A 56,154-nucleotide genomic window follows, 5' to 3' on the forward strand; every position below is an offset into this window, starting at 1 on the left:
TCGTCGTCGATTACGGTGAAGGCAGCGTCATCGGGAACGAGCGGCGGGGCGGCCATGGAAAGCAGCGCCTGCGCCGCATCGGGCTCGTTGTCGTAGATAACGCTGCCGGGTAGGCCGGAAATATCGGTCATGTCTGAACTCACATCATGTTTCGCTCAAGTGACGGTCGCAAGCGGCAATCATGCCGCCTTTTTCTTCAGCAGTTCGTAAAGGCCGTTGTCGTCGATCGAGATCGGCAAAATCGCGGTTCGGGCGTCTTTGACGAGACCCTGCGCATCGAGCAGTTTTTGGGCCTCATTTTCCGCATCGGCGGGGCTTTCGGCCGCCTCTGTCTTTGCGGGTTCATCTTCGTTTTCAGCCGGGGTGGCTTCTTCCTTCGGTGTCGCCGCAAGCACGGAGATCAGTGCGGTTTCCGGTGAGATGTCGACCGGCTTCTGCCTGTCGGCACCTTCTGCTTTTTTGTCCTTGGAAGCATCGATATGCTCCTTCACGACATCCTGAAGTTTCTGCACGTCTTCAAGCTTGCCCTGTGCATCGAGCGCCTTGATATCTTCTTCGCGTTCGGCCTTCACTTCGGCATCGTTGATTTCGCCGATGCGTTCTTCACCACGTTCGGCATGCAATTTTTCCTTGGTCTTCGGGTCGGCGACATCTTCGAGACGCTGGATGATCTTCAGGGTTTCCCGCGTCATGAAACGGGTGCCCTGCATCTGGTCGTTCAGGGCATCCTTCACGGCGCGCGCCTCGTCGCCATAGGGGTTTGCGATGGCGGCAATCATTTGGCGGGCGGAAATGCCGAGTTGTTTGAGGCCGGTGGATTCTTCGAGGTCGCTCACATTTTTCGGCAAGGTCGCGCGCGTCGCCATGATGGCTTTCGACATCTGGTCGCCAAAATCCTCTTCCTTGCCGGTGAGGCCGGCGGCCTTGGCGATACGGGCGGCGAGGGCGGCCATGGGGTCAGTCTTTGCGTTGGCACCATTGTCCAGCACGTCCACCACTTGCGCCTGTGAAACACCGAAGGAGGTGAGGGAAATCGTCGTGGCTTTTCCCTGTGCATCAGCTTTTTCGAAACCGTCAGTCAGCGCCAGTGCATCCTGAAGCCGCCGGGCGAAAGAAAAGCTCGACTCATCTGCTTCCTGGGTGATGCCAAGGGCGGAGGAAAAACGGGAGACGAGGGAGGCGAAAGCATCGGCGTCCGGCTTCATGATGCCGAAGAGGTAGGAGCTTATCTTTTCATTGGCGACGCGATGGCTTTCATCCGGCTGCGGCTGGGTCTTGACCGCATCGTCCTTTTTGGTGCCGTTCGCCTTTTCCTGCTCTTCGCGCTGGCGGTCCTCGATAGCCTGAACCATCGAGCGCATGAGGTCGCTGACTGCAATGCCCGCCGTCTGCTGTAGCGGAGTAATCATCTTTCAAGCCCCCGGCCGCTCAAAGTTGCGGCCGAGAATAGGCAATTCTGGTAAATCAGAACTTAAATCAGGTGCAGGTGCGCTCAGCTATGGGCGAAAATGTCTGTTTCATCCCAACCCAGAAGATCGAGTTTCGCGCGGGTTGGCAGAAACGCAAAACACGCGTCGGCATGATCGATGCGGCCGTCGCGGATGAGGCGTGCCGTCAGCTTGTCACGGAGTGCGTGCAGATAAAGCACGTCGGAGGCGGCATATTCGAGCTGTGCCGGCGACAGGGTCTCCGCTGCCCAGTCGGAGGATTGCTGGGCCTTGGAGATATCGACTTCCAACATTTCCTTGAGGTTGTCCTTCAGCCCATGCCGGTCGGTATAGGTGCGGCAGAGACGCGACGCGATCTTGGTGCAGAAGACCGGCGTGGTCGTGACCCCAAACGTATGGAAAAGAACGGCGATATCGAAACGGCCATAGTGAAAAATCTTCTGGTGAGCAGGGTCGGCCAGCATGCGGACGAGATTCGGCGCTTGTTTCTGACCGGCAGCGATGCGGATGACGTCGGCCGTGCCGTCGCCCGGTGAAAGCTGGACGACGCAGAGACGGTCGCGGCGCGGCACCAGTCCCAGCGTTTCCGTGTCGATGGCGATGGCGCCGGTGTAACGGGCTGCATCTTCGGCGGAAATATCGCCTTCGTGATAACGGATGGTCGCTGCCATGTCTTGCTCCGGAAACTTCCTGACTGTGGCACCGGCTATAACGGAAAGAGCGTCTGGACGATACCGTTTTATGGACCGTTTCCGTCCTCCTCCGGCTTGCCTTTGCGAAACGCGCCGGGTTAGGTTCGCAACATCCTTTCCTGACAGATCGTATGAATTTCCGATGACAAAGAAAATCTATCTCGCCGGCCCGGAAGTCTTTCTCCCGAATGCCCGTGAAATGCTCGACCTCAAGGCCTCGCTGGCGCGGGAGGCTGGGTTTATTCCGTTGTCGCCGGGTGACCTGCAGATTCCGCCGGCGGATACCCGGATCGGCCATGGCTGCAACATCAATGAAGTCGACGAGCGGATGATGATCGAGGCGGATGCGGTGATTGCCAATCTCACGCCGTTCCGTGGCATCGCCGCCGATACCGGTACGAGCTACGAGTTGGGCTTCATGTGCGCGCTGGGCAAGCCGGTTTTCGCCTATACCAATGTCGCGGCCAATCACTTCACCCGCATCAAGGCGCATTATCGCGACGTTGTGGCGCTGGACGAAACGGGCCGATATCGCGGGCCGGACGGGCTGTCGATCGAGAATTTCGATATGGTCGACAATCTCATGCTGCATGGCGGCATCTTGCGGCGCGGCGGTGTCATCATCGTCGGCGATGCACCGGCGGAGGCGCTTTATACCGATCTGACCGCCTTCAGGCGCTGTCTCGCAGCCGCGGCCGAAAAATTACTGACACCGATTGACCCTGATAGAACTGATATAGTGGAGACATCATCATGAGCGGCACCATCCTCATCACCGGCGCGACATCCGGTTTCGGGCAGGCCACGGCACGGCGTTTTACCAGGGAAGGCTGGAAGGTCATCGGCACGGGCCGGCGGGCCGAACGGCTGGAGGCGCTTTCCGCTGAACTCGGCCCGGCCTTTCATGGTGTGGCGTTCGACATCACCGACGAGGATGCGACAGAGAAGGCATTGGCCGCTTTGCCTGATGGTTTCAGGGATATCGACATCCTGGTCAACAATGCGGGTCTCGCGCTGGGCACCGCACCGGCACAGGAGGTGGCACTGAAGGACTGGCAGACGATGGTGAACACCAACGTCACCGGTCTCCTGAATATTACCCATCATCTTCTGCCAACGCTGATCAAGCAGAAGGGCATTGTCGTTAATCTCTCGTCGGTGGCCGCCCATTACCCCTACACTGGCGGCAACGTCTATGGCGGCACCAAGGCCTTCCTGAGGCAGTTCTCGCTCGGTCTCCGCTCCGATCTGCACGGCAAGGGTGTTAGAGTGACCTCGATCGAACCCGGCATGTGTGAAACCGAATTCACGCTGGTGCGCACCGGCGGCAATCAGGAAGCCTCGGATAATCTCTACAGGGGCGTCAATCCGATAACGGCTGACGATATCGCGAACACGATTTATTGGGTCGCCTCACAGCCGAAGCATATCAACATCAACAGCCTCGAACTGATGCCCGTCAATCAGTCCTTCGCCGGTTTCCAGGTCTATCGGGAAAGCTGATGTCTCGCGATTTCAGGGAGTGCTGAAAAACAGGGCAGGAATTTGCGAGCTATGCAAAAACGCAATGCTGCATTGCGAGACTTGCTCTGTTAAAAATCGCAGAAGCCGCTATATTCAAATCATCGAAGCGACGCACTCCTCCTCCCAGCGTCGCTCGATGTGGATCGGTGGTACTCCTCCTCCCAATCACCGATCAAGTTTGAAGCCTGCCGCACCTCCTCCCGCGGCAGGCTTTTTCCTTTTTTGGACGTCTTTTCCCTGGATATTTTTTGCGTCGACCGGGCTTTACGCGGAAGATGGTCCTACACCCCTTGAATTTCCGGGGGATTTCAGATTCCCGCGTCAAGGTAAGTCGTGCGGAAATCAGGCGTGCATCGATCACGATTTCGTTATGTCTAGATGAATATGCACAGTTTTAGGCCGCTGCGCGCTATCGGCCCATTGCTTAGGACCCTGCCTGTGTTTAAGCATGACGAAAAGAACGCTTGGGAGGCTGCCGGCATGCTTGTGTCCGTGCGCCCGAAAGCGGCGGGGAGAGAATGGCAGACTTTCAAGAGGCGCTGAAGCGATTTCAGCCGATCGCGGTTTCATCGATCGCTGAAGACGAGTTCAGATTGCGACTGCGCGGCCTTCAGGCGCGGATGATCCAGCAAAATGTGAAGGCGGTCTGGCTCGATGCATCATCGTCGCTGACCTATTATACTGGTCTGTCGCTTGGCCTTTCCGAGCGTATTCATGGTGCTCTCATTCCCGCCGAGGGCGCGCCGGTCTATGTCAGCCCCACCTTCGAAGAGCCGAAGCTGCAGACGCTCATCCGCATTCCGGGTGAGGTCGCCGTTTGGGAAGAGGACGAAAGTCCCTTCGACGTGATGGCACGAAGCATTAGCGCACTCTCCTGTCCCGGCCATCTTATCGCAATCGATCCCGCAACACCCTTTGTCTTCGCCTCCGCCCTGATGCAGCGTCTGGAAGGACGGGTCATTTCCGCCCAGCCGATGATCGTCGCACAGCGGCAGGTCAAATCCGCAGCCGAAATCGCCCTCATCCAGACGGCGATGGACGCGAGCTATGGCGTGCAGAAGGCGGTGTTCGAAGGCCTGCGTCCCGGTATTTCCACCACCGAAGTCGCCGATTTCGTCAATTCCGCCCATATTGCGCTCGGCCTGAAGCCGCTTTTCGTGGCGGTGCAGTTCGGTGAAGCGACGGCCTATCCGCACGGCGTGCCCTATGCACAGACGCTGAACGATGGCGACATGGTGCTGGTCGATCTCGGCGGCATTCTTCACGGCTATCGTTCCGATATTACCCGCACCTATGTCTTCGGCGAGCCGACAGAGCGCCAGCGTTTTCTCTGGAATGCCGAACGTGATGCACAGGCTGCCGCCTTTGCGGCTGCGAGCCTCGGTGCTGCCTGCCAGGATGTGGACAAGGCTGCGCGTGAAAGCCTGAAAGCGGCCGGTTTCGGCCCGGATTATCAGGTTCCCGGCCTGCCGCACCGCACGGGTCACGGGCTTGGGCTGGATATTCACGAAGAACCCTATATCGTTGCAGGAAATGCCACGGTTCTTGAGCCGGGCATGTGTTTTTCTATCGAGCCGATGCTTTGCGTTTATGGCGAATGCGGCGTCCGTCTCGAGGATATTGCTTATATGACGGAGGCAGGGCCGCGCTGGTTCTGCCCACCGGAAACGAACCTCGACCGGCTGTTTCAGCCGGTCGCCGGGTAATTGGTCGGGGGCAAAAGACCGAACGGCGATACGGATATCCGTGTTGCTACTGACCAGAAGAGGTAGGCTCCTGAACGGAGCCGCAGGAACTTAGAAAAAGAGGGAAAGGACCATCAGATGAAAATGCTGACCCGCAGTTTGCTTATCGCTTCTGCACTTGCGATGACTTCCGCCATGCCCGCCATGGCGAAGACCTTCGTTTATTGCTCCGAGGCATCGCCGGAAGGCTTCGATCCGTCGCCTTATACCGCAGGCGGCACCTTCGACGCCTCCGCGCATCCGGTCTATAACCGTCTGACCGAGTTCAAGAAGGGCACGACCGAAGTAGAGCCCGGCCTTGCGGAAAAATGGGACGTTTCCAAGGATGGTCTCGAATACACTTTCCACCTGCGCAAGGGCGTAAAGTGGCACTCCAACGACAAGTTCACGCCGAGCCGCGACTTCAACGCTGACGACGTGATCTTCAGCTACAACCGCCAGGGCGACGCGAAGAACCCGTGGAACCAGTATATCGCAGGCATCACCTACGAATATTACAACTCCATGGAAATGCCGTCCCTGATCAAGGAAATCGTCAAGGTCGACGATTACACGGTCAAGTTCGTGCTGACCCGCCCGGAAGCGCCGTTCCTCGCCAACATCGCCATGCCTTTCGCATCGATCGTATCGAAGGAATATGCCGATACGCTTGAGAAGGCCGGCACTAAGGAAGACTTCAACAACCTGCCGATCGGCACCGGCCCCTTTAAGTTCGTCGCCTATCAGAAGGACGCGGTCATCCGCTACCAGAAGAATGCCGATTACTGGGGTGAAGCTCCGAAGATCGACGACCTGATTTTCGCGATCACGCCTGACGCCGCCGTTCGCCTGCAGAAGCTGAAGGCTGGCGAATGCCACCTGATGCCTTACCCGGCTCCGGCTGATCTGGCGACCATCCGCGCCGACAAGAACCTCAAGCTCGACGAGCAGCCGGGTCTGAACGTCGCTTACTTCGCCTACAACACGACCGTTGCACCTTTCGACAAGCCGGAAGTGCGCAAGGCGCTGAACATGGCGATGAACAAGCAGGCGATCATCGACGCCGTGTTCCAGGGTGCCGGCCAGGTTGCCAAGAACCCGATCCCGCCGACAATGTGGTCCTACAACGACAGCATCAAGGACGATGCTTACGATCCGGAAGCTGCCAAGAAGGCTCTCGAAGCCGCTGGCGTCAAGGATCTGTCGATGAAGATCTGGGCGATGCCGGTGCAGCGTCCTTACATGCCGAACGCCCGTCGTACCGCCGAGCTGATCCAGTCGGATTTCGCAAAGGTCGGCGTCAAGGCCGAGATCGTCTCCTTCGAATGGGGCGAATATCTCAAGAAGTCCACCGAAGTGAAGCGCGACGGCTCCGTCATCCTCGGCTGGACCGGCGACAATGGTGACCCGGACAACTTCCTCAGCGTTCTCCTGTCCTGCGCCGCAACCGGCGAAGGCGGTGCGAACCGTGCACAGTGGTGCAACAAGGAGTTCTCGGACCTGCTGGCCAAGGCAAAGCAGACCACCGACGTTGCCGAGCGCACCAAGCTCTATGAGCAGGCACAGGTGATCTTCAAGGAACAGGCTCCGTGGGCGACGCTTGCGCACTCCACGCAGTTCGTTCCCATGTCCGCCAAGGTTTCCGGCTTCACCATGAGCCCGCTTGGCGACTTCACCTTCGAAAACGTCGACATCGCGGAGTAATCCCCGAACAACCGGACGCGCGGAAGAACCCTGTTCTTCCGCGCGTCTTTTCAGGAAAAAACCATGATCCGGTTCATTCTCGGCAAACTTCTCTATCTCGTTCCGACCTTCCTCGGGATTACCATCGTCGCCTTCGCCTTCGTGCGCGTCCTGCCGGGCGATCCCGTGCTGTTGATGGCGGGCGAGCGTGGCATTTCGCCCGAAAGGCATGCGCAGCTTGCCGAACAGCTCGGTTTTGCTCAGCCCATCTGGCAGCAATATCTCCATTTCCTCGGACGGCTGCTTCAGGGCGATCTCGGCAATTCGCTGGTCACCAAGAAGCCGGTTCTCACCGAGTTCCTGTCGCTCTTTCCCGCGACGGTCGAGCTTGGTCTCGTCGCCATCATCATCGCAACGCTGATTGGCGTTCCGGTCGGCGTCATCGCCGCCATTCGTCGCGGCTCCTGGTTCGACCAGATTTCCATGACGACGGCGCTCGTCGGCTTCTCCATGCCGATCTTCTGGTGGGGTCTGCTGCTGATCATCATGTTCTCCGGTATCCTGCAATGGACGCCGGTGTCAGGCCGAATCTCGCTGATGTATTTCTTTCCCTCCGTTACCGGTTTCATGCTGATCGACAGCCTGATTTCGGGGCAGAAGGGCGCGTTTGCCTCGGCCCTGTCGCATCTTATCCTGCCCTCGGTGGTGCTTGCCACCATTCCGCTTGCCGTGATTGCGCGCCAGACGCGTTCAGCCATGCTGGAAGTACTCGGTGAAGATTATGTGCGCACGGCTCGTGCCAAGGGCATGTCTCCTTCCCGTGTGGTCGGCATTCATGCGCTGCGCAACGCCATGATCCCTGTCATCACCACCATCGGTCTGCAGATCGGCGTGCTGATGGCTGGCGCGATCCTGACCGAAACCATCTTTTCCTGGCCGGGCATCGGCAAGTGGATGATCGATTCCATCTCTCGCCGCGACTATCCGGTCGTGCAGAGCGGCCTGCTGTTGATCGCGGGTCTGGTGATGATCGTCAACCTGCTCGTCGATCTGACCTATGGCCTCATCAATCCGAGGATCCGTCACAAATGACCGATGTGATCACCACTCCCGGCGTGCGCCTCTCAGACGCCGCCATCCGCCGCCGGATGATCGCCGATTTCTGGTTCTATTTCCGCCAGAACCGTGGCGCCGTTATCGGGCTTGCCGTGTTCATTCTTCTCGTGCTGGTCGCGGTTTTTGCGCCGCTGATCGCGCCGCATGATCCGACCCAGCAATATCGCGATGCGCTGCTCGTGCCGCCGGTCTGGCAGGAAGGCGGCCGTGCCGGCTTCTTCTTCGGCACGGACGCCGTCGGGCGTGACATGTTGTCCCGCCTGATATACGGCGCGCAATATTCCCTGTTCATCGGTATCGTTGTCGTTTCCATCGCGCTCGTCGGCGGCATCGTCATCGGTCTCATTGCCGGCTTCTTCGGCGGCTGGGTCGATACCGTCATCATGCGTGTGATGGACGTCATCCTGGCGTTTCCGTCGTTGCTGTTGGCGCTGGTGCTGGTCGCCATCCTCGGCCCGGGTCTCACCAATGCCATGATCGCCATCGCCATCGTCTATCAGCCGCATTTTGCCCGTCTGACGCGCGCTGCCGTCATGAGCGAGCTCAGGCGTGAGTATGTCACCGCTGCCCGGGTGGCGGGGGCCGGCAATCTCCGGCTGATGTTCAAGACCATCCTGCCGAACTGCCTTGCGCCGCTGATCGTCCAGGCAACGCTTTCGTTCTCGTCTGCTGTTCTCGATGCGGCTGCACTCGGCTTTCTCGGCATGGGCGCGCAGCCGCCTGCCTCCGAATGGGGCACGATGCTGGCCGAAGCGCGCGAGTTTATTCTGCGCGCCTGGTGGGTTGTCACCCTTCCGGGCCTAACGATCCTGATCTCGGTGCTTGCCATCAACCTGATGGGTGATGGGCTGCGTGATGCGCTCGATCCCAAACTGAAGCGGAGCTGAGATATGAGCCTGCTGAAAATCAAGAACCTGACGGTGAAGTTCGCCACCGCCACCGGCGCGTTTACCGCCGTCGACGGCATCGACGTCTCCGTGGACAAGCATGAAGTGCTGGCCATCGTCGGTGAATCCGGTTCGGGCAAATCGGTCTCGATGCTTGCCGTCATGGGGCTTCTGCCCGATACGGCGACGATCACAGCCGACGAGATGGTGTTTGACGGCATCAATCTGCTGGCCATGTCGCCGCAGGAGCGCCGCAAGCTGATCGGCCGCGAGATCACCATGATCTTCCAGGAGCCGGTCGCCTCGCTCAACCCGTCCTTCACGGTCGGTTTCCAGATCGAGGAAGTTCTGCGCCTCAATCTCGGCATGGGCGGCGCTGCCGCGCGCGCCCGGGCGCTGGAACTGTTCCGCGCCGTCGGTATTCCCGATCCCGAGACAAAGCTCAAGGCCTATCCGCACCAGATGTCGGGTGGCCAGTGCCAGCGCGTGATGATCGCGATTGCGATCGCCTCCAAACCGCGACTTCTGATAGCCGACGAGCCGACAACCGCGCTTGACGTGACCATCCAGAAGCAAATCCTCGACCTGCTGATGAAGCTGCAGGAAGAATACGGCATGGCGCTGATCCTCATCACCCATGACATGGGCGTCGTGGCGGAAACCGCGGATCGTGTCGTCGTGCAATATAAGGGTCGCAAGATGGAGGAGGCAGATGTCTTGAGCCTCTTCGAAGCCCCGCAGCATCCCTACACCAAGGCATTGCTTTCGGCCCTGCCGGAAAATGCCACCGGCGACCGTCTGCCCACCGTCTCCGATTTCTTCGGCAAGGAGGGCGTTCGATGAGTATCGTTGTCGAAGGCAAGGGTATTACCCGCCATTACCACGTTCCCGGCGGCATTTTCGGCGGCGCAAAGACCGTTCAGGCCTTGAAGGGCATCGATTTTGCCGTCGAGCGCGGCAAGACGCTCGCCATCGTCGGTGAATCCGGCTCGGGCAAGTCGACGCTCGCCCGCATCATCGCACTGATCGACCCGGCATCCGGCGGTGAACTCAAGATCGAGGGCAAGCCGGTCGATATCGCCAAACGCCGTCCGGACACGCAGATGCGCTCCAAGGTGCAGATGGTATTCCAGAACCCCTATGGCAGCCTCAACCCGCGCCAGAAGGTGGGCGACGTGCTGATGGAGCCGCTCATCATCAACACCAATATGCCGGCTGGCGAGCGTCGCGAGCGGGCCGAAGCCATGCTGGTGAAGGTCGGCCTTGGTCCTGAGCATTTCAACCGTTATCCGCACATGTTCTCGGGCGGCCAGCGCCAGCGCATCGCGATTGCACGCGCGCTGATGCTGAACCCGGCGCTACTGGTGCTGGACGAGCCGGTCTCCGCGCTCGATCTTTCCGTGCAGGCGCAAGTCTTGAACCTGCTGCGCGATCTGCAGGAAGAATTCGAGCTGACCTATGTTTTCGTCAGCCACGATCTTTCGGTTGTCCGCTACATCGCCGACGACGTGCTGGTTATCTCCAAGGGCGAGGCTGTCGAGCAGGGCTCGCGCGAGGAGCTTTTCGCCGATCCGAAGCACCCCTATACGCGCCAGCTTTTTGCCGCGACACCGATCACGGATGTCGATGCTATCCGCGCCCGCGTGGAACGCCGCAAGGCGGCACGGCAGGCCGCGACGGTGTGAAATCGACGCATCGAAGGATCAACAAGTGAGAAGGGCCGGATTTCCGGCCCTTTCTTTTTCAGGCCTTAAATCGTGACAGGTCAGGCCCCGGCCTCTTTGAGCAGACGCACTTGCCGTAACGTGTTCTGCCGACTGCGCTCCAGATGTCGCCATAGCGCATCGACGATCTGGACCTTACTGCCCGCGGCGATGGCGTCGGCGATATTCTGGTGTTCTTCGACAGAGCGGGCATAATCGCCGAGGATCGACACAAACACCGTGTGGGTCTGGTCGAGAATACGCTCATGCGTGCCGGAAATGACCGGAATGCGGGCAGCGGAAACAAGGGTCGTATGGAAGCTGCGATCGAAAAAAAGCGCTTTCGACAATTCATCGAGCGTTGAGCCCTTGGCGAATTCGCGATGTTGCTCAAGGCTTTCCACGAGCCGTGCATGCAGTGCGCTATCCAACTGCCCGGCATCGAAAGCCACTTCCACGGCGCCTTTTTCGAGCAGCATTCTGGCGGCATAGAGCTCCTCCACATCCTCTACGGTAAAATCACGCACCACCATGCCGCGCCTTGAGGAATTGACCACGAGGCCATCGGCCTCGAGTTTCAGGCAGGCTTCCTTGACAGGGGTGGGGCTGATGCCGAGATCGGCAGCAAGCTCATTGGGCAGCAGCCGTTTGCCGCCACGCAATCTGCCGCTGACGATGCGGGCGCGCAGTTCTCGATGCGCCTGATCGGCGAGTGTGACTTTGACCAGCGTGTTCATGGTGACATCATCAACCAGCTTCGCGAGACAGGCAATGGCTGAATATTAAAAATAAAAAATTTTTTATTTTACAAAGCGGGTTTTTGGTTTAGCTCTATCGCCATTGGAAACCAACCGCCGGAGGAGGGCGGGAGGTCGCTTCACCAAAACCGTCGCCGCGTCTGTGGATTGCGGGATGATGGTCCTGTTTCTCCTCGCAAGCCGCTCAAGCAACGAGGAATGAACGAGCATGAAAATAACCGCTGTCGAGCCTTTCATCCTGCACCTGCCGCTAACCTCGGAGTCGATTTCCGATTCCACCCACAGCATCACCCATTGGGGCGTCGTCGGCGCGAAGATCACCACGAGCGACGGTATCGAGGGTTATGGTTTCACCGGCACCCACGCGCATCTGCCCTCCGACAGGCTGATCACATCCTGCATCAGCGATTGTTACGCGCCCCTGCTTCTGGGCGAGGATGCATCCGACCACTCAAGGCTCTGGACGAAACTTGCCCGGTATCCGGCGCTGCAATGGGTGGGCCGCGCGGGCATTACGCATCTGGCATTGGCGGCGGTTGATGTGGCTCTCTGGGATATCAAGGCGAAGAAGGCAGGCGTGCCGCTGTGGCACTATCTCGGGGGCGCCCGCACGGCAGGGGTAGAGGCTTATAATACCGATATTGGCTGGCTGTCCTTCACACTGGAAGACTTGGTGGCGGGCAGCGCCAGGGCGGTGGAGGAAGATGGCTTCAGCCGTCTGAAGATCAAGGTGGGGCATGACGATCCGAATGTCGACATTGCCCGTCTTGCCGCCGTCCGTAAACGGGTCGGTTCCACAATCCGCATTGCCATTGACGGCAACGGCAAGTGGGACCTGCCCACATGCCAGCGGTTCTGCGCCTCAGCGAAAGATCTGGATATATATTGGTTCGAGGAGCCGATGTGGTATGACGACGTCACCAGCCATGCCCGGTTGGCGCGCAATACCTCCATTCCGATTGCGCTGGGTGAGCAGCTCTATACGGTGGATGCGTTCCGGTCCTTCATCAATGCCGGCGCGGTCGCTTACGTCCAGCCTGATGTGACCCGGCTTGGCGGTATCACCGAATATATCCAGGTCGCCGATCTGGCGCTTGCCCACCGCCTGCCCGTCGTGCCGCATGCGGGTGAGATGAGCCAGGTGCATGTGCATCTGAGCTACTGGCACCCGGCGTCGACCATCCTGGAATATATTCCGTGGATCAAGGATCATTTCGAAGAGCCGATCCATGTGCGTGGCGGTGTTTACAAACGACCCGAGCAGCCGGGTGCGAGCACCACGCCGCTGGCTGAAAGCGTCGCCCGTTACGGCAAGGCGGTGAAATAAAAAAGGGCGGCGCAGGGAATGCGCCGCCTTTCTCATTTCGAAAAACCACTGTTAGCGCCAGCCGAGAGCCGGCGCTACCTGCTTCAGGATCGTCTCGATCACATGGGCGTTGTAATCGACGCCCAGCTGGTTCGGCACGGTCAGCAGCAGCGTGTCGGCCTCGGCGATGGCTTCGTCGGCCTTTAGCTGTTCGATCAGCTTTTCAGGCTCGGCGGCATAGCTGCGCCCGAAGATCGCGCGTGTCTTGTCGTCGATATAGCCGATCTTGTCGTCGCCTTCGTTGCCATAACCGAAATAGGACCGGTCGCGATCATTAACGAGCGCGAAAATGCTGCGGCTGACCGAAACGCGCGGTTCACGCGTGTGGCCGGCTTCCTTCCAGGCTTCCCGGAAGGTTCGGATCTGCTGGGCCTGCTGGACGTGGAAAGGTTCGCCCGTTTCATCCGTCTTCAGGGTGGAGCTTTGCAGGTTCATGCCGAGCTTTGCCGCCCAGACCGCTGTTGCATTGGAGCTTGAACCCCACCAGATGCGCTCGCGCAGCCCTTCGGAATGGGGTTCCAGCCGTAAAAGGCCGGGTGGGTTCGGGAACATCGGGCGCGGGTTCGGCTCGGCGAAACCTTCGCCCTTCAGGAGCTCGAGGAAGACCTCGGTATGTTGCCGCGCCATGTCTTCTTCGCTCTGGCCCTCGGCCGGACGATAGCCGAAATAACGCCAGCCATCGATCACCTGCTCCGGCGAGCCGCGGCTGATGCCAAGTTGCAGCCGGCCGCCGGCGATGAGGTCTGCCGAGCCGGCATCTTCCGCCATGTAGAACGGATTTTCATAGCGCATGTCGATGACGCCGGTGCCGATCTCGATCTTTTTCGTGCGGGCGCCAACGGCGGCAAGAAGCGGAAAAGGCGAGGCGAGCTGGCGGGCGAAATGGTGGACGCGGAAATAGGCGCCGTCAGCCCCCAGTTCTTCCGCAGCCACGGCGAGGTCGATTGATTGCAGCAGCGTGTCTGCCGCCGAGCGGGTCTGCGATTGGGGCGAGGGCGTCCAGTGGCCGAAGGATAGGAATCCGATCTTTTTCATAATGACCTTCCAGATTTTGGAGGATGTCGGCTATTGCAGCGACATCGTTGTTGTCAGTCATATAAGCAACGGCGCGCATCCTCCAACCTGCCAGGCGTAGACAGGGTGTCGCCGAAATGTGAACGATAGGGATTTCAGACCATTATTCCGCGCTTGAGAATGAAGAGATTTTCGTGCGCGCGCGCGGTGGTGAGGATGAAATCCATCAAAGAGCGGACCCGCGGCACGTTGGCAAAGTCCTGATGGCTGGTCAGCCAATAGCCGCGCCGCAATTCCACGTCACCGGGGAGCACCATCTGAAGGTCAGGGAAACGCGCGGCGATGAAATTTGGTAATATGCACAGGCCACGGCCGCTGAGTGTCGCGGTCAGCTGCGCGAAAATGCTTGACGACTGGAAGTTGGGTCTCAGGCCCGGCAGCACGTCGCGCATATAATCGAGGCCCGGCGAAAAGATCAGGTCCTGGACATAACCGATGAAGAAATGATCTGGCAGATCCTCGCGCTTGTTGATTTTCGGGTGTCCGGCGAGATAGGAACGCGAGGCGTAGATATGCAGCGTGTAATCGATGATCTGTTCGTTGATATAGGGACCGGCCTTCGGCGGATCGAGTGTGACCACCACATCAGCCTCTTTTCGAGACAAAGCCATGATCTGCTGGATCGTCACCATTTCCACCATGATGTGGGGATGCGTTACGGCGAAGTCTTTCAGCCTTTCCACGAAGAAAAAATTGGAAAAACCTTCGGGAGCGCTCAAGCGTACCACGCCGCGCAGCAGGCTACCGCTTTCGGAAATATCCGATTGCAGCCGTTCGGCTTCCGCCTCGATGCGCTCGACGGTATCCACCAGCCGCCGTCCCACTGTCGTCAGCTCGTAACCGCGCGGGTTTCGCTCGAACAGCTTGGTTTTAAGAGAAAATTCCAGCCGGTCGATATGGCGCGAGACGGTGGCGTGGCTGGTACGCAGGCTTCTGGCCGCCGATGAAAGCTGTCCGGTGCGGGCCACCGCCAGAAAATATTGCAGGTCGTCCCAGGTAAAAGGCGTGGCCATTTCCGTTCCCATCACGAGTTCTGTTCAAAAATGAACAGTTCCTGTTCGCAATTTGATGATGACCTGCTCTTGTGTCAACGGCCGAATTCGAGAACTCTACGCTTAGGATGCATCGCTTTGAGGAGGGCGATGCGGCCATTCGGGTGCAGGGTTTCGGTTCACCGCTGCACAGACTTATCTGAGGCTCGCAATCATCTCTGGGAGGAGAAGTCATGCGCAAGAGTATCGTTTTATCCACGGCCATGGCACTGGCCGCCGGCACCGCCGCTTATGCCGCCGAGATTTCGGACGGCAAGGTCAAGATCGGTATCCTGAACGACCAGTCCGGCGTCTACGCCAACTTTGGCGGTAAGTACTCTTACGAAGCCGCGAAGATGGCGGTTGAGGATTTCGGCGGCAAGGTGCTTGGAGCGCCGGTGGAAGTGGTCACCGCCGATCATCAGAACAAGGCCGACGTCGCCTCCAACATTGCTCGCCAATGGTACGACACCGAGCAGGTCGATTCGATCATGGAACTGACCTCGTCGTCGGTGGGGCTTGCGGTGCAGGCGCTCTCCAAGGACAAGAAGAAGATCACCATCAATACCGGGGCGGCAACCACCGAGTTGACCGGCAAACAGTGCAGCCCTTATGGTTTCCATTGGGCCTATGACACCTATTCGCTGGCGGTCGGCACCGGCGGCGCGCTGGTGAAGCAGGGCGGGGACAGCTGGTTCTTCCTCACCGCAGACTATGCCTTCGGTTATTCGCTGGAAGAAAATACGTCCAATTTCGTCAAGGCTAACGGCGGCAAGGTGCTTGGCTCCGTCCGCCATCCATTGGCATCGACTGACTACTCCTCTTTCCTGCTGCAGGCACAGTCATCAGGCGCAAAGGTCATCGGTCTCGCCAATGCCGGTCTCGATACCTCCAACGCGATCAAGCAGGCAGCCGAATTCGGCATCGTTGCCGGTGGCCAGCGGCTTGCCGCCCTTCTCTTCACGCTCGCCGAAGTGCATGGCCTCGGTCTTGAGGCAGCTCAAGGGTTGACGCTGACGGAAGGTTTTTATTGGGACCGCGACGATGAATCGCGCAAATTTGGCGAGCGCTTCAAGGAACGCACCGGTGCCATGCCGAACATGATCCATACCGGCACCTATTCCGCCGTGCTGCATTATCTGAAAGCCATCGAAAAGGCAGGCACTGATGATGCCGATGCCGTTGCGAAAGCCATGAAGGAACTGCCCGTCAACGATGTCTTCGCCAAGGACGGCCATGTGGCCGCCAATGGTCGCATGATCCACGACATGTACCTCATGGAAGTGAAGAAGCCGGATGAGAGCAAGCAGCCCTGGGATTATTACAAGGTTCTCGCCACCATCCCCGGCAAGGAAGCATTCATGGACCCCGCAAAGAGCGGTTGCCCGCTGGTGACGCAGTAAAAAGGGGTAGTTTCATGATGATCGCTCCCGCCACTGTCGGTGAGGTGGAACCCCGCGTCGTTCTTTCGGCGCGTGGTCTCACCAAAACCTTCGGCGCATTCGCAGCCGTGAAAAACGTCGATCTTGACGTGCATCACGCCCGCGTCCATGCGCTGATCGGCCCCAACGGCGCCGGCAAGACAACGGTCTTCAACCTGTTGACCAAGTTTCTCCAGCCGACGGGCGGAGCGATCACCTTCATGGGAACGGATATAACAAAGACGCCACCGGACAAGGTGGCGCGTCTCGGCCTCGTCAGGTCTTTCCAGATATCGGCGGTGTTTCCGCATCTGACGGTTCTGGAAAATGTCCGGGTTGCGTTGCAGCGGCCGAATGGCCTTGCAACGCAGTTCTGGCTGCCGCTCTCGTCGCTCGACAGGCTGAATGCCCGCGCCGAGGAACTGATCGCAACGGTTGGTCTGACACGGGAAAAACATGCGCTTGCGGCCGATCTTTCTTACGGTCGCAAGCGGGTTCTCGAAATCGCCACCACGCTGGCGCTCGATCCCAAGGTTCTGCTGCTGGACGAGCCGATGGCCGGCATGGGCGGGGAAGATGTTTCTCACGTCGCCGAGCTTATTCGGGAGGTGGCAAAGACCCGCGCGGTATTGATGGTCGAACATAATCTGAAAGTCGTGGCGGATATCTGCCACCAGGTCACGGTGTTGCAGCGCGGCGAAATTCTGGCGGAAGGTGATTATGCCGCCGTTTCCGCCGACCCGCGCGTGCGAACGGCCTATATGGGTACGGAGGAGGCTTGATATGGCGGCGATGCTCGAAGTCTCCAACCTGAAATCCTGGTATGGCGAAAGCCAGGCCCTGCATGGCGTCGATCTGACGGTCGGCGAGGGTGAAACCATCACCATTCTCGGCCGTAACGGTGTGGGCAAAACTACGACGCTGCGCACCATCATGGGCATCATCCGCAACCGCAAGGGCGTCATCAAGCTTGGCGGCAAGGATATGATGCCGGTGCCGCTGCATCGCACGGCGAAATACGGCATCGGTTTCGTGCCGGAAGAACGCGGCATCTTCGCGACGCTGAGCGTCGAGGAAAATCTGATGCTGCCGCCAGTCGTCGCGTCCGGTGGCATGACGCTCGATGAAATCTATGAACTGTTTCCCAATCTCCATGAACGCCGCACTAGCCCCGGCACCAAGCTCTCTGGTGGCGAGCAGCAGATGCTGGCCATGGCGCGCATTTTGCGCACCGGCGTGAAGGTGCTGCTGCTTGATGAACCGACGGAGGGGCTCGCTCCCGTTATCGTGCAGCGCATCGGCGAAGTGCTGCAAAAGCTGAAGAGCCGCGGCATGACGGTGGTTCTGGTGGAGCAGAATTTCCGTTTCGCAAGCCGCATTGCCGACCGCTTCTACCTGATGGATCATGGCCAGATGGTCAGCAGTTTTCCGGTGGGCGAGCTTTCCGGCCGCATGGGCGAACTCAATAAAGTGCTGGGGGTTTAACGATGACGATGATCTTCGGCATTCCAATTCAGGCCCTGCTCGGGCAATTGCTGATCGGCCTTATCAACGGCTCGTTTTATGCCCTGCTGTCGCTCGGCCTTGCCGTCATTTTCGGCCTGCTGCGCGTGATCAATTTTGCGCATGGGGCGCAATATATGCTCGGCGCGTTCGTCGCCTTCCTCGGCCTGCAATATTTCGGCATCAATTTCTGGGTGGCGCTGGTGGTGACGCCGCTGGTGGTTGCGCTGTTCGGCGCGATTGTCGAACGTTTCCTGCTGTCGCGGCTTTATGATCTCGATCCGCTTTACGGGCTGCTTTTCACCTTCGGTCTGGCGCTTGTGGTGGAAGGCACGTTCCGCTGGCTTTACGGCGCTGCCGGCCAGCCCTATTCGGTGCCGCGTGAGCTTGCCGGCGGGACCAATCTCGGCTTCATGTTCCTGCCGAATTATCGCGCCTTCGTTGTCGTCATTTCGCTGGTTGCCTGCCTTGCTACCTGGGCGCTGATCGAGAAGACCCGGCTTGGCTCTTATCTGAGGGCGGCGACGGAAAACCCGACGCTGGTACAGGCTTTCGGCATCAATGTGCCGGTGCTGCTGACGTTGACCTACGCGCTGGGTGCCGGCCTTGCAGGCTTCACCGGCGTGCTGGCGGCGCCCATCTATCAGGTCTCGCCGCTGATGGGCACCAACCTCATCATCGTGGTTTTCGCCGTCGTCGTCGTCGGCGGCATGGGGTCGATCATGGGGGCCATCGTCACCGGCTATATGCTCGGCATAGCCGAAGGGCTGACGAAGGTGTTCTACCCTGAGGCCTCCAACATCGTCATTTTCGTCATCATGGCCTTTGTGCTGCTCATCCGCCCCGCCGGACTTTTCGGAAAGGACGCCTGATATGTCCAAAGCCACCCATAGCCCGACAGCCGGCGCAATACCGCATACGGAAGTTTCGACGACTGCGGGAACTATCAAGACAGTGCTTATTCTAGCCGGCCTTGCCGTGCTCATCGCCGCGCCGATGTTCGTCTATCCTATCTTTCTGATGAAGCTCCTGTGCTTTGCGCTCTTTGCCTGCGCCTTCAATCTGCTGATCGGTTACACGGGACTGCTGTCCTTCGGCCATGCGGCGTTTTTCGGTGGTGCAGCCTATTTCACGGCCTATTCGGTGAAGGAATGGGGCGTGACGCCGGAAATCGGTCTGGTCATCGGCATGGCCGGTGCCGCCCTTCTTGGCCTCGTCATCGGTTTCTTCGCCATCCGCCGTCAGGGCATCTATTTCGCCATGATCACGCTGGCGCTCTCGCAGATGTTTTATTTTTTCTGCCTTCAGGCACCGTTTACCCACGGCGAGGATGGCTTACAGGGCGTGCCGCGCGGCCACCTCTTCGGCCTTCTCGATCTCAACGCGCCGCTCAACATCTATTATACGGTGCTGGCCGCCTTCGTGCTCGCACTGCTGGTCATCTGGCGTTTCGTCAACTCACCCTTCGGGATGATCCTGAAATCCATCCGCGAAAACGAGCAGCGCGCCATTTCGCTTGGTTACAGCGTGCAGCGTTACAAGCTGGGTGCCTTCGTCATGTCGGCGGCGCTTGCCGGGCTTGCGGGCGGTCTGAAAGCGCTGGTCTTCCAGTTCGCGACGCTGACCGATGTGACCTGGCAGATGTCCGGCGAGGTCATTCTAATGACGCTGCTCGGCGGTATCGGCACCATGATCGGCCCAATTTTTGGCGCGGGCCTCGTCGTCACCTTGCAGAACTATCTCGCAACCTCGGACTTCCCGGTCACCATCATCACCGGCCTTGTTTTCATGGCCTGCGTTCTGGTGTTCCGACGTGGTCTGATCGGTGAATTTTATGCGTCGCGTCTCGGGAGAAAACTCGGCTTTCAGCACCGCGGTTAGATATTTTTGAAAACACTTGAAAGGCCTCCCCCGCGTCCGGGACGACGCGGCAAGGGCGGTGTATGGAGAAGAGCATGGGGGACTATGATTATATCGTCATCGGAGCTGGAAGTGCGGGATGCGTCCTCGCCAACCGCCTTTCGAAAGATCCGAACAACCGTGTTCTGCTTCTGGAAGCGGGCGGCAATGATAATTACCATTGGATCCATATTCCGGTCGGTTATCTCTATTGCATCAACAATCCGCGCACCGACTGGTGTTTCAAGACGGCGGAAGAGCCCGGCCTTAACGGCCGTGCGCTGATCTATCCGCGTGGCAAAGTTCTGGGCGGCTGCTCCTCCATCAACGGCATGATCTACATGCGCGGTCAGGCGCGGGATTACGATGTCTGGCGGCAGCTCGGCTGCGAGGGCTGGGGCTGGAACGACATCCTGCCCTATTTCCTGAAGTCCGAGGACTTTCATCGCGGCAAGAGCGACCTGCATTCCGCCGGCGGCGAATGGCGGGTGGAGAAGGCGCGCGTGCGCTGGGATGTGCTGGACGCCTTCCAGAAGGCGGCGGGCGAAGCGGGCATTCCGGCGACCGACGATTTCAACCGGGGTGACAATGAAGGCGCCGGTTATTTCGATGTAAACCAGCGCTCGGGCTGGCGCTGGAATACGGCCAAGGCGTTTCTGAAGCCGGCACTCGGCCGCAAGAACCTCACGGTCCTCACAAAGGCCCACGTCAAACGGCTGATGATCGAAGAGGGCAGTGTAACAGGCGTCGAGTTCCACCATGACGGCGTGCTGAAAAAGATGCGGGCGCGGCGCGAGACGGTGCTTTCCGCGGGGGCAATCGGCTCGCCGCATGTCCTGGAGCTTTCCGGCGTCGGCCGTGGCGACGTGTTGCAGGCTGCCGGTATCGACACCGTGGCCGAGGTTCAGGGCGTGGGAGAAAACCTGCAGGACCATCTGCAACTGCGCATGGTCTACAAGGTCTCCGGTGTTCTGACACTGAATGAAAGGGCTTCCACCCTGTTCGGCAAGGCGCGGATAGGCCTTGAATATGCGCTGACCCGCTCCGGGCCGATGTCGATGGCGCCGAGCCAGCTCGGCGTCTTCACCCGTTCTTCACCGGAAAAGGAAACCGCCGATCTGGAATATCATGTTCAGCCGGTTTCGCTCGACAAGTTCGGTGATCCGGTTCACACTTTTCCGGCCATTACCGCAAGTGTCTGCAATCTGCGGCCGGAAAGCCGCGGCTCAGTGCATGTGAAAGGACCGGATTTCGCCATGCAGCCGGAAATCCGCCCGAACTATCTTTCCACGGAAGGTGACCGGAAGGTTGCCATCGATTCCATGCGGCTGACACGCCGCATCGTTGCCCAGCCGGCGTTTTCCCGCTTCAACCCGCAGGAATACCGGCCCGGCCCGTCCTTCGAAAACGATAATGATCTGGCGAAGGCGGCGGGCGATATTGGCACCACCATCTTCCATCCCGTCGGCACGTTGCGCATGGGGTCGGATGTGGAGAGCGTTGTCGATTCGCGGCTGAAATTCCGCAGGCTCGCCGGGCTGCGCGTCGCCGACGCCTCGGTGATGCCGCGCATCACCTCCGGAAACACCAATTCCCCGACGATCATGATTGCCGAAAAAGCCGCCGATATGATCCTTGCGGATAATCGCTGAAAGGAGCGCTCCCATGAAGACCGTCGCTTTTCTCGGGCTGGGACATATGGGCCTGCCGATGGCCGCCAATCTCGTCAGGGCGGGTTACACCGTCAGGGGATATGATCTCGCCGAAGCCTGCCGTGCGGCAGCGAAGGAGGCAGGTATTCCCGTTGCTGCGGATTCGGCCGAAGCGACGGCAGCGGCTGATGTGATCATCACCATGCTGCCGAAGGGTGAACACGTCGTTTCGGTCTATGGCGATCTGGTTCGAAATGTATCTGCCGGAACGCTCCTCATCGATTGCTCGACCGTGGATATGGAAAGCGCACTGAAGGCCCATGAACTGGCCGCTTCCGCCGGTTGCCCCTCGGTTGATGCACCCGTCTCTGGCGGCACGGGCGGTGCGGCTGCAGGAACCCTGACCTTTATGTGCGGCGGTGAGGCCGATGCTTTTTCGGCTGCAAAGCCGGTTCTTGAGGCGATGGGCAAGAAGATCGTGCATTGCGGCAAGGGCGGTAACGGCCAGGCAGCGAAGATCTGCAACAACATGATCCTCGGCATTTCCATGATCGCGGTTTCCGAGGCTTTCGTGCTTGGTGAAAAACTCGGCCTTTCGCATAAGGCGCTGTTCGATGTTGCTTCCACCTCCTCAGGGCAATGCTGGTCGCTCACCACCTATTGCCCCGTGCCGGGGCCGGTGCCGACATCACCTGCGAACAAGGATTACCAGCCGGGTTTTGCGGCAGCCCTAATGTTGAAGGACCTGAAGCTTTCGCAGGAGGCAGCCAATGGAGCGGGGGCTTCCACCCCGCTTGGGGCAGCGGCATCGACGCTTTATGAAAACTTTGTCGGCGAGGGCGGCGGCGGGCGCGATTTTTCCGCCATCGTCGAGATGCTGCGCAGGAGCGAAGCATGATGGACGCCACGCCTTCCGATATTTTGTGGGTCTCGCCGAGGGAAAGGCTGGAGCGCTCGGCGCTTTTTTCCTTCGCACAGAAAACGGCAAAACTGCATGGGGTGGCCGCCGATGATTATGCCGGCCTGCTGCGCTGGTCCATCGACGCGCCGAATGAATTTTACGATGCGTTATGGGATGAACTCGGCATTATCGGCACACGCGGAGAAACGGCGTTCAAAGCCGGTGCGACGATCCGGGATGTTGAGTTTTATCCCGGCGCCCGGCTAAACTATGCCGAAAACCTGTTGCGCGATGCCGATGAACGTCTTGCCATCATCGCCCATCGCGACGACGGCACTCGACGCGAGATAAGCCGCAAGGCGCTTTATGACGACGTGTCCCGCATGGTACAGGCGCTTGTTCATGCTGGCGTGAAGGAAGGCGATCGCGTCGGCGCCATCGTCACCCATGATATAGAGGCGATCGTCAGCTATCTGGCCGTGAGCGCGATTGGTGCGATCTGGTCGTCCTGCTCGCCGGATTTTGGCCCGGCCGGCGCTTCGGATCGCCTGTCGCAGATCGACCCGAAAATCCTGATCGCCGTGCCGGAATATGGTTATGCCGGCAAGCGCATCGATGTTGGCCCTACCATCCGCGCGGTGGCGGAAAGTGCGAGGCCCGAAAAGATCGTGCTCGTCGGTGACGTGGTTCCTTCCGGCCTTTCCGATCTCGGCTGCGTGACGCTCTCGGATTTCGTCGCACCCTTTGAGCCGGATGAAATCGCTTTCAACCGTTTGCCCGTCAAGGCGCCGCTGGCGATCCTTTATTCCTCCGGCACGACCGGCAAGCCGAAATGCATCACCCATTCCGGCGGCGGTTTGCTTCTTCAACACATGAAGGAACTGAAACTGCAATGCGATATTCAGGAAGGCGAGCGTTTCTTCTATTTCACCACCTGCGGCTGGATGATGTGGAACTGGCAGGTCTCCGGTCTGGCGCTCGGCTCAACACTCGTCACCTATGACGGCAATCCCGGTTATCCCAACCCCGCGCGGCTGATCGATCTCATCGACGCCGAACGGATCGCGACCTTCGGCACCTCTGCAAAATTCATCGATGCCTGCCTGAAGGCCGGGCTGAAACCGCGTGAAAGCCACGACCTTTCATCGCTGAGGACAATTCTCTCCACCGGCTCGCCGCTTATCCCGCAATCCTTCGATTATATCTATCGCGACTGGAAAGCCGACGTGCATCTCGCCTCCATTTCCGGCGGTACTGACATCTGCGCCTGTTTCCTTGGTGGCAATCCGTTGCAGCCGGTTCATCGCGGTGAATTGCAGGGCGCGATGCTCGGTATGGATATCGATACGCTTGACGATGGGGGCCTTTCTGTTCGCGGCGTTGCCGGTGAGCTGGTCTGCCGAAATGCGCATCTGTCCATGCCAGTCAAATTCTGGGGCGATGACGATGGTTCACGGTATCAGGCCGCCTATTTCGACCGTTTCCCCGGCATCTGGGCGCATGGCGATTTTGCCGAACTGCGCCCCTCCGGCGGTTATGTCATCCATGGCCGTTCGGACACGACGCTCAATCCCGGCGGCGTCCGCATCGGTACGGCCGAGATATATCGACAGGTGGAAACCGTCCCCGAAGTGGAGGAGGCCATTGCCGTCGGGCAGGATATTGAGGGCGACCAGCGGGTTATTCTCTTCCTGCGCATGAAGGGTGGTGCTGCCCTGACGGAAGAGCTGGAAAAGACCATCCGCAGCCGCATTCGTTCAGGCGCAACGCCACGGCATGTGCCGGCAAGGATCATCGCCGTCAGCGCCATTCCCCGCACACGCTCCGGCAAGATTTCCGAAATCGCCGTGCGAGACACCATTCATGGCCGGCCGGTGAAGAATGCCGATGCGCTCGCCAATCCGGAATCGCTTGAGCTTTTCCGCAACCTGCCGCAGTTGGAGGACTAGGCCGATGGAGGATCAACCTAAGACCGTGCTGGTCACGGGTTCCACCAGCGGCATCGGGCTCGCCATCGCCAAACGTTTTGCCGAAGCCGGGTTTCTGGTTGCCGTCCACGGCGTGGAGACGGCGGAGGAGGGGGCACAGGCCCTTGAGGCGGTTGCGAAAGTGGCGCGGCACCGGCCGGTCTATTTTTCCGCCAATCTCGCCCATTATGACGAGAGCGCGCATCTGCCTGACGCCGTCATCGCCGAGTTCGGCCATATCGATGTGCTGGTCAACAATGCCGGCATCCAGAAGGTCGCACCGATCGACGAGTTCGATTTCGCCGATTTTTCCCGCATCGTCGCCATCTCGCTCGACAGTGCTTTTCACACCATCCACGCGGCCCTGCCGGGCATGAAGGAAAGGGGCTGGGGTCGCATCGTCAATATCGCATCGGCACATGGTTTGCGCGCCTCGCCCTTCAAGGGGCCTTATGTTGCGACCAAACATGCCGTGGTGGGGCTGACGAAAAGTGTGGCGCTGGAAGTGGCGGAACTCGGCATCACCTGCAATGCCATCTGCCCCGGTTATGTCTGGACGCCGCTCGTTGCCTCCCAGGTTGCCGATCAGGCGCGGGTGCATGGCATGAGCGAGGAGGATGTGGTGAAGAAGGTGATGCTGGCCCCACAGCCGACCCGACGGTTCGTGCAGACGGAGGAAGTGGCGGAAATGGCGCTTTATCTTGCCGGCGATATGGCGCGCTCCATCACCGGTACGACCATTTCCATCGATGGCGGCTGGACGGCGAAGTAATTTTTCACGCGTTTGCTTCCGGCGAACCGTCTTGCCACCTTCCGGCATTGTTGGGCGATTTCAATCCTGTATAGTTTTCGTGGACGGCGAGGTCAGCGCCGTGTTCACGGAAAAACGGCATGATGAACGCAGGGTCTTTTGAAGCGCCATTGGCGCGATCGCGCTTCGATACGCGCCACGTGCCGAAACGCGATGCCATGGGGTTGTGGCGGGATTCGATAAACGTGCTGTTCGATGCCCGGCTGCGGCGTTCGCAGGATGACGGCTTTTTCGCGAGTGTGGACGCAGCGTTCCTCGGTAATGTCGCGCTTGGCCGCACACAATCCTCCGCGCAGGATTTCGACCGATCGCGCAACAAGCTTGCCCGTGACGGCATGGATGCGTTTCTCCTGCAATTTTATGCCAGCGGAAAGAGCATGTCGCGGCGAGGCGCGGGCGAAACGGCCGGCCCGGGAGACCTCTATATCATCGATATGGCGCAACCGCTTGCCACCGCGACGATCGACCACGATCATCTGAGCCTCGTGGTGCCGCGCCGGTTGCTGGAAGGCAGGCTTATCGGCTCCGGCAATCATCATGAACGTGTGCTGCCGGCCGGCCTGCCGCTGGTATCGCTCCTGCGCGAAACGATGACGAGCATCTATCGCCATTTCGATGTCATGAACGCGAATGACGGTGCGGCCACGGTCTCGCCGCTTCTGCAACTCGCCACGGCGGCCATCAACAATCATGTCGGGCAGGACAATGCACAGGGCGTGCAGCGGGCACTGCGGGCCTCCATCCGGCGTTATATCGACAATCACCTTCTCGATCCCACCCTGTCGGTAGAAAAGGTAATGGGCGAATTCGGCGTGTCCCGACGCACGGTCTATCGGCTCTTCGAGCCGCTCGGCGGCTTTTCGGCCTGCATCACTCATCGGCGCCTCGAACGCGCCATGGATTTCCTGCGGGCACCGCAATCGGCGCATATGACGATTACCGAGGTGGCGGCGTCCTATGGTTTCACCAATCCGGAAAATTTCAGCCGCGTCTTCAAAAAGGCGTTTGGTCTCTCACCGCGCCAGATGCGGCATTTCGCGTCGGAAAACCGCGACGTCACCTCAGATATTCTGAAGCCGGACAGTGCGGAGTGGACGCGCTGGATCGTGCAGCTGGGGCGTTGATCGCGATCCGTCGGGTCTGACCTGACACTTTATGACAGTTTGTTGGCACAATCCGACCATTCGCTGCAGTTGCGCTGCAACGGGGGATGCGCGTGGACGTCTGGTGTGCCAAACTGAGTATATTATTTTAGAGATATTGCTGATGATCATGATGTTGAGCACGCCTGTTTTCCTATACCTGTTGACCCTCTGGCGCGGATGGCGCCAATCGGTGAAAAAATATCTCTCCTTTTCATATTCCGGCTCTGAATTTCAGAGCATGACGCCGCCTTTTCCATTAGCGAGTTCCGATAGTTCCACAGACTGTCCGTGGGCAGCGAATGAGGACGAAGCCCCGCAGCCGGTCTCCTGGCTGGGCCTCGGGCAAAGCTTCAGCGCGGTGGAGATGGCGGATTGTGACGGTTCAAGCCGATGCCGTCTGCCGGCCGAGTGCGGTTAAGGTCGTTTATCTGCCGTCTGGAACAAAACCCCACCCCGCGGGATTAGGTCTCAAAGGGTCACAGGGAGTGAAAGACATGGCCAGGGAAAACATCAGTCATCTCGATGGCCGGGATGCCCCGAAAAGCGAGACGGCAAAGCGTGTACGGCAGGGATCAAAGGGACGTCCGGTCCTCGTCATCCTGATCGTCAGCCTTTTTCTTGCGCTCGTAGTGTGGGCTGTCGTGGAATATGCGGTTTTTGAACCGGACGAGAATCTGCCGCAGAACCCGCAGACCGAAACTGCACCGGTGCCGCAGCAGCCGTCGGGATCAGGCACATTCGACAACAATCCGGCCAATGGCCGCGCGGCACCACCGGCGTCGACCGAGACTAACCCCACGCCGCAGGACTCGACCGGAGCACCGCGAAACCCATGATCGCGGCATGAAATTCTCATGATGATAATTTGTATGGAACCAGATTGCGCCCGATTCCATTTCACACAAAGTGACAGGAATCGGGGGTTTCATTCATGGCAGTCACCGTCACTGCAGTTTTCCTTGCGCTGATCGGCCTTGCGCTGTTCGGTTTCGGCTCTGAGCTCGTCATATTGGGCGGGAGCTTTTATTATGTGCTTTCTGGACTGGCCTTCCTGTTGACGGCCGTTCTGCTGTTTAAGCGCAATCGCGCCGCCCTTCACGTTTATGCTGTCTTCATCGTCGCCACGCTCGCCTGGGCTATCTGGGAAGTTGGCTTTGACTGGTGGCAGCTTGGTCCACGCGGTGGCGTCATCATCGTCATCGGTCTCTGGCTGCTGGTGCCGTGGGTCAGAAAACCGCTTGGTTTTTCCAGTCCGACGGGGCACAGCTACGGCCCGAATGCCTGGCCGCTTGCCTTATCCGTTCTCGCCTCCGTTGCGGTTGCCGGATATTCCATGGCGCAGGACCCGCATGATCAGGCGGGCTCGTTGCCGCAGGAGACGGTATCTGCGGCACCGGTCTATGGCGGCGACGTGCCTGACGGGGAGTGGCATCAATATGGCCGTACGCCCTATGGCCAGCGTTATTCGCCGCTGACCCAGGTGAATGTCGACAATGTCTCGCAGCTGAAAGAAGCCTGGCGCTATCAGACGGGCGATGTGAAGCTGCCTGACGATGTGGGTGAAACCACCTATCAGGTCACGCCTCTCAAAATTGGCAATACGCTTTACATCTGCACGCCGCACAATTGGGCGATTGCCATTGATGCCGCCACCGGCAAGGAAAAGTGGAAATACGATCCCAACGTCGGTCTCAATCCGGACCGCCAGCACCAGACGTGCCGTGGTGTTTCCTATTACGCCGAACCAAACGCTGCTGCTGGCACCGCCTGCGCTCAGCGCGTCTACCTGCCGACCTCGGATGCACGCCTGATCGCGCTCGACGCGGCCACCGGCCAGGTCTGCACTTCCTTTGCCGATCAGGGCGTGCTGCATCTTGAGCAAGGCATGAAATACAATCCCGCCGGTTATTATTATTCGACCTCGCCGCCGGTCATCGCGGCGGGCAAGATCATCATCGGCGGCGCGGTGAACGACAATTATTCCACGCAGGAACAGTCCGGCGTCATCCGCGCTTTTGATGTGAACAGCGGCGCTCTCATCTGGAACTGGGATTCCGGTAACCCGGAAAAGACCGAGCCGATCGCGGCGGGCGAGACCTATACGACCAACTCGCCCAACAGCTGGTCGGTGCTGAGCTATGACGAAGGCCTCGGTCTCGTTTATGTTCCGCTCGGCAACCAGGTTCCGGACCAGTTGGGGATGGGCCGCAGCGAGAATGTGGAGAAATACTCCTCCTCGATTGTCGCGCTCGATATCAACACAGGCAAGGACCGCTGGGTACGCCAGACGGTCCATCACGATCTCTGGGACATGGACGTGCCGGCCCAGCCGGTGCTGCTCGACATCACCAAGGATGGCCAGACCGTGCCGGCGCTGGTCGGCCCCACCAAGCAGGGCGACATCTACGTGCTGGACCGGCGCACCGGCGAGCCGCTTTTGCCGATTACGGAAGAACCCGCACCATCAGGCACGATCCCCGAGGACTTCTCCTCACCGACACAGCCGACCACGGCGCTGTCCTTCAAGCCGGAGCCGCTGAAGGAAAATGACATGTGGGGCGTCTCCATGTTCGACCAGCTCGCCTGCCGTATCCGCTTCCATCAGCTGAACTACAAGGGCCGCTATACGCCGCCGTCGCTCAACGGTTCGATCATCTATCCCGGCAATTTCGGTACGTTCAACTGGGGCAGCGTGGCGGTCGATCCCGAACGGCAGGTGATGTTCGGCATGCCGACCTATCTCGCCTTCACCTCGCAGCTCGTACCGCGCGCCCAGATTCCGCCGAAGGGGCAGGATGAGAAGGGTAGCGAACAGGGCCTTAACCGCAATGATGGTGCACCCTATGGCGTGTTCATGGGACCGTTCCTTGGTCCTCTGCAAATTCCCTGCCAGGCGCCGCCATGGGGTTATGTCGCGGGTGCTGATTTGCGCACCGGCGATATCGCCTACAAGCACAAGAACGGCACGGTCTATGACATGACGCCGCTCCCGCTGCCGTTCAAGGTGGGCGTGCCAGGCATTGGCGGACCGATGATCACCAAGGGCGGCGTGGCCTTCCTTGGTGCGGCCGTCGATAACTATCTGCGCGCCTATGATCTCACCACAGGCAAGCAGCTCTGGGAGGGGCGTCTTCCCGCCGGCGGTCAGGCAACGCCCATGACCTATTCTCTCGAAAACGGAAAGCAATATGTGGTGATGGTCGCAGGCGGCCACGGTTCGGTTGGAACCAAGCCCGGCGATTACGTCATCGCTTATACCCTGCCGTAAGGTCCACGGGTTTTCAGGCACAAAAAAACCGGAATGGGTGACCATTCCGGTTTTTGTTTTAGGTGCGTGCTTTACGCCGCCTTTTTCTCTGCGGCGGCGTTGACCGAGGTCTTGGCAAGCGCTGTCAGCGCGTCGTCGGTCTTGGATTCTTCCTTGAGCGTGGCATCCAACAGTGAGACGGCCTTGGTATGGCCGAGCTTCTCCGCCCAGGCTTTCAGCGTGCCGTAGCGCGCGATCTCGTAATGCTCGACCGCCTGTGCCGAGGAAACCAGACCAGCATCGAGCGCGGGCGTGCCCTTGAAATCCTCGATGATCTCTTCGCCTTCGGCGATGATGCCCTGAATGGCTTCGCAGGTCTTGCCCTGCGCCCGCTTGCCAATGATCTCGAACACCTCCTGCAAGCGTTCGATATGACCCTGGGTTTCTTCCTTGTGCTTTTCAAAAGCCTGTTTCAGCTTCGGATCGGTCGCTGCCCGCGCCATTTTCGGCAGGGCCTTCAGGATCTGCCTCTCGGCATAATAGATGTCCTTCAGCGTATCATAAAACAGGTCGTCGAGTTTCTTCTCGGCCATTGTTTCTTCTCCCATGAAGTGAAATGCATGAAGTGCGCTCATGCGCACGGGAAACAAACTTCTTGCCGCTCCTATGGTTCCGGGCTGGTTGTGCACAACGTTTATATTGCACGCGTGGAACCAACCCGCATTTGCGAACTTAGTGTGAGCAAATTCGGGAGGAGTGCGATAATGCCGCAAAATCTTGCAGAAGAATTTTCCATGAATATTTCCATTCCCTTTGAGGTGCTTCTGGTGCGTATCTTTGGGGCGGTCGTTCTGTGCGGTCTGATCGGTTTGGAACGGGAGTTTCACAGGAACACGGCCGGCCTGCGCACCAACATGCTGATTGGTCTGGCTGCCGTCACTTTCTGCGTTATCACGATTCATATGATGGAGACGATGGCGGAAGGTCATGAGGCCGCACGGCTTGATCCTATCCGTCTGGTAGAAGCGGTGACGGCGGGCATCGCCTTTCTTGCAGCGGGTGTGGTGGTTTATACGAAAGGTGATGTCAAAGGCCTGACGACCGGCGCCAGCATGTGGCTTTCGGCAGCGATCGGCCTTTCGGCCGGCCTCGGTATGTGGCCGCTTGCTTTCCTCGCTTCGGGAATGGGTATCATCGTCCTGTGGATGCTTCGCCGCGTACAGGTGGCAGCAGGTATCAAGGAAGAATGAAGGCCATCAACCGAGGCGGAAAAGATCGGCGTCAGGGTCCTTTCCGCCATTGACGGCGGCGGCCACGATTTCGGCGGCGATCTGGCTGAAGGTGATGCCGTTGCCGCCGAAGCCCATCACGGCATAGACGTTTTTCATGCCCGGCACGGCGCCGATTAGCGGCAGGCCGGTGGTGGTGGTGCCGAAAGCCGCCGCCCAGCGATATTCCGGCTCACCCATATCGATGCCGAGAAGTTTTTCGATCTTGCGGCGGATCGTCTGTGCCTTTGCCGCCAGTTTGCGTTCCGATTGGTAGGCGGTAGGGTTTTCCTCATCCTCGCCGCCAGCGATCATCCGCCCGTCGCGGTCGGTGCGCAGGTAGAGATAGGGATCGGACGCCTCCCAGACGATGTGGCTTTCCAGCCAGTCGGGCAGATCGAGCCCCTTTTTGCTCGCCAGCGCCCAGGTGGAGATGATCTGGTGTTTCGGGCTCTCCAGCATTTTGAGGAATTCATAGCCGGTGCAGAAAACGACGTTGCGGGCGGAAAGGATTTTGCCGTCGGCGGTGGCGAGGACTACCTCGTCGCCGAGGTTTCTAAGATCGGTAATCTCGAGCTTCGAGACGATTTCGGCGCCCGTCGCCGCCGTATGGCGTAGCAGGCCGGCTGTCAGCTGTGCCGGATTGGCGGAAGCCGAGATATCGCTGAGGATTGCGGCGGTCCGATCCAGCCCATATTGCTCCCGCAATTCAGCAGCGGACAGGAAGCGGGCTTCGATGCTAGCCTCTTCGCGCGCGGCTGCCTCGGCTTTCAATGCGCGCGCTCCCATTTCATCTCCGGCAAGATAAAGCGCCTGTTTGCGTTTCATGCTGCAGGAGATACCGAGCGAGGAAACGATTTCCTCCAGACGCAGCACGGCACGCGCGGAGCGTTGCCACGCCCTGTCGGCCGCATCCCGGCCGATCATCTTTCTGAGTTCGGTGAGGGGGGTGTCGATCTCGTGCTGTATCATGGCGGTGCTAGCCACGCTGCTGCCCATGACAGGTTCGCGCCGGTCGATGATGAGCATCGTCTGTCCCGGCCTGTGCAGGGCGTGGGATACCAGCGCACCGCTGATGCCGGCGCCAATCACGATCGTGTCGTAATGGTTGGCGGTTGGTGTGTGCCTGCTGCGGACGCCAATACGCGGGCTATCAGCCCAGAGCGGCTTTGAATCCCTGAGGTCGCGTTCTTTCGTTAGTTCCGATGTCGGCATGAAAATGTCCTGAAAGGTCAAGGCTGGGTATAACCGGTGACGGTAAGGGTGAGCGTTCCGTTGCGGGGATCGTTGCGGAAGAAGAGCGTGCCGCTGTCCTTCGATTCCGAGGCGACATAATCGAAGGTCACATCGGCATTTTCGGCGGCGGTTTCGTTTCGCTGCAGGTCGCCGCGGACCTTTACCTGCGCCGCCGTGGTCATGGAGAGGTTGCGGATATCGAATTTCACCCGATATTGCCCCGGCTCTCCCTCTATGCCGCTGACGTCGATGTCGAAGCGGGCATCCTCTGGCGAGTAGCGGTAAATGTCATAGGCGATCCAGCCAAGCATTGCCGCGACGAGCAAGGTGCAGATGGTTCCCGTGACCCATTCGATCCAGTGCGGCTCAGCGCTTTCCGTCTGTTTTCCGTCTTTCGATATCGTCATCTTGTCCTCACAGTATCAGCCGGGCAGATGCTGCGCCGATCGAGGCGGGAACACCGAGAATGACGGCGGCATTCATGATCTGAGACAGCGACGTGTGGTCAAGGCGTTCGAAGGTCCAAAGCGTATAGACACTGATTACTATAGCGATGATGTAGCCGGGGAGGGTAAAGCGGATGAAAGATTGCCACCATTGCTGGCCCTCATGCAACTGATGTGACCCCTTGAAGTGAAGCGCATAGACGAAGCCATGCATGATGGCGATCGACAGCAGGCAAAGCGCCAGAATGTGATAGGGCGTTACCTTGTAGGCGATCAGGATCATTTCTTCAGTTGGGGCGACGTTCAGGTTTAAAAAAAGCGCACCGACCATCATCATGAACAGTTCGTGCACATAACCCGTCTCGCCGGAATATTCGCCTTCTTCCTCGTCTTCATCGTCAGAGCGCTGACCGAGCTGGCTGCGTCCGAGCAGCGCGCCGATGCTGGCTGGAACGGATTGCAGCGCAATCTTGGCGACGATATTGGAGGCGGTGATCTGGTCGTTCAGAACGCCGAACAGCAGCAGCACGGCAGCACTGACGGCAATGCCCAGCCCATAGGCCGTTATCGCATCGCGCAGCGCCTGGCTCCAGGAGTGAATATTCTCGAAACCGATGCGGCGGGCGAGAAAAAGCAGCAGCGGCAGGTTGAGGATGCAGAGCAGCAAGAGCCGCCACGGGTTGATATAAAGCCCGAGAAACCACATTTCCATGGTCATCAGCATGGGTAGGGCAAACAGCAGCGCACCCGCGGTTCCGCGCGCAAGGCCGATCAGGAATTGCCTGACCTCGTCGTCTCCCGCGCCTTTACGATCGATTGCTGTCGCCATTCTGCCCCCAGTCTGCAGCAATAACGCGAGCGTGTTTTTCTGGTTCCGTTGCGTTTATCGCGCGGGATCGATGAGAGCGATGCCGAATTCCGGGCGATAGCTGCGCCGCAATTCCGCAGGTGTTTCTCGGATGACCACTTCCAGCGTCGGCCGCACCGTGCCCTTCAGAAAATGGCCGCCCTTCGTGGAGCCATCGGCAAAGCCAAGAACCACATGCAGGTGCGGATTGGGCATGTCGTTCTCGTCAAGGGTGATGTCACCGAGCAGGCTCAGAACCTCGCTCTGGTCGGTGACCGGTATTTCCTTATAGTCCTGCGTCGAAAGATCAAAAAAGGCGAGTGTTGCCGTGGCGAAGGCGCCAATCGCGCTGACCGAGGCGGCGTTGATCTTCTCGACCTTGGCAAAGCGCCTGATGGCCTCGAAGGCTTCTTCATCGGGATCGATGACGAGGATGAAGGTGCGCTCCGCGCCGCTTGCCAGCAATCTGCTTTTCATGGGTTCCTCCCAAATAGAAGTGCCGCCGGGAAACCGACGGCACGGGAATAGGGTGGTGACTTAAGCGGCGCGGCGTTCGTGGCGGCCTTCCTCGACCTCTTCCACGATCTTGGCGACGAAGGCATCGAGATCGTCAGGGCTGCGGGAGGTAATGATCCCCTTGTCGGTCACCACCTTTTCGTCCTTCCAGTTTGCACCGGCATTCTTGAGGTCTGTTTTGATCGACCAATAAGAGGTGGCGTCGCGGCCACGCAGCGCATCTGCTTCGATGAGGAGCCATGGCGCGTGGCAGATCGCGGCGACCACCTTGCCAGACTTGACGAAATCACGCACCACCCGCATCGCATCCTCGTCATGGCGCAGAACGTCCGGATTGATCTGGCCGCCGGGAAGAACCAGCGCGTCAAAATCTTCGGTTTTTACGGTCTTGGCGGAAAGATCGACGGCGATGCTGTCACCCCAGTCCTTCTTGTCCCAGCTCTTGATCTCACCCTCCTTGATGGATGCGATCTTCACGTCTGCGCCCTTGGCCTTGAGCTGGTCATAGGGCACGCGCAATTCTGAACGCTCGTAGCCGTCCGTGGCGAGAATGAGGATTTTTGCAGCGTTGATGGCAGTCATGTCTGTCTCCTTTTGGGGTTTAGTCGTCCTTGTCGGAATTGATGGATGGCAGGAAAAACTCCACGTCCTTGCGGCGCTCCGCATCGAGATTTTCGATCTGCGCCTGCCAGAATCGTTCGGCTTCCGCCGGTTCGTGCTCCCATTGGCGCACGAAGGTCTTGTTGTCGTCGATCATCACCTGGCGGGTGCCGCCAAGCCGCAGATATTCTTCGGCAAGTTTGCGCGTTTCTGTCTTTTCCATGTCGCGGCTCCTTAAAGGTGGAAATCGGACGGAGGGACGCCGGATGGGTGAGAAGCTCGGCTGCCATTTCGTTGGCCACCGGGAGAAAACGGAAAAACCCCGGTGTTCTTCGGCACCATCGCGTCCGTTTGACACGGCGGCCCTCCTGCCTGAACAACGTCAGCTTTCCGGGATGGTTCCGCACTATTTCAGTCGCCGTCATTGCTGCGCTCAAATGAATAGCGCGCAATTTTTACCGGAACCAACGGACCGGTCAGGCTGTTTCATACTCCATGCAGGGAGGCAGCATGGCAGCCAGACAGAACGACGATAAATCTCACCACGACGCTGAAAACAAGGGTTTCTGGTCGATCGATTTCGGGCGGTCACCGGTCGTCGGCACGGCTATTCATGACGGTCATTCCGTCCGATCCGATATAGCCGGCCTGATGGCGCTTTCCCCCGAACAAAGACTGCGTGAGGAAGACCCGTTCACCGGCGATATGATCGCGGGGCTGACAAACCGCATCGTCGTTCGCCATTCGCGCTTCGAAATCGATCTTAACCGTGCGGCCGATCAGGCGATCTATCTAAAGCCGGAGCAATCGTGGGGGCTTGAGGTCTGGAAGCAGGAACCATCACACGACGCAGTTCGCCATTCGCTTGATTTTCATGCGGATTATTACGCGATGCTTGAAGCCGTTCTCTCGGCCGTCGAGCGACGTCACGGTGCTTTCGTGGTGCTGGATATCCACAGCTACAATCATCGTCGACAGGGCGCCGGCGAGCCGCCGACTGCCCAGGCGGAAGCGCCGGACATCAATATCGGCACGTTTTCGATGGATCGCAGCCGCTGGAACGATGTCGTCAGTGCGGTGGGGCAGCATTTTGCGTCCGCGACCATCGGCGGCCGCCGCCTCGATGTTCGCGAGAACGTGGCGTTTCAGGGCAAGGGAGAGCAGACCCGCTTCATCCATGAGCGCTTTGCCGAAAATGGCTGTGCCATCGCAATTGAGTTCAAGAAGTTCTTCATGGACGAATGGACGGGAGCGCCGGACAGGCGTGTGGTTTCTGACATCGCAGATACGATCGCTGCCCTTCAGCCGGTTCTCGAAAAATGCCTGAGGTCGCGGAAATGAGTGTTTCCGCCACTCGCCGCGTATCTTCTCCCGTCACCGAACTGGTGGATGATGTCATCTCCTGCCTTGAAGCCGGCAAGGCTATCCGCCGCGATGTCGGAAAAAACGGCCGGCTGCACATCGACCGCCCGCTGCCCTTCCTCTGCCTGCATCTGACCGGTGGCACGAAAGACCTCGCCGCGCGCGATATAGCTGCTGCCCACGCCTCCTATCTCATCGCCTCGAATATTCAGGAGGCTGCGCCGCTAATTGAAGCAGTTGGTACAGCCATGCAGCAACGTTTCGGCGCGTTCATTGTCCTCGATATCGGCGAGTTGGAACACGACATTCTGCTGGCCGACGATTCTCCCTTTCTGCCGCACTATGAGGTTTCCGTATCAGCAACGTCGGAACCTGAAACGCAGAAGGCCCGCCGGGTTTTCATCAAGGCGGTGTGTGATGCCGAAGTGCGTTTTCGCACGCCACGCATCACCCGGCCGGAACCGGAAGCCGATCCGGTCCTCAGGTTTCAGAATGCCGGGCTGGATTTTCCCTGTATCAGCGTGCGTTTTGCGCCGATCTATCGCCAGCCGGAGTCCGGTGCCGATTATCCCGGTTTGCGGGAGACGATGATCGCCGATCTCTTCGATGCGGGCTTGCAGGCCTTCTCGTCGTTTTCGTCCGGCATGGATGCGCTCAAAGTCACCAGCCACCGGGCGCTTGGCCGCAAGGCCTTTGTCGATGCCGTCCGGCGAGCCGACCGCTCGGTTGACGAGATCGTGTCATCCTTCGATTTTCTTCTGTCCGTCACGCCGATCAATGCCCGCAAGGCATTCGAGGAATTTCGCGATGGCAGCTTCCAGTTTGCACCGCGCCTGCTCTACCGACCGCTGGGCGTCGATGTCGAAGAGCAGAAGCGCAAGCTCTATTCCGTCGTTTTCGATCATCTGGAAGACCCGGTGCTTTATCATCTCTACCGGGAAAAACAGCAGGAGATCGATCTGCAGCTGACGATGCTTGCCAGTCTGCACCACCGCACCTTCACCGATTTTTCACGCGCCCTTTACGGTGCGGTCGAACCCGCTCTTCTGACGCTGGCGCTTCGTGTGCTCGAGGATTGTCCGAGCAGGGATGAGAGCGGCGAAATCGCCATGGTGGATTGTTACGCGGTCGCCAGGAAATCGCGGGAAATGGTCGAGACCTATCTGGGGGAAGAACCGGCGTTCAAGGCTCGTGTCGAAATCCGCGACGACCTGCCGCCCGGCCTGATGGTGACGGGCGAAAAGCTTTTGATCTCCCGCCACACCGTCATGGAACAGCGCCGTGTCGAGGCGCTGCTCTCGCATGAGATCGGCGTGCATCTTCTCACCTATTTTAACGGCTCGTCCCAGGGGCTTCGGCTCTTTCGTACCGGCCTCTCGGGTTACGAGGGCGTGCAGGAAGGGCTGGCGGTGCTGGCGGAACATCTGGCAGGAGGCATGACGCGCGAGCGACTGCGGTTGATTGCCGGCCGCGTCGTCGGTTGCGCCGCCATGCTCGACGGTGCGACCTTCGTGGAGACCTTCCGCATCATGACCCGTGACCATGGTTTCGATGCGGCCGGCGCCTTCAACATGGTGCTGCGCATCTATCGTGGCGGCGGTCTTTCGAAGGATGCGATCTATCTGCGCGGGCTTTCCGAAGTAATGGACCATCTACGCAGGGGCGGTGCTCTCGATCCTTTCTGGATGGGCAAGATCGCCGCCCAGCATTTCCCGGTGATGCAGGAGTTGGCCCTGCGTGGCCTGCTTCGCCCGCCGGGTGTCCGACCCGCATTTCTTTTGCCCGCCCGGGCCAATGAGCGGCTGGAAAAAATACGGGCGGGATTATCCATTGCCGAACTGGCGACATTATAGGAGGGGCTTCATGCGTATCGCATTTTTCGTCAATTCCATTGAAACCGAGGGGCCGAACTACGCGACCGGCCTGCTTGCCATGGCTGCGCTCAATCGCGGTCATGAGGTGGTCTATCTGACACCGGGCGATTTCACATTGCGCTCGGATGACAGCTTGACCATTCACGCCACCGTGCTGCCGAAGGGTAAAATCAAGAAAGGCGAGACGTTCCATTCGACGCTTCAGGACAAGGCGCTGGAGCGGCGCACCATGGATGTCGAGGAAATCGATGCGCTGATGCTGCGCAACGACCCGTCGCTCGATCAGACGACACGACCCTGGGCGGTTCATGCTGGCATCCTGTTCGGGCGGCTTGCGGAACAGCGCGGCGTCGTGGTGCTGAACGACCCCGAAGGTCTGGCGCTCGCGCAAAACAAGCTATATTTCCAGAGTTTTCCTGAAATCGTCCGGCCAACCACGATCATTTCCCGCAACGTCGAGGAAATCCGCGCCTTTGCCGACTCGCACCCCAAGGGCGTCATCGTCAAGCCATTGCAGGGCTCGGGCGGCAAGAACGTCTTCAAGATTGGCTCCAGCAAGGAGACCAATCTCAACCAGATTTTCGAGGCTGTGAGCCTTGAAGGTTATCTGATCGCGCAGGCCTATCTGCCGGCGGCCAAGGACGGCGATATCCGCTTTTTCATGATGAATGGCCGGCCGCTCACGCGTGACGGCAAATATGCCGCGCTACGCCGTGTGCCGGCCAAAGGCGATCTACGCTCCAACATCCATGCCAAAGGCACTGCCGAGGCGGTGAAGGTAACGGATGACATCGTCGCACTTGCCGAGATGGTGCGGCCGAAGCTCGTGGAGGACGGCATGTTCCTCGTAGGGCTCGATATTGTTGGCGACAAGATACTGGAGGTGAACGTGTTTTCGCCCGGCGGTCTCTCCAATATCCGCGATCTCACCGAGATGGATTTCAGCGATACGATAATCGAGGCCGTGGAAACCAAGATCACCATGCAGAGCGCTTCCGGCGGCACCATCTCCAATCGTTTGTTGGCGACGCTGTAATTATTCCCGCAGTTCGGCCGATTGCATCCCGCGATACCAGGCGACCAAGGCCTCGATGCCCTCTTCGATCGGTGTCTGCGGTACATAACCGGTCAAGGCTCTCAGGAGATCGGGCGAGGCGAAGGTGCGCGGCACATCGCCCTGCTGCATCGGCAGCATGTTGCGGATGGCCGGCTTGCCAACGGCCTTTTCGACCGTTTCGACGAAATGCATTAGTTCCACCGGTTGGCCGCCGCCGATATTGACGATGCGGAAGGGGGCGTGGTGCGAGAGCGTGTCGGTCACGCCTTCCTGCGTCACGCGGTTTTCCTCTGACGGGATGACGGCGCTCAACCGGACGATGCCTTCGACCAGATCGTCGATAAAGGTAAAATCACGGCTCATATTGCCTTGTCCGTAAATATCGATGGGCTGGCCGTTGGAAACCGCATCAACGAATTTGATCGGCGCCATGTCCGGCCGTCCCCAGGGGCCGTAGACCGTGAAGAAACGGAAGGCCGTGGTGGGCAGCTTGTGCAGATGGGCATAGCTGTGCGCCATAAGCTCCATCGATTTTTTCGTGGCCGCATAGAGCGTCATCGGCTCATCCGCCTTATCGTTTTCCGCAAAGGGAATTTTTTCATTGGCGCCGTAGATGGAGGAGGTCGATGCCAGCATCAGGTGCTTGACCTTCAGGCTCCTCGCGAGTTCCAGCATGTTGAAGGAACCGATGAGATTGGAATCGATATAGGCGCGCGGGTTTTCAAGGCTGTAACGAACACCGGCCTGTGCGGCGAGGTGGATGATGATCTCTGGCTCGGCGGCCTCGGCGGCCCGCTTCAGCGCATCCGTATCCTCCAGCATGCCGATCTCGGCCCGGAAGCCGTTGGATCGGGCAAGGATGGCGTGGCGTTTTTCCTTGAGGCTGACATCGTAATATTTCGTCATGCCATCAAAACCGGTGACGAAATGCCCGGCATCCAGCAGCCGTTTTGCCACGTAAAAACCGATGAAGCCTGCCGTGCCGGTAACCAGATAACGCATGATGACTATGTCCCGAATCCGTTGGTGCGTTTGCGGTCAGACCGAAGCGCGGAAAGTCTTTTGATGAAATTGCGAAAGCGGAGCCTTCAGGTGTCGTTGCCCGGGCTGCCCTCATGCGGGCGGCCTACCGCAGCATAGATGAAACCGTGGCCGGCGACCTCATCCGAGCGGTAGATATTGCGCAAATCCACCAGCACCGGGCTTTTCATGATGGCTTTGAGGCGCGGCAGATCGAGCGCGCGGAACTGGTTCCATTCCGTCACGATGACGACGGCGTCGGCGTTTTCCGCGGCTTCGTAAGGGCCTGCCGCATATTCGATGTCTTCCATCAGATGCCGCGCATTCGCCATCCCTTCCGGATCGTAGCCCACCACCTTCGCGCCGCCGTCCTGCAGGGTCTGGATGATGGCGATTGCCGGGCTGTCGCGCATGTCGTCGGTATTCGGCTTGAAGGTGAGGCCGAGTACGGCGATCTTCTTGCCACGCACGTCACCGCCCACCGCGTTGATAACCTTGCGGCCCATGGCGCGTTTGCGGTTGTCGTTAATGGCGATGGTGGTTTCGATCAGCCTCACAGGCGCATCATAATCCTGCGCGGTCTTGGCGAGCGCCAGCGTATCCTTGGGAAAACAGGAGCCACCATAACCAGGGCCGGCATGCAAAAATTTCGGGCCGATGCGGCCGTCGAGACCGATGCCGCGGGAGACATCCTGTACATTGGCGCCGACCTTTTCGCATAGGTCAGCCATCTCGTTGATGAAGGTGATCTTCATCGCCAGGAAGGCGTTGGCGGCGTATTTGATGAGTTCGGATGCGCGTCTGGTGGTGAAGAGCAACGGCGACTGGTTGAGGTAAAGCGGGCGGTAGACCTCGGTCATCACCGGGCGGGCGCGCTCGTCAGAAAGCCCAACGACGATACGGTCCGGCCGCTTGAAATCTTCGATGGCAGCCCCTTCGCGCAGGAATTCCGGGTTGGAGACCACGGCAAAATCGGCCGACGGGTTTTCCTCGCGGATGATGCGCTCCACCTCGTCGCCGGTGCCGACAGGCACGGTGGATTTGGTGACGATGACGGTGAAACCGTCGAGCGCGTGGGCGATCTCTTTTGCCGCCGCATAGACGTAACCGAGATCGGCATGGCCATCGCCGCGCCGCGACGGCGTGCCGACCGCGATGAAGACGACATCCGCATTGGCAACGGCAGCGGATAGATCGGTCGTGAAGCTCAACCGCCCGGCCTTGGCGTTGGTGGCGACGATGGTCTCCAGGCCCGGCTCGAAGATGGGAATATGGCCGCTTTTCAAAGCCTCGATCTTCTCCGGCATCTTGTCGACGCAAACCACGTCATGGCCGAAATCGGCAAAACACGCGCCGGACACGAGGCCGACATAACCCGAACCGATCATCACTATCCGCATTCTTTTTCCTTTCGGTTAGCGAGGCCATGTTAACGCGGCAGCACCGGCCGGGGAAATCGGCGGGTGAAAATCGCATGATGATATTTAGCCGCCTTCATGCCCGCCGCCAAGCGCCGCGATCAACACCGGCTAACCTCTTTCCATGACGGTGATGTGATGCCGCGGCGGGACAAATTTGCCGCACCTTGCAGCGATCTGCACCGCCCGCGCCCAATCGGACAATTTTGCTGCTTTTGCGGCTTGCACTCATAGGTAGCCGGGTCTAGCCATAGGGTCGAGGATCAAATCTGCCAGACTGTCTGTCCCCAAAAGGGGCGTCCGGGTCGCGTTTCACGCGACCGGGAGAAGCTTTGCGTTGCGGTCGATGTTCGGGGAAGTCAAATGCAAAAGGGTTTTCTGCTCGGTCTGTTCGCCTATGCGACCTTTTCCATGGGCGATGCCACCATCAAGTCGCTCGGATCGCAGATCAGCGTTTTCGAAATCGGCTTCTTCAGCATTCTCTTTTCCGGTATCTTCATCTTCTTCAGCAAGCCGCGTGAGGAAAGGTGGCGCGAATTCTGGCGCATGAGCCGGCCCTTCGGGGTGCACGGGCGCGCCATTTCCGGTCTCTTTGCGGGGATTTTCGGCATCTACGCCTTCACCACCATTCCGCTGGCGGAAGCCTATGCACTGATCTTCCTGTCACCGCTCTTCGTCACCGTGCTTTCCGCCGTGGTGTTGAAAGAGAATATCGGACCATGGCGCTGGGCGGCGGTTCTGGCCGGCATCGTCGGCGTCATCCTCGTCGTGCGGCCGGGCTTCAAGACATTGGAGCTCGGGCATATCGCCGCCATCGGCGTGGCATTCCTTGCGGCCATGACCATCGTGCTTTTGCGCTCGCTGGCGGGCAAGGAAAAGCGCACCTCGATCATGGGTGTGCTGTTGATTTACGGCCTGACTTTCAACGGCATCGCTTCCATCCCGGATTTCGTCATGCCCAACCTGCACCAGTTGCTGGCCTTCGCCTTCATCGGCCTTTGCACGGCCACGGGGCAGATCACGCTTCTGGTTGCCACCCGCATTGCGCCGGCAAGCCAGATCGCGCCTTCGCATTATTCGCAAATCCTCTGGGCGGTGGCGATCGGCATGACTTTCTTTCACGAATACCCTGACGCCATCGCGGTGCTCGGTCTGGCCGTCATCGCTGGATCGGGGTTGCTCACGATGATCCGCGAAAAGGTCAGGCTCGGCACCGTGCGTTGGAACCCGTTTTTCCGCAATCGCCTCTGATCGCCGATGTGAACCGAACTGGTGCGGATTAAACCGGCTTGCCGACCTGGTCGAGCAGCCAGGCCTGAAAGGCGCGGGCGAGAGCATTGTCCTGCCGTCCTTCCGGCAGGGCGACATAATAGCTCTTGTCAGTCTGCAGGGGGATGTCAAAAACGATTTCGAGGCGGCAGGAGGCAAGCTCCGCCTCAATGAGATATCTCGGCAGGAGGGCAAAACCGATGCCGCTCGCGGCGGCTTCGATGATCATCGAAAACTGGTCGAAACGGCTACCCTGATAAGCATTGTCAGCCGTCACACCGTTCATTTCCAGCCATTCCGTCCAGAGCTTCGGGCGGGTCGTGACATGCAGCAGCGGCTGTCCGGCTAGATCCTGCACCCGGTTCACGCCGGCGCAGCGAAGCAGGGAAGGGCTCGCAACCGGCACGATCACCTCATTGCATAAGAAGGTGCAGGTGCCATGCGCCCAGATTGGCTGTCCGTAATGAATGGCGAGATCGAAACCTTCCTCATCGAAATCGAAAGGGTGCGAGCGCGAGCCGATCGTGATTATTATATCAGGATTGGTGTCGATGAAGCGGGAGAGGCGCGGCATCAGCCAGCGGCTTCCAAATGTCGGCAGCGTTGCGACGGAAAGCGATGCATGCGAGGTGCCAGCAGAAACCGCACGCACCATCAACTGTTCCGACTGCTGCAACAGGCGTCGCACATCGGGCAGGAATTTGCGCCCCGCTTCCGAAAGCACCACCCGTCTGCGGATGCGCTCGAAAAGCTGCATTCCGGTCTGCGCTTCCAGCTCGCCGATCTGCCGGCTCACCGCGCTCTGGGTGAGGTTGAGTTCTTCGGCCGCGCGCGTAAAGTTACCATGCCGTGCCGCGCACTCGAACGCTTGCAGGGTAACGATATCAGGAACCAGTCTTCTGCGCGGATCCATTCCATTCTCGCATCAACTTACCCGCGTTTCTCATTGGAAACGGGTTGTTATGGTCATATATGATTACGGGAAAGAATGGAACGGTGTTTTCCGGCGTGGCCGGTCCCAGTTTTAGAAAACGAATGAAAAATTCGGGGAAAGATGAGTGATGGGAGTTGAAAGCGCCGTATCAAACGGCCTTTCCTCCCCTTTCAACCAAAAGGACGATGGACATGGATGCGATGACGAAGCTTGACGTGAAACAGGAAGCTGCGGCCCTTCTCGGCAGGATGGGCGTTGCCCGCGATCTCTATACCGGTGGCGACATGGCGTCCTTCAGCCCCGTCACGGGTGAGCAGATCGCGAGCCTCAAGACCGTGTCGGTTGAAGGCGTCGCCACTGTGATCGAAAAGGCCGATGTGGCTTTCCGGACCTGGCGCAACGTGCCGGCGCCGCGCCGCGGCGAATTGATCCGCCTCTTGGGCGAAGAGCTGCGCGCCTTCAAGACCGATCTCGGCCGTCTCGTTTCGCTGGAAGCGGGCAAGATCCCGTCCGAAGGTCTCGGCGAAGTGCAGGAGATGATCGATATCTGCGATTTCGCAGTCGGTCTTTCGCGCCAGCTTTATGGTCTCACCATCGCCACCGAACGCCCCGGTCACCGGATGATGGAAACCTGGCATCCGCTGGGTGTCGTCGGGGTCATCTCTGCCTTCAACTTTCCGGTCGCCGTCTGGTCGTGGAATGCCGCACTTGCCCTCGTCTGCGGTAACTCGGTCGTCTGGAAGCCTTCGGAGAAGACCCCGCTCACGGCGCTTGCCGTTCAGGGCATCTTCGAGCGCGCCGTTGCTCGTTTCGGCGACGCGCCGGAAGGCCTGTCCCAGCTGCTGATCGGTGACCGCGCCGTCGGCGAGGCGCTTGTTGACCATCCCAAGGTGCCGCTGGTTTCCGCCACCGGCTCAACCCGCATGGGCCGTGATGTCGGGCCGCGTCTGGCCAAACGCTTCGCCCGCGCCATCTTGGAACTCGGCGGCAACAATGCCGGCATCGTCTGCCCCTCTGCCGATCTCGACATGGCGCTGCGCGCCATCGCCTTCGGTGCCATGGGCACGGCCGGGCAGCGCTGCACCACGCTTCGCCGCCTTTTCGTGCATGACAGCGTCTATGACGAGCTCGTGCCGCGTCTGAAGAAAGCCTATGGTTCCGTCTCCGTCGGTAATCCGCTGGAAAGCTCGGCCCTCGTCGGTCCGCTGGTCGACAAGGCGGCTTTCGATGGCATGCAGAAGGCGCTTGAGGCTGCCAAGGCGGCAGGCGGCGTGGTGAATGGCGGCGGCCGCGTGGATACCGGTGCGACAGACGCCTATTATGTGAAGCCCGCATTGGTCGAAATGCCCAAGCAGGTTGGCCCCGTTCTGGAAGAGACTTTCGCCCCGATCCTCTACGTCATGAAGTATAGCGATCTCGATCAGGCGATCGAGGCGCATAACGCTGTCGCCGCCGGTCTTTCCTCGTCGATCTTCACCCGTGACATTCAGGAATCTGAACGCTTCCTGTCGTCGGAAGGCTCGGATTGCGGTATCGCCAACGTCAATATCGGTACCTCGGGCGCGGAAATCGGCGGCGCCTTCGGCGGTGAGAAGGAAACCGGTGGCGGGCGTGAATCCGGTTCGGATTCCTGGAAGGCCTATATGCGCCGCGCGACCAACACCATCAACTACTCCAAGGCGCTGCCGCTGGCGCAGGGCGTTTCCTTCGATATCGAATAAGCCCACAACATCGCGATTGATCCCTATGCCGGCGCCTCTCGCGCCGGCATTTTGCTGAGGCAAAAAACTGTCGCCGCCAATATTTGCGGAAAAGCCCGAGAGCCGCGAAATTTTATTCCCACGGAATTGGTTATATTGAATTATTGTCTCTCTATCGTTTTTGCTGGAAACCCTAGCATTGCTCCATATCGCAGACCGGCCAGTGGGGCTGGTGATAGGAGATGAAATGCCCGCCATTACCCGACGCGCTCTTTCCGCCGGTCTTATCGCCGCCGCCGCTTTTTCTGTGCTTCCCTTTGCCGCGAACGCGGCGGAAGAACTGAAAATCGGTTACCAGAAAACCGGCCTGCCAGTTATCGCAAGGCAGCAGGGCGTCATTGAAAAGGCGCTTGAGGCAAAGGGCGTCAAGGTCTCCTGGGTGGAGTTCACGGCAGGCCCGCCGCTGGTGGAGGCCCTGAATGTTGGTTCCATCAATGTCGGCTGGACGGGTGATGCGCCGCCGATTTTCGGGCAGGCAGCGGGTTCGGCCATTGTTTACGTCGCGGCGCTTCCTTCGAACGGCAAAGGCGAGGCGATCTTTACCAAGCCTGAGAGCGGCATCAAGTCGGTGGCTGATCTCAAGGGCAAGAAGGTCGGCGTCGGCAAGGGCACCAGTGCGCACAATCTTCTCGTGGCAGCTTTGGAAAAGAACGGCCTGAAATTCAGCGACATCGAGGTGATCTATCTCAGCCCCGCCGATGCTGCCGCCGCTTTTGCCAGCGACAAGATCGATGCCTGGGCTGTCTGGGATCCCTTCTACGCCATTGCCGAAACCCGCTACAAGCCGGTTACGCTTGCGCGCACCAGCGACGTTCTCGATGTCAAAACCTATTTCCTCGCCAATCGCGATTATGCCAAATCGCATGGCGACACCATCAACACGACGATCGATGCGCTCGGTGAGGCTGCGAAGTGGTCTGCCGCCAATCGCGACAAGGTCGCTGCGGCGCTGCATGAGGTGACGGGCGTTCCGCTGGAGGCGCAGACGCTTGCCGCGAACCGTTCGGAATTCGGAATTACCAAGATCGATGACAAGATCATCGCCAGCCAACAGGAAACGGCGGATCGCTTTTATCGTCTTGGCCTGATCCCGAAACAGATCAGTATCAAGGACGCCGTCTGGTCAGGCGCGACGAACTGAGCCGGAGGACACGCCGTGAGCAGCAGTAAGCGCATCGAGTTTGGCGGTATCATCGGCTGGCTGCTTCCTGCACTCATCCTTGCAGGTTGGGAGGCGGCTGCGCGCGCGGGGGTGATTTCCGCCAATGTGCTGCCGGCCCCCTCGGCAGTCGCCGAAGCCTTCTGGCGGCTTCTGCTCTCGGGGGAACTCGTCGCCAATATCGGCGTCAGTTCCGCTCGCGCACTCGCCGGCTTCGCCATCGGCGGCGCCATCGGCTTCGTCTTCGGCCTGGCAAATGGCCTTTCGAAGTTTTCCCGCAGCTTCACCGATACGACACTGCAGATGATCCGGAACATCCCGCATCTGGCGCTCATTCCGCTCGTTATCCTGTGGTTCGGGATCGATGAGGAAGCGAAGCTCTTTCTGGTCGCGCTCGGCGTGTTTTTCCCGATCTACATCAACACGCTGCTCGGCATTCAGGGCGTCGATCCGCAACTGGTGGAGATGGGACGTACCTATGGCATGACGCCCTTTACGCTGTTCCGGCGGGTGATCCTGCCCGGCGCGCTGCCTTCGATTTTCACCGGCCTGCGTTATGCGCTCGGCATCATGTGGCTGACGCTGATTGTGGCGGAAACCATCTCTTCCTCTTCCGGCCTTGGCTATATGGCCATGCAGGCACGCGAATTCCTGCTGATCGATGTCGTTGTTCTTTCGATCCTCATCTATGCACTTCTCGGCAAGCTCGCCGACAGTTTCGCCCGCTTCCTCGAAAGCATCTTCCTGCAATGGCATCCAGCCTTCAAGAAAGCCTGAGGTAACCCATGTCGACCGGTAATGTGACGACGCTGAGACGCCCCGATGCCACGCCCTCCCTTCCATCAGAAACGGAAGCGGCAACCGAATTCCGTGCCAAACCGGCCGAAGGCAAGGTCGCCTTCAGTTTCCGCAACGTCACAAAAAGCTTCGGCGAGAAGCCGGTTCTGCGCGGCATCGATCTCGATGTGCGGGAAGGCGAGTTTCTGGCGATTATCGGCAAGAGCGGTTGTGGCAAAAGCACGCTTTTGCGCATTCTGGCCGGTCTCGACACGCCGACGACCGGAACGGTCTCGAAGGATGCATCAAGCCGCACCCGCATGATGTTTCAGGAGCCGCGCCTTCTGCCCTGGGAGAGGATCGCGAACAATGTTTCCGTTGGGTTGACCGGTATCGCCAAGGGCGGAGCGGCGCAGGAGCAGGCGCTTGCCATTCTTGACGAGGTGGGACTGAAAGACCGGGCAGGGGAATGGCCCTATGTGCTTTCCGGTGGTCAGAAGCAGCGCGTGGCGCTGGCGCGCGCGCTAGTCGCCCATCCGCAGATACTGGCACTCGACGAACCTCTCGGCGCGCTGGATGCTCTCACCCGCATCGAAATGCAGCTTCTTCTGGAGCGCATCTGGCGCAAGCAGAAATTCACCGCCGTGCTCGTGACCCATGATGTTTCCGAGGCTGTCGCACTTGCCGATCGGATCGTCGTCATCGATGAGGGGCGCATCGCGCTCGACCTGGATGTGAAACTGCCGCGCCCGCGCCGTCATGGCACACCGGAATTCGCCAAGCTGGAGGAACAGGTTCTGAACCAGCTTTTCGGTCGCGGCGATATTACTGTATAAAAGGTGGCGCGGCAGGGACGAAACCCTGCCGCTTCCATGTTTTAGCCAATGCTCATCAGGCTGGCATTGCCGCCGGCAGCCGTGGTGTTGACGCTGACGGACACCTCTTCCACCAGCCAGTCGAGAGTGTAGGGCTGGCTTTCGCCGGAAAGTGCTTCCGTCGTCGCGGCCTGAACGAGAACCAGCGGGCCAGGCAGCGCAGCGATCTTCCTGTTGATCGCGATCACGCGATCGGCATCACCCTCGACCAGCGCACCGGCGAAGGGTGCTGATTTTTCCCAGTCATCGGCCCACACGATGCGTGACGTGACGGTCGCCGGAAGGCCGTAGATCGCTTTTTCCAGTCCCGAAGCATTGTCGACGACAACCGAGTTTCCGGTGGAGAGCGCTGCCGCAAGCTGGCGGTAAAGCCCCTGTTCGGTTGCCGGCACCAGCAGGATTTTGCCACGCGGATGCAAAGCGTAGACATTGCGCTCGCCGACCGGCCCGGCAAGCTCCGTCTCAAAGCCGAGGCCGGAAAGAGCTGCCGCCTGCCGCGCGGCTTCCGCCGCGACGGTCTCACCGTTTTCATCCAGCCAGCGGGCGAGCTCGACCACCGCCTGATCCTGCTGGCTGGCAATGCGGTCGATCTTCGGCGCTTTCTCCGTCATACGGCCGAGATAGAGCGGGCCGCCGGCCTTGGGGCCGGTCCCGGAAAGGCCGCGGCCGCCAAAGGGCTGCACACCGACCACCGCGCCGATGATGTTGCGGTTAACATAAAGATTGCCGGCCGCCACGCGGGAGAGCACGTGCGCGATCGTGTCATCGAGACGCGTATGCAGGCCGAAGGTTAGCCCGTAACCGGTGGCGTTGATCTCGTCGATCAGCCGGTCGAGATTGTCGCGCTTGAAGCGGATGACGTGCAGCACAGGCCCGAAGACCTCGCGCTTCAGATCGGCAAGCGACTTCATCTCGATGATGGTCGGCGGCACGAAGGTGCCCTTGCCGGTCTCGCCCGCAAGCGTGATCTGCTCAATGCGGTGGCCGAGCGTGCGCATGCCTTCGATATGCTTTTCGATGATGCCCTTGGCCTCAGCGGTGATAACGGGGCCGACATCAACGGAAAGTCGATCGGTGCGGCCAATACGCAGTTCATGTAGCGCGCCTTTGAGCATGGTCAATGTGCGATCTGCCACGTCTTCCTGCAGGCAGAGAATGCGCAATGCCGAGCAGCGCTGACCGGCGCTGTCGAAGGCAGACGCGATGACATCGGCGACGACCTGCTCGGCAAGAGCCGAGGAATCGACGATCATGGCGTTCTGGCCACCGGTTTCGGCAATCAGCGGTACCGGTTGGCCGTTGGCCAGAACCCGTCCGGCAAGCTGGCCCTGGATGAGCCGCGCCACCTCCGTGGAGCCGGTGAACATGACGCCAGCCGTCAATGGCGAACCGACGAGCGCTGCGCCCGTCTTACCGTCGCCCGGCAGAAGCTGCACGGCGTCTTCAGGAACGCCTGCTTCATGCAACAGGCGTACGCCCTGCGCGGCGATCAAGGGGGTCTCTTCGGCGGGCTTTGCCAGAACAGGGTTGCCCGCAACCAGCGCTGCCGTCACCTGACCGATGAAGATGGCGAGCGGGAAATTCCACGGGCTGATGCAGACGACCGGGCCAAGCGGCGTTTCTCCGACGGTGAAATTCCTGCGGGCTTCCGCTGCATAATAACGCAGGAAGTCGATGGCCTCGCGCACTTCGGCAATGGCGTTCGGCATGGATTTTCCCGCCTCGCGCATGATGAGGCCCAGCAGCGCAGGCATTTCGGCCTGCATGGCGTCAGCGGCGCGTTCCAGGCAGGCGGCGCGTTCTTCCACCGGGGTGGAGGGCCAGTTCGACGCCGCTGCCCGTTGCATGGCGGCTTTCACATCGTCCTCAGTCGGCTCGGTGACATGGCCGACGATATCGGTGTGGTCACCTGGGTTGAGGACCGGGCGCGTCTGGCCGGCCGCCTGTGGTGCGGCTGCTTTCCATGCCGTCGTCGCACCCGCCTTCAAGGTTTTGTCGAGAGCGGAGAGTGTTGTTTCACTGGAGAGATCAAGGCCGGCGGAATTTTTGCGTTCCGGGCCGAACAGGCCTTCGGGGGCAGCGATGCGATCGTGACGCGCGCCGGGAACGGCATAGGCCTTCACCACCGCGACCGGGTCTTCCAGGAGGGAATCCACCGGCACGGCGGGATCGGCAATACGGTTGACGAAAGAGGAGTTGGCACCGTTTTCCAGGAGGCGGCGGACGAGATAGGCCAGCAACGTCTCGTGGGTGCCGACCGGCGCATAGAAACGGCAGGGCCGGTCGAGTTTCTTTTTGCCGACGACTTCGCTGTAAAGCGGCTCGCCCATGCCGTGCAGGCACTGGAACTCATAGTCGCCGAGTTTGAAGTCAGGACCGGCAAGATGGTAGATCGTCGCCATGGACTGTGCGTTGTGCGTCGCAAATTGCGGGAACACCAGATCGCGTGCGTCGAGCAGCTTGCGGGCGCAGGCGATGTAGGAGACATCGGTATGCACCTTGCGGGTAAAGACCGGGAAGTCTTCCAGCCCCTCGACCTGCGCGCGCTTGATTTCTGCATCCCAATAGGCGCCCTTGACGAGACGCACCATGATGCGGCGGCCCGAACGGCGGGCGAGATCGATGATGTAGTCCAGAACGAAGGGGCAGCGGCGACCATAGGCCTGTACCACGAAGCCGAGGCCGTTCCAGCCGGCAAGGTCCTTTTCGAGCGCCAGTTCTTCCAAAAGGTCGAGCGACAGTTCCAGCCGGTCGGCTTCTTCAGCATCGATATTGAGGCCGATATCGTATTTCTTGCTGAGCAGCATCAGCGATTTCACGCGTGGCAGAAGCTCGGCCATCACTCGCTCGGCCTGCGCGCGGGCGTAGCGCGGATGCAGTGCGGAAAGCTTGATGGATATGCCTGGCCCGCCATAGATGCCGCGGCCGGCAGAAGCCTTGCCGATGGCGTGGATAGCGTTTTCATAATCCTTGTAATAACGCTCGGCGTCCTTTGCGGTGGTCGCGGCTTCGCCCAGCATATCGTAGGAATATTGGAAGCCCTGTTCTTCCAATGGCTTCGAGCGCTTGATGGCTTCCCCGATCGTTTCGCCGGTCACGAACTGCTCGCCCATCATGCGCATGGCCATGTCGACGCCACGACGGATAACGGGTTCGCCGGCGCGGGCGATCAGCTTGGTCAGCGCGGCGGAAAGACCGCTGTCGTTGACCGTCGAGGTCAGCTTGCCGGTGATGACGAGACCCCAGGTCGCGGCGTTAACGAAAAGCGAGCGGCCGCCGCCGATATGAGATTTCCAGTCGCCGCGTGCGATCTTGTCGCGGATCAAAGCATCACGGGTAGCGGTGTCGGGAATGCGCAGTAGTGCCTCGGCGAGGCACATCAGCGCCACACCCTCATGGCTGGAAAGTGAATATTCCTGCACAAGCCCCTCGACGCCCGTGCCCTTGGTTTTGGCACGCAATGCTTCGATCAGCTTGCGGGCGGTGGCGCGGATGGCGCTCGCCTGTTCGGATGTCACGGTCGCCGCCGTAAGGAGCGGCGCCAGGCACTCCTCCTCGGGGCGGCGATAGGCGGCAGTGATCGCCTTGCGCAGCAGGCTCTGTTCGCGCACCGGCGGCGCAAAATTCTGGAAGATACCGTTCGCTACTACACCGGCGTTGCTTGCACCATCGGCCATTCTGAAAATCCTGAAAACGCTGTTGAAGGCAGATCGTCTGCGGCAGCGCGTCCTGCGCCCGCCGCTTGTCATCCTGGCGCTTACAATATCATCGCCGCAGAAATTGCTATGGCCTTATTTTCAGGATAAAATAGGTAATATGAACTTTTATAAATCGAGAATGGCGTAAACTAGCATGGCAAATAGTCAGAAAACAGACGATCTGGATCACTTCGATCTCAAGATTCTCGAGGCGCTCAGCGAGGACGGGCGCATGTCCGTGCTGCAACTCTCAAAAAAGGTCGGCCTTTCCAAGACGCCCTGCCAGACGCGACTGAAGCGGCTGGTGGATGAGGGCTATATTCTCGGCTTCCGGGCCATGCTCAATCCGCAAAAGCTCGGCGTCGATCACATCGCCTTCGCCGAGGTCAAGCTTTCGGACACGCGGGAAAAGGCGCTGGAGGAGTTCAACACGGCGGTGCGCAAAATCAAGGAAGTGGAAGAGTGCCACATGATTGCCGGCGCCTTTGATTATCTTCTGAAGGTGCGCACCAGCGATATTCGCAAATACCGCAGGGTGCTCGGCGAAAAAATCTCGAGCCTGCCCTCCGTCGCCAACACTTCCACCTTTGTGGTTATGCAGTCGGTCAAGGAAACGGGTATTTGAAAAGCGGGCATAAAAAAGGGCAGGCGCTTGCCTGCCCGTTTCCGTTGTTCAATTTCCTCAGCGCACCGTTGCAGCGGCCGTGACCGCGCTCATCTGCGCATCCGGTCCGAACTCGTTTTCGTTTTCGATGCCAAGCAATTCCTGCAGGCGCAGTCTTGCGCGGCTGACGCGGCTCTTGATGGTGCCGACCGGGCAGCCGCAGATTTCGGCGGCTTCCTCATAGGCAAAACCAGAGGCGCCGATCAGCAGGATCGCTTCACGCTGGTCGTCAGGCAGTTTAGCCAGTGCCGAGCGAAAATCCTGAAGGTCCACCGAACCATGCTGTTCCGGCGGAACGGAAAGGCGCGACGTGTAAACCCCTTCGGAATCCTGCACTTCACGGCCCGACTTACGGATCTGGCTGTAGAATTCGTTGCGCAGGATCGTTACCAGCCAAGCGCGCATGTTGGTGCCGGGCTGAAAGCTGTCCTGTTTGGCCCAGGCCTTCATTATCGTATCCTGCACGAGGTCGTCTGCACGGTCCCTCGAACGGATGAGAGAAATCGCGAAGGCGCGCAGGTTCGGCAGTGCCGCCAGCATTTCCCGTTTGAAATTGTAGTCTGTCTGCTCAGGCTCTTTCCCCATCATTCCCCCGAAGCCTTCAGTTTGGCGTTGCTTTCGGCTTCATCGAGTTTTTCGAGGAGGTCGAGGAATTTGTCAGGGATGCCTTCATCCTGAACGGCATCATAAAGCTCTCTGAGCTTACGGGAAATCACCGCCCGCCCGGAATGTGGAACCTGGGGCGGAGCCGAATTATCCGGCTGATCTTGGTCCGATTGAAACATGCTCATAACGTCCGGTATTCCTTTTGTTTCGAGGCAAAGAATGCGCGGTAAAAAAAATAGTTCCGGCGGTCCGGAACTTTTTTTGCGATGCGCACGTTGGTATCGTGGGTTTGCGTTGCAGACCGCATGAAAGGGGAGAATTCCATGTCAGTTTCTACACGCATCGCACCGCACCTGCCATATCTGCGCAGGTTCGCGCGTGCCGTTTGCGGCTCACAATCGACGGGCGATGCCTATGTTGCCGCCACCCTCGAAGCTCTGATTGCGGATATCAGCATTTTTCCGCAGACTAGCAACGATCGTGTTTCGCTCTATCAATTGTTCGTATCGATCTTTAGTTCCGTGACGATCAATATTAAGACCGACGAAAACCTGTCAGGATGGGAAAAACGCACCTCCGCGAACCTCTCCGCGGTGCCGGCGCTCGCCCGTCAGGCTTTCCTCTTGACGACTGTCGAAGAGTTCACGCCATCGGAAACCGCAGAGGTCCTGAAGGTGTCCGAAGACCAGGTCGGCAAGCTGATCGATGAGGCCGCCTCTGAGATCGCAAGGCAGGTGGCAACCGATATCATGATCATCGAGGACGAACCTCTGATTGCCATGGATATCGAGCAGATGGTCACCGATCTCGGCCACCGCGTCACGGGCATCGCTCGCACCCATACGGAAGCGCTCGATCTCTTCCATCGCACTCAGCCAAAAATGATCCTCGCCGATATCCAGCTCGCCGACGGCAGTTCCGGTCTCGATGCGATGAAGGACATTCTGCAGATGACCACCCTCCCGGTGATCTTCATCACGGCTTTCCCCGAACGTCTTTTGACAGGCGAGCGGCCGGAGCCGACCTTCCTTGTAACGAAGCCGTTTAACCCGGACATGGTGAAAGCGCTCATCAGCCAGGCGCTGTTTTTCAACGAAAGCTCACGCGTCGCCGCGTGAATTTTGCCGACACCGCGGACTGACCGGGAACCAGTCTGGTGCCCGGGCGTTGGCGGTTACGGTCGTGGGGCTGTCCTTCGGCTTTCTGCAAGGAGACGAATTTGCATCGGCTGGCATGGCATAACGCGGAGAGGGACGAAAGCGAACTTCACGATTCGCTCGTCCTCGCCTTGCTCGATTCGGGTGAGACAGTCATGCTGCAGGACTGGAACCGCGACTACATATTCGTGGCCAATCTGCCGGATGTCTGGAAACTTCCGGCCGATTCCCGCCCAACCGATGAAAGTCTTTTCGGCGTCGAGCTCTCTGCCCGACTTGCCGAGCTGAAGAAGGACATGAGCACCGCGGGCAGCCGCGGCATGCTGGAAGTCAATGCCGGCAATGATCGTGTCTTCCAGTTTCAGGTCCATTCTACTTTCAACCAGTCGAACCAGGTGGTGATGAAGACCACCATCCGCGAGGTAACGGCGGAAAGGCGACGCGAGCAGCTTCTGCGCTCACTTTTGCGCGAAGTCAGTCACCGCTCCAAAAACCTCTTGGCGATCATCCAGAGCCTTGCGGGCCAGACGGCCCGTTTCAGCCTCACCAAGGATGATTTTCTGCGCAAGTTCCGCGGCCGGTTGCATGCTCTTGCCCAGAGCCAGGATCTCATCACGGATTCCGACTGGCGGGGCGCGCGCATATTCGAGCTTCTGCGCCAGCAATTCGATCTTTACGTGCCGGAATATCCGAACCTTATCCATATGGAAGGCGAAAACCTGCTGCTCAACCCGAATGGCGCGCTTTATATCGGGCTCGCCTTCCATGAGCTGGTCGTCAATACGGTCAGCCACAGCGGCAATCTGGCATACCACCCGCCGATCTCTCTCCAGTGTCGTCAGGACGGTGATTTTTATATCGTCGAGTGGAACGAGCCGATGATGCCATCGAAGGAGCCGGCGGCGGCCAGGCACGGCAGTTTCGGCAGCGTGGTGCTGGAAAAGGTGGTGCCTTCTGCTCTCGGCGGCAGTGCGGAATACCAGCTAACGCCCGAGCGGATCGTTTACCGCCTGACGTTCCCTTCGGGTGACGGCGCAGCTTTCTGAAAAGGGGTGGGGGCGTGGAGGATACCACGCACCGTTTCCAAGCCCGAGACATATAAAAAAAGCACGGCCCATGGGAGAGCCGTGCTATTTTTATGACGGGTTTTCAGGGGTGAAACCCGTTTATATTCAGGCCAAGCTTCAGGCGGGGACGGGGGAATTGCTTGGCCTGCAGTAAGAATGCACGCCGAAGCGTTCGGTTCCCGCAAAATGCATTTTTTTTGATAATCGCCAAATTTTAGCTGTCGGGTGCAGGAGCCTTAGTGTGTCTGCTCGGGTCGCTTGGGGATGAAATAGCGCATCGGCGCTTCCAGTGACCATTCGAAGCCGGTCTCGCGATACTGGGTAATGACGTTCCCGCCGAAGGCGCCTTCCGCATGGCGTTTGATGACCGTGGTGCCGAAGCCCTTGCGGCTCGGCTCGGTTGCGGGCGGCCCGCCTGTCTCTGTCCAGATCAGATGGATCATCTGCCGGCCGTCTTTTTCGAGCGCTTTCCAGCTGACGGTTATTTTTCCCGGCGGAACCGAAAGTGCGCCATATTTGATGGAATTCGTCGTCAGCTCATGCACCACGAGCCCGAAGTTCTGCGCCGCTTCAGGAGACAGCATGAAATCGTCGCCTTCCAGCGTGAAGCGTTCCGCCACCGTGCCGAAAACATCGAGATGGGTTTCGATCAGCTTGCGGATCGGCAGACCCTGCCATTGAACCTCCGCAAGAGCGCGGATCGACATTCCAAGGCCGCGCAGGCGGTGGTCCACCTCTTTCTGAAATTCCGGAATGCTTTTATTCTCGCGGCCCAGCTGCCGTATCATCGCCTGAACCAGGGTCAGAATGTTCTTGGAACGGTGCACCAGTTCGTGCAGAAGCAGCTGCAAACGCTCCTCCGACTGGCTTCTGTCGAAGGAGGCGTTGGAGAGTGCGATGGCGACCTGGTTCGCCTCCTTTATCTTGGTGTCGACGGGTGCCACGATCTCGCCTTCACCGATTCGCTCGGCCATGTGGGTGAGATCGCGGAT

At 59.3% G+C, this 56,154-nt stretch carries 53 protein-coding genes (2 of these 53 cut by a window edge); 33 read left to right on the plus strand and 20 right to left on the minus strand.

Annotated features, from left to right (window positions below; translation table 11 throughout):
• The 3 genes from ACFVTJ_RS14730 to ACFVTJ_RS14740 form a co-directional block, all read right to left on the minus strand.
• Positions 1-131 carry the 5' end (the start) of a hypothetical protein gene (locus ACFVTJ_RS14730; protein ID WP_386908537.1) on the minus strand. It extends 178 nt beyond the left edge of the window, so 131 of the gene's 309 nt are visible here — the first part of the coding sequence; it begins with the start codon at positions 129-131; the stop codon falls past the left edge of the window.
• 48 nt (positions 132-179) lie between these two features.
• Positions 180-1,409 carry a hypothetical protein gene (locus ACFVTJ_RS14735; RefSeq protein ID WP_386908539.1) on the minus strand — a complete coding sequence of 410 codons (1,230 nt, stop codon included), beginning with the start codon at positions 1,407-1,409 and terminating at the stop codon, positions 180-182.
• Between the two features lie 83 nt (positions 1,410-1,492).
• A complete protein-coding gene (locus ACFVTJ_RS14740) occupies positions 1,493-2,119 on the minus strand; it encodes a ribonuclease D (protein WP_386908540.1) in 627 nt (208 codons plus the stop codon).
• Between the two features lie 163 nt (positions 2,120-2,282).
• Here ACFVTJ_RS14740 and ACFVTJ_RS14745 point away from each other — a divergent pair, with 163 nt between their 5' ends.
• The 8 genes from ACFVTJ_RS14745 (at position 2,283) to ACFVTJ_RS14780 (ending at position 10,759) form a co-directional block, all read left to right on the plus strand.
• Complete coding sequence (locus ACFVTJ_RS14745; protein WP_386908542.1) at positions 2,283-2,897, plus strand: nucleoside 2-deoxyribosyltransferase; 615 nt, start codon at positions 2,283-2,285, stop codon at positions 2,895-2,897.
• Entirely contained in the window at positions 2,894-3,643 is a 750-nt protein-coding gene (locus tag ACFVTJ_RS14750) for an SDR family oxidoreductase (protein ID WP_386908544.1), read from the plus strand. The genes ACFVTJ_RS14745 and ACFVTJ_RS14750 overlap by 4 nt, the downstream gene beginning before the upstream one ends.
• A gap of 539 nt (positions 3,644-4,182) precedes the next feature.
• Positions 4,183-5,370, plus strand: a complete 1,188-nt coding sequence (locus ACFVTJ_RS14755; protein ID WP_386908546.1) for a M24 family metallopeptidase — start codon at positions 4,183-4,185, stop codon at positions 5,368-5,370.
• Positions 5,371-5,487: 117 nt separating this feature from the next.
• Entirely contained in the window at positions 5,488-7,092 is a 1,605-nt protein-coding gene (locus ACFVTJ_RS14760) for an ABC transporter substrate-binding protein (protein WP_386908548.1), read from the plus strand.
• Between the two features lie 63 nt (positions 7,093-7,155).
• Entirely contained in the window at positions 7,156-8,163 is a 1,008-nt protein-coding gene (locus ACFVTJ_RS14765) for an ABC transporter permease subunit (protein ID WP_174037312.1), read from the plus strand.
• The gene (locus ACFVTJ_RS14770) at positions 8,160-9,074 is read left to right on the plus strand and encodes an ABC transporter permease subunit (protein ID WP_078052630.1); all 915 of its coding nucleotides are present in this window, start codon (positions 8,160-8,162) and stop codon (positions 9,072-9,074) included. Before ACFVTJ_RS14765 ends, ACFVTJ_RS14770 begins: the two co-directional genes overlap by 4 nt.
• Positions 9,075-9,077: 3 nt before the next feature.
• Positions 9,078-9,917 carry an ABC transporter ATP-binding protein gene (locus ACFVTJ_RS14775; protein ID WP_063947193.1) on the plus strand — a complete coding sequence of 280 codons (840 nt, stop codon included), beginning with the start codon at positions 9,078-9,080 and terminating at the stop codon, positions 9,915-9,917.
• Positions 9,914-10,759, plus strand: a complete 846-nt coding sequence (locus ACFVTJ_RS14780; RefSeq protein WP_386908551.1) for an ATP-binding cassette domain-containing protein — start codon at positions 9,914-9,916, stop codon at positions 10,757-10,759. The genes ACFVTJ_RS14775 and ACFVTJ_RS14780 overlap by 4 nt, the downstream gene beginning before the upstream one ends.
• Positions 10,760-10,839: 80 nt before the next feature.
• Here ACFVTJ_RS14780 and ACFVTJ_RS14785 read toward each other — a convergent pair whose 3' ends face one another.
• Positions 10,840-11,514 (minus strand): GntR family transcriptional regulator, encoded by a 675-nt coding sequence (locus ACFVTJ_RS14785; RefSeq protein ID WP_386908553.1) that lies wholly within the window; start codon positions 11,512-11,514, stop codon positions 10,840-10,842.
• A gap of 229 nt (positions 11,515-11,743) precedes the next feature.
• Here ACFVTJ_RS14785 and ACFVTJ_RS14790 point away from each other — a divergent pair, with 229 nt between their 5' ends.
• Positions 11,744-12,862: a mandelate racemase/muconate lactonizing enzyme family protein gene (locus ACFVTJ_RS14790; protein WP_386908555.1), complete on the plus strand. Its 1,119-nt coding sequence runs from the start codon at positions 11,744-11,746 to the stop codon at positions 12,860-12,862.
• 51 nt (positions 12,863-12,913) lie between these two features.
• On the opposite strand, the gene ACFVTJ_RS14795 is transcribed toward ACFVTJ_RS14790, so the two are convergent.
• Together ACFVTJ_RS14795 and ACFVTJ_RS14800 are read right to left on the minus strand one after the other, a co-directional pair.
• The gene (locus tag ACFVTJ_RS14795) at positions 12,914-13,936 is read right to left on the minus strand and encodes an LLM class flavin-dependent oxidoreductase (protein ID WP_003522491.1); all 1,023 of its coding nucleotides are present in this window, start codon (positions 13,934-13,936) and stop codon (positions 12,914-12,916) included.
• Between the two features lie 134 nt (positions 13,937-14,070).
• On the minus strand, positions 14,071-14,988 hold the full coding sequence (locus ACFVTJ_RS14800; protein WP_386908557.1) for a LysR family transcriptional regulator: 918 nt from the start codon (positions 14,986-14,988) through the stop codon (positions 14,071-14,073).
• A 212-nt stretch (positions 14,989-15,200) separates the two neighbouring features.
• Between ACFVTJ_RS14800 and ACFVTJ_RS14805 the strand changes: the two genes are divergently transcribed.
• From ACFVTJ_RS14805 to ACFVTJ_RS14860, 12 genes are all read left to right on the plus strand, one after another.
• Entirely contained in the window at positions 15,201-16,409 is a 1,209-nt protein-coding gene (locus ACFVTJ_RS14805; RefSeq protein WP_386908559.1) for an ABC transporter substrate-binding protein, read from the plus strand.
• A 14-nt stretch (positions 16,410-16,423) separates the two neighbouring features.
• Positions 16,424-17,209, plus strand: coding sequence for an ABC transporter ATP-binding protein (locus tag ACFVTJ_RS14810; RefSeq protein WP_386908561.1), 786 nt, complete (start codon positions 16,424-16,426; stop codon positions 17,207-17,209).
• A gap of 1 nt (position 17,210) precedes the next feature.
• A complete protein-coding gene (locus ACFVTJ_RS14815; RefSeq protein WP_386908563.1) occupies positions 17,211-17,912 on the plus strand; it encodes an ABC transporter ATP-binding protein in 702 nt (233 codons plus the stop codon).
• Positions 17,913-17,914: 2 nt separating this feature from the next.
• A complete protein-coding gene (locus tag ACFVTJ_RS14820) occupies positions 17,915-18,802 on the plus strand; it encodes a branched-chain amino acid ABC transporter permease (protein ID WP_046802131.1) in 888 nt (295 codons plus the stop codon).
• 1 nt (position 18,803) lies between these two features.
• Entirely contained in the window at positions 18,804-19,811 is a 1,008-nt protein-coding gene (locus ACFVTJ_RS14825) for a branched-chain amino acid ABC transporter permease (protein ID WP_386908565.1), read from the plus strand.
• Positions 19,812-19,885: 74 nt separating this feature from the next.
• Positions 19,886-21,481 carry a GMC family oxidoreductase gene (locus ACFVTJ_RS14830; RefSeq protein WP_386908567.1) on the plus strand — a complete coding sequence of 532 codons (1,596 nt, stop codon included), beginning with the start codon at positions 19,886-19,888 and terminating at the stop codon, positions 21,479-21,481.
• A 13-nt stretch (positions 21,482-21,494) separates the two neighbouring features.
• Complete coding sequence (mmsB, locus tag ACFVTJ_RS14835; RefSeq protein WP_386908569.1) at positions 21,495-22,379, plus strand: 3-hydroxyisobutyrate dehydrogenase; 885 nt, start codon at positions 21,495-21,497, stop codon at positions 22,377-22,379.
• On the plus strand, positions 22,376-24,331 hold the full coding sequence (locus ACFVTJ_RS14840) for an acetoacetate--CoA ligase (RefSeq protein ID WP_386908571.1): 1,956 nt from the start codon (positions 22,376-22,378) through the stop codon (positions 24,329-24,331). Before mmsB ends, ACFVTJ_RS14840 begins: the two co-directional genes overlap by 4 nt.
• A gap of 4 nt (positions 24,332-24,335) precedes the next feature.
• Entirely contained in the window at positions 24,336-25,121 is a 786-nt protein-coding gene (locus ACFVTJ_RS14845) for a 3-hydroxybutyrate dehydrogenase (protein WP_386908573.1), read from the plus strand.
• Positions 25,122-25,240: 119 nt separating this feature from the next.
• Positions 25,241-26,284, plus strand: coding sequence for a helix-turn-helix domain-containing protein (locus ACFVTJ_RS14850; protein WP_386908574.1), 1,044 nt, complete (start codon positions 25,241-25,243; stop codon positions 26,282-26,284).
• A gap of 515 nt (positions 26,285-26,799) precedes the next feature.
• Complete coding sequence (locus ACFVTJ_RS14855) at positions 26,800-27,141, plus strand: hypothetical protein (protein ID WP_386908576.1); 342 nt, start codon at positions 26,800-26,802, stop codon at positions 27,139-27,141.
• 95 nt (positions 27,142-27,236) lie between these two features.
• The gene (locus ACFVTJ_RS14860; RefSeq protein ID WP_386908578.1) at positions 27,237-29,573 is read left to right on the plus strand and encodes a glucose/quinate/shikimate family membrane-bound PQQ-dependent dehydrogenase; all 2,337 of its coding nucleotides are present in this window, start codon (positions 27,237-27,239) and stop codon (positions 29,571-29,573) included.
• 71 nt (positions 29,574-29,644) lie between these two features.
• On the opposite strand, the gene ACFVTJ_RS14865 is transcribed toward ACFVTJ_RS14860, so the two are convergent.
• On the minus strand, positions 29,645-30,145 hold the full coding sequence (locus ACFVTJ_RS14865) for a ferritin-like domain-containing protein (RefSeq protein ID WP_386908579.1): 501 nt from the start codon (positions 30,143-30,145) through the stop codon (positions 29,645-29,647).
• A gap of 171 nt (positions 30,146-30,316) precedes the next feature.
• Here ACFVTJ_RS14865 and ACFVTJ_RS14870 point away from each other — a divergent pair, with 171 nt between their 5' ends.
• Positions 30,317-30,802, plus strand: a complete 486-nt coding sequence (locus ACFVTJ_RS14870; protein WP_386908580.1) for an MgtC/SapB family protein — start codon at positions 30,317-30,319, stop codon at positions 30,800-30,802.
• Positions 30,803-30,808: 6 nt separating this feature from the next.
• On the opposite strand, the gene ACFVTJ_RS14875 is transcribed toward ACFVTJ_RS14870, so the two are convergent.
• From ACFVTJ_RS14875 to ACFVTJ_RS14900, 6 genes are read right to left on the minus strand one after another with little or no spacing between them, the layout of a single operon-like run.
• Positions 30,809-32,035, minus strand: a complete 1,227-nt coding sequence (locus tag ACFVTJ_RS14875; protein WP_386908582.1) for an NAD(P)/FAD-dependent oxidoreductase — start codon at positions 32,033-32,035, stop codon at positions 30,809-30,811.
• A gap of 17 nt (positions 32,036-32,052) precedes the next feature.
• Positions 32,053-32,463: a TIGR02588 family protein gene (locus ACFVTJ_RS14880; protein WP_386908584.1), complete on the minus strand. Its 411-nt coding sequence runs from the start codon at positions 32,461-32,463 to the stop codon at positions 32,053-32,055.
• A gap of 7 nt (positions 32,464-32,470) precedes the next feature.
• Positions 32,471-33,331, minus strand: coding sequence for a TIGR02587 family membrane protein (locus ACFVTJ_RS14885; protein ID WP_386908586.1), 861 nt, complete (start codon positions 33,329-33,331; stop codon positions 32,471-32,473).
• A 54-nt stretch (positions 33,332-33,385) separates the two neighbouring features.
• Positions 33,386-33,826 (minus strand): PPC domain-containing DNA-binding protein, encoded by a 441-nt coding sequence (locus tag ACFVTJ_RS14890; RefSeq protein WP_386908588.1) that lies wholly within the window; start codon positions 33,824-33,826, stop codon positions 33,386-33,388.
• A 60-nt stretch (positions 33,827-33,886) separates the two neighbouring features.
• Positions 33,887-34,447, minus strand: a complete 561-nt coding sequence (locus tag ACFVTJ_RS14895; RefSeq protein ID WP_386908590.1) for a type 1 glutamine amidotransferase domain-containing protein — start codon at positions 34,445-34,447, stop codon at positions 33,887-33,889.
• Between the two features lie 19 nt (positions 34,448-34,466).
• Positions 34,467-34,688: a hypothetical protein gene (locus ACFVTJ_RS14900; protein WP_386908592.1), complete on the minus strand. Its 222-nt coding sequence runs from the start codon at positions 34,686-34,688 to the stop codon at positions 34,467-34,469.
• 287 nt (positions 34,689-34,975) lie between these two features.
• On the opposite strand from ACFVTJ_RS14900, the gene ACFVTJ_RS14905 reads away from it, so the two are divergent.
• The 3 genes from ACFVTJ_RS14905 to ACFVTJ_RS14915 are packed head-to-tail and all read left to right on the plus strand — an operon-like array spanning position 34,976 to position 38,737.
• Complete coding sequence (locus ACFVTJ_RS14905; RefSeq protein ID WP_386908594.1) at positions 34,976-35,806, plus strand: N-formylglutamate amidohydrolase; 831 nt, start codon at positions 34,976-34,978, stop codon at positions 35,804-35,806.
• A complete protein-coding gene (locus ACFVTJ_RS14910; RefSeq protein ID WP_386908596.1) occupies positions 35,803-37,680 on the plus strand; it encodes a flavohemoglobin expression-modulating QEGLA motif protein in 1,878 nt (625 codons plus the stop codon). Before ACFVTJ_RS14905 ends, ACFVTJ_RS14910 begins: the two co-directional genes overlap by 4 nt.
• A 10-nt stretch (positions 37,681-37,690) precedes the next feature.
• A complete protein-coding gene (locus tag ACFVTJ_RS14915) occupies positions 37,691-38,737 on the plus strand; it encodes a glutathione synthase (RefSeq protein ID WP_386908597.1) in 1,047 nt (348 codons plus the stop codon).
• Here the strand turns inward: ACFVTJ_RS14915 and ACFVTJ_RS14920 are convergent, their stop codons facing one another.
• Both ACFVTJ_RS14920 and ACFVTJ_RS14925 read right to left on the minus strand, forming a co-directional pair.
• Positions 38,738-39,760: an NAD-dependent epimerase gene (locus ACFVTJ_RS14920; RefSeq protein ID WP_386908599.1), complete on the minus strand. Its 1,023-nt coding sequence runs from the start codon at positions 39,758-39,760 to the stop codon at positions 38,738-38,740.
• Between the two features lie 86 nt (positions 39,761-39,846).
• Positions 39,847-41,178, minus strand: a complete 1,332-nt coding sequence (locus ACFVTJ_RS14925; protein ID WP_386908601.1) for a UDP-glucose dehydrogenase family protein — start codon at positions 41,176-41,178, stop codon at positions 39,847-39,849.
• A gap of 381 nt (positions 41,179-41,559) precedes the next feature.
• Here ACFVTJ_RS14925 and ACFVTJ_RS14930 point away from each other — a divergent pair, with 381 nt between their 5' ends.
• Positions 41,560-42,447 (plus strand): DMT family transporter, encoded by an 888-nt coding sequence (locus tag ACFVTJ_RS14930; RefSeq protein WP_386908603.1) that lies wholly within the window; start codon positions 41,560-41,562, stop codon positions 42,445-42,447.
• Between the two features lie 28 nt (positions 42,448-42,475).
• Here the strand turns inward: ACFVTJ_RS14930 and ACFVTJ_RS14935 are convergent, their stop codons facing one another.
• A complete protein-coding gene (locus ACFVTJ_RS14935; protein ID WP_386908605.1) occupies positions 42,476-43,378 on the minus strand; it encodes a LysR family transcriptional regulator in 903 nt (300 codons plus the stop codon).
• Positions 43,379-43,590: 212 nt separating this feature from the next.
• Between ACFVTJ_RS14935 and ACFVTJ_RS14940 the strand changes: the two genes are divergently transcribed.
• From ACFVTJ_RS14940 to ACFVTJ_RS14955, 4 genes are all read left to right on the plus strand, one after another.
• Positions 43,591-45,120: an aldehyde dehydrogenase family protein gene (locus tag ACFVTJ_RS14940; RefSeq protein ID WP_386908607.1), complete on the plus strand. Its 1,530-nt coding sequence runs from the start codon at positions 43,591-43,593 to the stop codon at positions 45,118-45,120.
• Between the two features lie 226 nt (positions 45,121-45,346).
• Positions 45,347-46,300 carry an aliphatic sulfonate ABC transporter substrate-binding protein gene (locus ACFVTJ_RS14945; protein ID WP_386908609.1) on the plus strand — a complete coding sequence of 318 codons (954 nt, stop codon included), beginning with the start codon at positions 45,347-45,349 and terminating at the stop codon, positions 46,298-46,300.
• Between the two features lie 15 nt (positions 46,301-46,315).
• A complete protein-coding gene (locus ACFVTJ_RS14950) occupies positions 46,316-47,095 on the plus strand; it encodes an ABC transporter permease subunit (protein WP_386908610.1) in 780 nt (259 codons plus the stop codon).
• Between the two features lie 8 nt (positions 47,096-47,103).
• Positions 47,104-47,931: an ABC transporter ATP-binding protein gene (locus tag ACFVTJ_RS14955; protein ID WP_386908612.1), complete on the plus strand. Its 828-nt coding sequence runs from the start codon at positions 47,104-47,106 to the stop codon at positions 47,929-47,931.
• Positions 47,932-47,972: 41 nt separating this feature from the next.
• Here ACFVTJ_RS14955 and putA read toward each other — a convergent pair whose 3' ends face one another.
• Positions 47,973-51,647, minus strand: a complete 3,675-nt coding sequence (putA, locus tag ACFVTJ_RS14960; protein ID WP_386908614.1) for a trifunctional transcriptional regulator/proline dehydrogenase/L-glutamate gamma-semialdehyde dehydrogenase — start codon at positions 51,645-51,647, stop codon at positions 47,973-47,975.
• Positions 51,648-51,822: 175 nt separating this feature from the next.
• On the opposite strand from putA, the gene ACFVTJ_RS14965 reads away from it, so the two are divergent.
• Positions 51,823-52,293 carry an Lrp/AsnC family transcriptional regulator gene (locus ACFVTJ_RS14965; RefSeq protein ID WP_386908616.1) on the plus strand — a complete coding sequence of 157 codons (471 nt, stop codon included), beginning with the start codon at positions 51,823-51,825 and terminating at the stop codon, positions 52,291-52,293.
• 57 nt (positions 52,294-52,350) lie between these two features.
• Here ACFVTJ_RS14965 and ACFVTJ_RS14970 read toward each other — a convergent pair whose 3' ends face one another.
• Together ACFVTJ_RS14970 and ACFVTJ_RS14975 are read right to left on the minus strand one after the other, a co-directional pair.
• The gene (locus ACFVTJ_RS14970) at positions 52,351-52,917 is read right to left on the minus strand and encodes a sigma-70 family RNA polymerase sigma factor (protein WP_386908617.1); all 567 of its coding nucleotides are present in this window, start codon (positions 52,915-52,917) and stop codon (positions 52,351-52,353) included.
• Positions 52,917-53,123, minus strand: a complete 207-nt coding sequence (locus ACFVTJ_RS14975) for a NepR family anti-sigma factor (RefSeq protein ID WP_386908619.1) — start codon at positions 53,121-53,123, stop codon at positions 52,917-52,919. Before ACFVTJ_RS14975 ends, ACFVTJ_RS14970 begins: the two co-directional genes overlap by 1 nt.
• 138 nt (positions 53,124-53,261) lie before the next feature.
• Between ACFVTJ_RS14975 and ACFVTJ_RS14980 the strand changes: the two genes are divergently transcribed.
• Together ACFVTJ_RS14980 and ACFVTJ_RS14985 are read left to right on the plus strand one after the other, a co-directional pair.
• On the plus strand, positions 53,262-54,056 hold the full coding sequence (locus tag ACFVTJ_RS14980) for a response regulator (RefSeq protein WP_386908621.1): 795 nt from the start codon (positions 53,262-53,264) through the stop codon (positions 54,054-54,056).
• A 101-nt stretch (positions 54,057-54,157) separates the two neighbouring features.
• Entirely contained in the window at positions 54,158-55,141 is a 984-nt protein-coding gene (locus tag ACFVTJ_RS14985) for a sensor histidine kinase (RefSeq protein WP_386908623.1), read from the plus strand.
• Positions 55,142-55,398: 257 nt separating this feature from the next.
• On the opposite strand, the gene ACFVTJ_RS14990 is transcribed toward ACFVTJ_RS14985, so the two are convergent.
• Positions 55,399-56,154: the final stretch of a sensor histidine kinase gene (locus ACFVTJ_RS14990; protein ID WP_386908625.1), read on the minus strand. 963 nt of this gene lie beyond the right edge of the window; the window shows 756 of its 1,719 coding nt (coding positions 964-1,719); its start codon lies beyond the right edge, outside the window — the gene reads right to left on this strand; its stop codon occupies positions 55,399-55,401.

The sequence above is a fragment of the Agrobacterium sp. NPDC058088 genome, from assembly GCF_042885035.1.
Taxonomy (GTDB): Bacteria; Pseudomonadota; Alphaproteobacteria; order Rhizobiales; family Rhizobiaceae; genus Agrobacterium.

Coding starts and splice junctions, on each gene's coding strand:
- ACFVTJ_RS14735 (WP_386908539.1), bottom strand. CDS start 1,409: ATGATTACTCCGCTACAGCAGACGGCGGGCATTGCAGTCAGCGACCTC.
- ACFVTJ_RS14740 (WP_386908540.1), bottom strand. CDS start 2,119: ATGGCAGCGACCATCCGTTATCACGAAGGCGATATTTCCGCCGAAGAT.
- ACFVTJ_RS14745 (WP_386908542.1), top strand. CDS start 2,283: ATGACAAAGAAAATCTATCTCGCCGGCCCGGAAGTCTTTCTCCCGAAT.
- ACFVTJ_RS14750 (WP_386908544.1), top strand. CDS start 2,894: ATGAGCGGCACCATCCTCATCACCGGCGCGACATCCGGTTTCGGGCAG.
- ACFVTJ_RS14755 (WP_386908546.1), top strand. CDS start 4,183: ATGGCAGACTTTCAAGAGGCGCTGAAGCGATTTCAGCCGATCGCGGTT.
- ACFVTJ_RS14760 (WP_386908548.1), top strand. CDS start 5,488: ATGAAAATGCTGACCCGCAGTTTGCTTATCGCTTCTGCACTTGCGATG.
- ACFVTJ_RS14765 (WP_174037312.1), top strand. CDS start 7,156: ATGATCCGGTTCATTCTCGGCAAACTTCTCTATCTCGTTCCGACCTTC.
- ACFVTJ_RS14770 (WP_078052630.1), top strand. CDS start 8,160: ATGACCGATGTGATCACCACTCCCGGCGTGCGCCTCTCAGACGCCGCC.
- ACFVTJ_RS14775 (WP_063947193.1), top strand. CDS start 9,078: ATGAGCCTGCTGAAAATCAAGAACCTGACGGTGAAGTTCGCCACCGCC.
- ACFVTJ_RS14780 (WP_386908551.1), top strand. CDS start 9,914: ATGAGTATCGTTGTCGAAGGCAAGGGTATTACCCGCCATTACCACGTT.
- ACFVTJ_RS14785 (WP_386908553.1), bottom strand. CDS start 11,514: ATGAACACGCTGGTCAAAGTCACACTCGCCGATCAGGCGCATCGAGAA.
- ACFVTJ_RS14790 (WP_386908555.1), top strand. CDS start 11,744: ATGAAAATAACCGCTGTCGAGCCTTTCATCCTGCACCTGCCGCTAACC.
- ACFVTJ_RS14795 (WP_003522491.1), bottom strand. CDS start 13,936: ATGAAAAAGATCGGATTCCTATCCTTCGGCCACTGGACGCCCTCGCCC.
- ACFVTJ_RS14800 (WP_386908557.1), bottom strand. CDS start 14,988: ATGGCCACGCCTTTTACCTGGGACGACCTGCAATATTTTCTGGCGGTG.
- ACFVTJ_RS14805 (WP_386908559.1), top strand. CDS start 15,201: ATGCGCAAGAGTATCGTTTTATCCACGGCCATGGCACTGGCCGCCGGC.
- ACFVTJ_RS14810 (WP_386908561.1), top strand. CDS start 16,424: ATGATGATCGCTCCCGCCACTGTCGGTGAGGTGGAACCCCGCGTCGTT.
- ACFVTJ_RS14815 (WP_386908563.1), top strand. CDS start 17,211: ATGGCGGCGATGCTCGAAGTCTCCAACCTGAAATCCTGGTATGGCGAA.
- ACFVTJ_RS14820 (WP_046802131.1), top strand. CDS start 17,915: ATGACGATGATCTTCGGCATTCCAATTCAGGCCCTGCTCGGGCAATTG.
- ACFVTJ_RS14825 (WP_386908565.1), top strand. CDS start 18,804: ATGTCCAAAGCCACCCATAGCCCGACAGCCGGCGCAATACCGCATACG.
- ACFVTJ_RS14830 (WP_386908567.1), top strand. CDS start 19,886: ATGGGGGACTATGATTATATCGTCATCGGAGCTGGAAGTGCGGGATGC.
- mmsB (WP_386908569.1), top strand. CDS start 21,495: ATGAAGACCGTCGCTTTTCTCGGGCTGGGACATATGGGCCTGCCGATG.
- ACFVTJ_RS14840 (WP_386908571.1), top strand. CDS start 22,376: ATGATGGACGCCACGCCTTCCGATATTTTGTGGGTCTCGCCGAGGGAA.
- ACFVTJ_RS14845 (WP_386908573.1), top strand. CDS start 24,336: ATGGAGGATCAACCTAAGACCGTGCTGGTCACGGGTTCCACCAGCGGC.
- ACFVTJ_RS14850 (WP_386908574.1), top strand. CDS start 25,241: ATGATGAACGCAGGGTCTTTTGAAGCGCCATTGGCGCGATCGCGCTTC.
- ACFVTJ_RS14855 (WP_386908576.1), top strand. CDS start 26,800: ATGGCCAGGGAAAACATCAGTCATCTCGATGGCCGGGATGCCCCGAAA.
- ACFVTJ_RS14860 (WP_386908578.1), top strand. CDS start 27,237: ATGGCAGTCACCGTCACTGCAGTTTTCCTTGCGCTGATCGGCCTTGCG.
- ACFVTJ_RS14865 (WP_386908579.1), bottom strand. CDS start 30,145: ATGGCCGAGAAGAAACTCGACGACCTGTTTTATGATACGCTGAAGGAC.
- ACFVTJ_RS14870 (WP_386908580.1), top strand. CDS start 30,317: ATGCCGCAAAATCTTGCAGAAGAATTTTCCATGAATATTTCCATTCCC.
- ACFVTJ_RS14875 (WP_386908582.1), bottom strand. CDS start 32,035: ATGCCGACATCGGAACTAACGAAAGAACGCGACCTCAGGGATTCAAAG.
- ACFVTJ_RS14880 (WP_386908584.1), bottom strand. CDS start 32,463: ATGACGATATCGAAAGACGGAAAACAGACGGAAAGCGCTGAGCCGCAC.
- ACFVTJ_RS14885 (WP_386908586.1), bottom strand. CDS start 33,331: ATGGCGACAGCAATCGATCGTAAAGGCGCGGGAGACGACGAGGTCAGG.
- ACFVTJ_RS14890 (WP_386908588.1), bottom strand. CDS start 33,826: ATGAAAAGCAGATTGCTGGCAAGCGGCGCGGAGCGCACCTTCATCCTC.
- ACFVTJ_RS14895 (WP_386908590.1), bottom strand. CDS start 34,447: ATGACTGCCATCAACGCTGCAAAAATCCTCATTCTCGCCACGGACGGC.
- ACFVTJ_RS14900 (WP_386908592.1), bottom strand. CDS start 34,688: ATGGAAAAGACAGAAACGCGCAAACTTGCCGAAGAATATCTGCGGCTT.
- ACFVTJ_RS14905 (WP_386908594.1), top strand. CDS start 34,976: ATGGCAGCCAGACAGAACGACGATAAATCTCACCACGACGCTGAAAAC.
- ACFVTJ_RS14910 (WP_386908596.1), top strand. CDS start 35,803: ATGAGTGTTTCCGCCACTCGCCGCGTATCTTCTCCCGTCACCGAACTG.
- ACFVTJ_RS14915 (WP_386908597.1), top strand. CDS start 37,691: ATGCGTATCGCATTTTTCGTCAATTCCATTGAAACCGAGGGGCCGAAC.
- ACFVTJ_RS14920 (WP_386908599.1), bottom strand. CDS start 39,760: ATGCGTTATCTGGTTACCGGCACGGCAGGCTTCATCGGTTTTTACGTG.
- ACFVTJ_RS14925 (WP_386908601.1), bottom strand. CDS start 41,178: ATGCGGATAGTGATGATCGGTTCGGGTTATGTCGGCCTCGTGTCCGGC.
- ACFVTJ_RS14930 (WP_386908603.1), top strand. CDS start 41,560: ATGCAAAAGGGTTTTCTGCTCGGTCTGTTCGCCTATGCGACCTTTTCC.
- ACFVTJ_RS14935 (WP_386908605.1), bottom strand. CDS start 43,378: ATGGATCCGCGCAGAAGACTGGTTCCTGATATCGTTACCCTGCAAGCG.
- ACFVTJ_RS14940 (WP_386908607.1), top strand. CDS start 43,591: ATGGATGCGATGACGAAGCTTGACGTGAAACAGGAAGCTGCGGCCCTT.
- ACFVTJ_RS14945 (WP_386908609.1), top strand. CDS start 45,347: ATGCCCGCCATTACCCGACGCGCTCTTTCCGCCGGTCTTATCGCCGCC.
- ACFVTJ_RS14955 (WP_386908612.1), top strand. CDS start 47,104: ATGTCGACCGGTAATGTGACGACGCTGAGACGCCCCGATGCCACGCCC.
- putA (WP_386908614.1), bottom strand. CDS start 51,647: ATGGCCGATGGTGCAAGCAACGCCGGTGTAGTAGCGAACGGTATCTTC.
- ACFVTJ_RS14965 (WP_386908616.1), top strand. CDS start 51,823: ATGGCAAATAGTCAGAAAACAGACGATCTGGATCACTTCGATCTCAAG.
- ACFVTJ_RS14970 (WP_386908617.1), bottom strand. CDS start 52,917: ATGGGGAAAGAGCCTGAGCAGACAGACTACAATTTCAAACGGGAAATG.
- ACFVTJ_RS14975 (WP_386908619.1), bottom strand. CDS start 53,123: ATGAGCATGTTTCAATCGGACCAAGATCAGCCGGATAATTCGGCTCCG.
- ACFVTJ_RS14980 (WP_386908621.1), top strand. CDS start 53,262: ATGTCAGTTTCTACACGCATCGCACCGCACCTGCCATATCTGCGCAGG.